General features: G+C 61.1%; 40 protein-coding genes and 1 riboswitch (1 of these 41 cut by a window edge). Of the genes, 27 read left to right on the plus strand and 13 right to left on the minus strand.

The genetic code is table 11. The annotated features are described in order from the left end of the window. Positions 1-76: 76 nt before the first annotated feature. Positions 77-282: riboswitch (cobalamin riboswitch) on the plus strand. 97 nt (positions 283-379) lie between these two features. The 4 genes from AO064_RS15185 to cobM all read left to right on the plus strand — a co-directional run bounded on the left by AO064_RS15185 (position 380) and on the right by cobM (position 2,489). Next, positions 380-568 carry a CbtB domain-containing protein gene (locus AO064_RS15185; protein WP_064053852.1) on the plus strand — a complete coding sequence of 63 codons (189 nt, stop codon included), beginning with the start codon at positions 380-382 and terminating at the stop codon, positions 566-568. 11 nt (positions 569-579) lie between these two features. Further along, positions 580-1,284, plus strand: a complete 705-nt coding sequence (locus AO064_RS15190) for a CbtA family protein (protein WP_064053853.1) — start codon at positions 580-582, stop codon at positions 1,282-1,284. Continuing rightward, on the plus strand, positions 1,281-1,673 hold the full coding sequence (locus tag AO064_RS15195; RefSeq protein ID WP_064053854.1) for a cobalamin biosynthesis protein: 393 nt from the start codon (positions 1,281-1,283) through the stop codon (positions 1,671-1,673). The genes AO064_RS15190 and AO064_RS15195 overlap by 4 nt, the downstream gene beginning before the upstream one ends. Positions 1,674-1,742: 69 nt before the next feature. Continuing rightward, positions 1,743-2,489, plus strand: coding sequence for a precorrin-4 C(11)-methyltransferase (gene cobM / locus AO064_RS15200; RefSeq protein WP_064053855.1), 747 nt, complete (start codon positions 1,743-1,745; stop codon positions 2,487-2,489). Positions 2,490-2,676: 187 nt separating this feature from the next. On the opposite strand, the gene nfuA is transcribed toward cobM, so the two are convergent. Beyond that, positions 2,677-3,261 carry a Fe-S biogenesis protein NfuA gene (gene nfuA / locus AO064_RS15205; protein ID WP_003190728.1) on the minus strand — a complete coding sequence of 195 codons (585 nt, stop codon included), beginning with the start codon at positions 3,259-3,261 and terminating at the stop codon, positions 2,677-2,679. Between the two features lie 272 nt (positions 3,262-3,533). Then, positions 3,534-5,825 (minus strand): fatty acid cis/trans isomerase, encoded by a 2,292-nt coding sequence (locus AO064_RS15210; RefSeq protein WP_064053856.1) that lies wholly within the window; start codon positions 5,823-5,825, stop codon positions 3,534-3,536. 165 nt (positions 5,826-5,990) lie between these two features. On the opposite strand from AO064_RS15210, the gene metH reads away from it, so the two are divergent. Then, the gene (metH, locus tag AO064_RS15215) at positions 5,991-9,701 is read left to right on the plus strand and encodes a methionine synthase (RefSeq protein ID WP_064053857.1); all 3,711 of its coding nucleotides are present in this window, start codon (positions 5,991-5,993) and stop codon (positions 9,699-9,701) included. 20 nt (positions 9,702-9,721) lie between these two features. Here metH and AO064_RS15220 read toward each other — a convergent pair whose 3' ends face one another. From AO064_RS15220 to AO064_RS15230, 3 genes are all read right to left on the minus strand, one after another. Next, the gene (locus tag AO064_RS15220; protein WP_064053858.1) at positions 9,722-16,738 is read right to left on the minus strand and encodes an NEL-type E3 ubiquitin ligase domain-containing protein; all 7,017 of its coding nucleotides are present in this window, start codon (positions 16,736-16,738) and stop codon (positions 9,722-9,724) included. Positions 16,739-16,850: 112 nt separating this feature from the next. Further along, positions 16,851-18,647 (minus strand): NEL-type E3 ubiquitin ligase domain-containing protein, encoded by a 1,797-nt coding sequence (locus AO064_RS15225; RefSeq protein WP_064053859.1) that lies wholly within the window; start codon positions 18,645-18,647, stop codon positions 16,851-16,853. 339 nt (positions 18,648-18,986) lie between these two features. After that, positions 18,987-23,837, minus strand: a complete 4,851-nt coding sequence (locus tag AO064_RS15230) for a leucine-rich repeat domain-containing protein (RefSeq protein ID WP_064053860.1) — start codon at positions 23,835-23,837, stop codon at positions 18,987-18,989. 170 nt (positions 23,838-24,007) lie between these two features. On the opposite strand from AO064_RS15230, the gene AO064_RS15235 reads away from it, so the two are divergent. The 3 genes from AO064_RS15235 (at position 24,008) to AO064_RS15245 (ending at position 26,786) form a co-directional block, all read left to right on the plus strand. Then, complete coding sequence (locus AO064_RS15235; protein WP_012723854.1) at positions 24,008-24,223, plus strand: DUF2970 domain-containing protein; 216 nt, start codon at positions 24,008-24,010, stop codon at positions 24,221-24,223. A gap of 426 nt (positions 24,224-24,649) precedes the next feature. Further along, entirely contained in the window at positions 24,650-26,308 is a 1,659-nt protein-coding gene (locus AO064_RS15240; protein ID WP_012723853.1) for a nitrite/sulfite reductase, read from the plus strand. Continuing rightward, positions 26,292-26,786 carry a DUF934 domain-containing protein gene (locus tag AO064_RS15245; RefSeq protein WP_012723852.1) on the plus strand — a complete coding sequence of 165 codons (495 nt, stop codon included), beginning with the start codon at positions 26,292-26,294 and terminating at the stop codon, positions 26,784-26,786. The genes AO064_RS15240 and AO064_RS15245 overlap by 17 nt, the downstream gene beginning before the upstream one ends. 105 nt (positions 26,787-26,891) lie before the next feature. Here the strand turns inward: AO064_RS15245 and AO064_RS15250 are convergent, their stop codons facing one another. Next, positions 26,892-27,305 (minus strand): MerR family transcriptional regulator, encoded by a 414-nt coding sequence (locus AO064_RS15250; RefSeq protein ID WP_064053861.1) that lies wholly within the window; start codon positions 27,303-27,305, stop codon positions 26,892-26,894. A gap of 71 nt (positions 27,306-27,376) precedes the next feature. Here AO064_RS15250 and AO064_RS15255 point away from each other — a divergent pair, with 71 nt between their 5' ends. After that, positions 27,377-28,609: an NADH:flavin oxidoreductase/NADH oxidase family protein gene (locus AO064_RS15255; RefSeq protein ID WP_064053862.1), complete on the plus strand. Its 1,233-nt coding sequence runs from the start codon at positions 27,377-27,379 to the stop codon at positions 28,607-28,609. Positions 28,610-28,686: 77 nt separating this feature from the next. Beyond that, positions 28,687-30,411 carry a ubiquinone-dependent pyruvate dehydrogenase gene (poxB, locus tag AO064_RS15260; protein WP_064053863.1) on the plus strand — a complete coding sequence of 575 codons (1,725 nt, stop codon included), beginning with the start codon at positions 28,687-28,689 and terminating at the stop codon, positions 30,409-30,411. Positions 30,412-30,579: 168 nt separating this feature from the next. Here the strand turns inward: poxB and AO064_RS15265 are convergent, their stop codons facing one another. Continuing rightward, complete coding sequence (locus AO064_RS15265; protein ID WP_012723848.1) at positions 30,580-31,137, minus strand: NADPH-dependent FMN reductase; 558 nt, start codon at positions 31,135-31,137, stop codon at positions 30,580-30,582. Between the two features lie 227 nt (positions 31,138-31,364). Between AO064_RS15265 and AO064_RS15270 the strand changes: the two genes are divergently transcribed. Beyond that, complete coding sequence (locus tag AO064_RS15270; RefSeq protein WP_064053864.1) at positions 31,365-31,601, plus strand: hypothetical protein; 237 nt, start codon at positions 31,365-31,367, stop codon at positions 31,599-31,601. A gap of 61 nt (positions 31,602-31,662) precedes the next feature. On the opposite strand, the gene AO064_RS15275 is transcribed toward AO064_RS15270, so the two are convergent. Continuing rightward, a complete protein-coding gene (locus AO064_RS15275; RefSeq protein WP_064053865.1) occupies positions 31,663-32,004 on the minus strand; it encodes a hypothetical protein in 342 nt (113 codons plus the stop codon). 109 nt (positions 32,005-32,113) lie between these two features. On the opposite strand from AO064_RS15275, the gene AO064_RS15280 reads away from it, so the two are divergent. Then, positions 32,114-33,007, plus strand: a complete 894-nt coding sequence (locus AO064_RS15280; protein ID WP_064053866.1) for a LysR substrate-binding domain-containing protein — start codon at positions 32,114-32,116, stop codon at positions 33,005-33,007. Here AO064_RS15280 and AO064_RS15285 read toward each other — a convergent pair. From AO064_RS15285 to AO064_RS15305, 5 genes are all read right to left on the minus strand, one after another. Beyond that, entirely contained in the window at positions 33,004-33,585 is a 582-nt protein-coding gene (locus AO064_RS15285; protein ID WP_064053935.1) for a GNAT family N-acetyltransferase, read from the minus strand. The two genes, AO064_RS15280 and AO064_RS15285, sit on opposite strands and share 4 nt — an antisense overlap. An 8-nt stretch (positions 33,586-33,593) precedes the next feature. Next, the gene (locus tag AO064_RS15290; RefSeq protein WP_064053867.1) at positions 33,594-35,849 is read right to left on the minus strand and encodes an Orn/Lys/Arg family decarboxylase; all 2,256 of its coding nucleotides are present in this window, start codon (positions 35,847-35,849) and stop codon (positions 33,594-33,596) included. A gap of 141 nt (positions 35,850-35,990) precedes the next feature. Then, positions 35,991-36,731, minus strand: coding sequence for a DNA polymerase III subunit epsilon (gene dnaQ, locus AO064_RS15295; RefSeq protein WP_163825756.1), 741 nt, complete (start codon positions 36,729-36,731; stop codon positions 35,991-35,993). 82 nt (positions 36,732-36,813) lie between these two features. After that, positions 36,814-37,266, minus strand: coding sequence for a ribonuclease HI (rnhA, locus tag AO064_RS15300; RefSeq protein WP_003173571.1), 453 nt, complete (start codon positions 37,264-37,266; stop codon positions 36,814-36,816). Between the two features lie 18 nt (positions 37,267-37,284). Continuing rightward, positions 37,285-38,055: a class I SAM-dependent methyltransferase gene (locus AO064_RS15305; RefSeq protein WP_043205244.1), complete on the minus strand. Its 771-nt coding sequence runs from the start codon at positions 38,053-38,055 to the stop codon at positions 37,285-37,287. A 65-nt stretch (positions 38,056-38,120) separates the two neighbouring features. Between AO064_RS15305 and gloB the strand changes: the two genes are divergently transcribed. The 15 genes from gloB to AO064_RS15380 all read left to right on the plus strand — a co-directional run. After that, positions 38,121-38,888 carry a hydroxyacylglutathione hydrolase gene (gene gloB, locus AO064_RS15310; RefSeq protein ID WP_064053868.1) on the plus strand — a complete coding sequence of 256 codons (768 nt, stop codon included), beginning with the start codon at positions 38,121-38,123 and terminating at the stop codon, positions 38,886-38,888. 98 nt (positions 38,889-38,986) lie between these two features. Beyond that, positions 38,987-40,402, plus strand: a complete 1,416-nt coding sequence (locus AO064_RS15315) for a lytic transglycosylase domain-containing protein (protein ID WP_046034069.1) — start codon at positions 38,987-38,989, stop codon at positions 40,400-40,402. 208 nt (positions 40,403-40,610) lie between these two features. Continuing rightward, entirely contained in the window at positions 40,611-42,440 is a 1,830-nt protein-coding gene (locus tag AO064_RS15320) for an extracellular solute-binding protein (protein ID WP_064053869.1), read from the plus strand. Beyond that, positions 42,437-44,275 (plus strand): extracellular solute-binding protein, encoded by a 1,839-nt coding sequence (locus tag AO064_RS15325; protein WP_064053870.1) that lies wholly within the window; start codon positions 42,437-42,439, stop codon positions 44,273-44,275. The genes AO064_RS15320 and AO064_RS15325 overlap by 4 nt, the downstream gene beginning before the upstream one ends. Continuing rightward, positions 44,276-45,352: a microcin C ABC transporter permease YejB gene (locus AO064_RS15330; RefSeq protein ID WP_012723836.1), complete on the plus strand. Its 1,077-nt coding sequence runs from the start codon at positions 44,276-44,278 to the stop codon at positions 45,350-45,352. A 1-nt stretch (position 45,353) separates the two neighbouring features. After that, complete coding sequence (locus AO064_RS15335) at positions 45,354-46,373, plus strand: ABC transporter permease (protein ID WP_012723835.1); 1,020 nt, start codon at positions 45,354-45,356, stop codon at positions 46,371-46,373. A gap of 1 nt (position 46,374) precedes the next feature. Continuing rightward, a complete protein-coding gene (locus AO064_RS15340; RefSeq protein ID WP_012723834.1) occupies positions 46,375-47,988 on the plus strand; it encodes an ABC transporter ATP-binding protein in 1,614 nt (537 codons plus the stop codon). A gap of 499 nt (positions 47,989-48,487) precedes the next feature. Beyond that, positions 48,488-48,769 carry a peptidylprolyl isomerase gene (locus tag AO064_RS15345; RefSeq protein WP_010210937.1) on the plus strand — a complete coding sequence of 94 codons (282 nt, stop codon included), beginning with the start codon at positions 48,488-48,490 and terminating at the stop codon, positions 48,767-48,769. 130 nt (positions 48,770-48,899) lie between these two features. Further along, a complete protein-coding gene (locus AO064_RS15350; RefSeq protein WP_012723833.1) occupies positions 48,900-50,759 on the plus strand; it encodes an extracellular solute-binding protein in 1,860 nt (619 codons plus the stop codon). Further along, positions 50,759-51,820: a microcin C ABC transporter permease YejB gene (locus tag AO064_RS15355; RefSeq protein WP_012723832.1), complete on the plus strand. Its 1,062-nt coding sequence runs from the start codon at positions 50,759-50,761 to the stop codon at positions 51,818-51,820. Before AO064_RS15350 ends, AO064_RS15355 begins: the two co-directional genes overlap by 1 nt. Beyond that, positions 51,820-52,842 (plus strand): ABC transporter permease, encoded by a 1,023-nt coding sequence (locus AO064_RS15360; RefSeq protein WP_012723831.1) that lies wholly within the window; start codon positions 51,820-51,822, stop codon positions 52,840-52,842. Before AO064_RS15355 ends, AO064_RS15360 begins: the two co-directional genes overlap by 1 nt. An 11-nt stretch (positions 52,843-52,853) precedes the next feature. Further along, entirely contained in the window at positions 52,854-54,425 is a 1,572-nt protein-coding gene (locus AO064_RS15365) for an ABC transporter ATP-binding protein (protein ID WP_064053871.1), read from the plus strand. Positions 54,426-54,484: 59 nt separating this feature from the next. Beyond that, a complete protein-coding gene (locus AO064_RS15370) occupies positions 54,485-55,885 on the plus strand; it encodes a sigma-54 interaction domain-containing protein (RefSeq protein ID WP_064053872.1) in 1,401 nt (466 codons plus the stop codon). A gap of 294 nt (positions 55,886-56,179) precedes the next feature. Further along, positions 56,180-57,571, plus strand: a complete 1,392-nt coding sequence (locus AO064_RS15375) for a GntP family permease (protein WP_046034062.1) — start codon at positions 56,180-56,182, stop codon at positions 57,569-57,571. Between the two features lie 7 nt (positions 57,572-57,578). Beyond that, on the plus strand, positions 57,579-57,671 hold the 5' portion of the coding sequence (locus tag AO064_RS15380; RefSeq protein ID WP_064053873.1) for a 3-hydroxybutyrate dehydrogenase. 681 nt of this gene lie beyond the right edge of the window; the window shows 93 of its 774 coding nt (coding positions 1-93); it begins with the start codon at positions 57,579-57,581; its stop codon lies beyond the right edge, outside the window.

Consider the following 57,671-nt stretch of genomic DNA (forward strand, 5'->3'; position numbering starts at 1 on the left):
GCCATAAGCCGCCGTTACCCAAATAACGGATATGTACCCACATCCCCAATTGACTCCCCTCCCACCCCCATGCTCTCCTACACATCTTGTTTCGGGTGCCCTGCAAAGGGTGAAACGGGAAACCGGTGACTCATGCACACACGCATGACAGTCCGGTGCTGCCCCCGCAACGGTAAGCGAGCGAAACGTCATATCCACTGTGCCAGCCGGCATGGGAAGGCGACGTTTTCAGGCATTGAGCCCCTCGCAAGCCCGGAGACCGGCCCGAAAAAATCAGATAACAAACCCGCGGTGGGCGGGCGCTGTTCAGAACTCTGCGTGCCTGGCTCGCGGGGTTTTCATGCGCTCGTTTCACCCTGACACCTGAAAGGGACGCGCCATGTCGATCATCAGCAGCACCTCGCACTCCGCCAGCAGCACCTCTACGTTGAGCCAACGCCTGACCGCCGCCATCGGCGCGTCGATCCTCGGCGCGTGCCTGGTGTACTTCGCCGGTTTCTCGCACATCGAGGCCGTGCACAACGCCGCCCACGATACCCGCCACAGCGCCGCGCTCCCGTGCCACTGAGACCTGCCGACATGATCAAGCGTATCGCGCAAACCGCAGGTTTCACCGGTCTCCTGGCCGCCCTGCTGCTCACCCTGCTGCAAAGCTTCTGGGTCGCCCCGCTGATTCTGCAGGCGGAAACCTTTGAAAAGGCCCCAACCGTCACTGAAGTGACGCATGAACACGCTGCCGGTGCTGCCGCGCATACCCACGACGCCGAAGCCTGGGAGCCGGAAGATGGCTGGCAGCGCGTGCTGTCCACCACGGGCGGCAACCTGGTGGTCGCCGTCGGTTTCGCCCTGATGCTGGCCGGCCTGTACACCCTGCGCGCACCGACCCGCACGGCTCAAGGCCTGCTCTGGGGCCTGGCCGGTTATGCAACCTTTGTACTGGCGCCGACAATGGGCCTGCCGCCCGAGCTGCCAGGCACCGCCGCCGCCGACCTGGCGCTGCGCCAGACCTGGTGGATCGGCACCGCCGCCTCTACCGCTGCAGGTATCGCTTTGATCGTGTTCGGTCGCAACGGGTTGCTGAAAGTGCTGGGCGTGGCGATCCTTGCAGTACCGCACGTAATAGGCGCACCGCAGCCTGAGGTGCATTCGATGCTGGCACCGCAAGCCCTGGAAGCACAGTTCAAGATCGCTTCGCAGTTGACCAACGTCGCGTTCTGGCTGGCCTTGGGCCTGATCAGCGCCTGGCTGTTCCGCCGCAACCGCGACGATCAATACTCCGCATGACCCTGGTGGTCGGCCTGGGCTGCCAGCGCGGCTGTGATGTTCATACCCTGCTGGGCCTGTTTGATGCCGCCCTGGCCGAGGGCGGTATCGAGCGCCAGCGCATCACCGCACTGGCCAGTATCGCGCGCAAACAGGATGAACCGGGGCTACTGGCACTGGCCGCGGCCCTGAACCTGCCGCTGCGTTGTTTCAGCGCAGAACAACTGGCGCCTTTCGCAGACCGCCTGAGCCACAAATCCGCGATCGCCTTTGCCCATACCGGCTGTTACGGCATCGCCGAAAGCGCCGCCCTGGCACTCGCCGAACACCTTGCTGACGCCCCTGCCCGCCTGCTGATCACGCGCAAAAAAAACGCGCAGGCCACCTTTGCATTGGCTTGCGCCGGCTGAAATCCCGATAATCGCCCTTCCCGATCATGAACAATATTCATGCTCGCCCGTTTTTCGACAGGAATCACCATGACCGTCTACTTCATCGGCGCAGGCCCCGGCGACCCGGAATTGATCACCGTCAAAGGCCAGCGGCTGATCCGCAGTTGCCCGGTGATCATCTATGCCGGCTCGCTGGTACCCGCTGCCGTGCTGGAAGGCCATCAGGCAGAAACCGTGGTCAACAGCGCCGAACTGCATCTGGAACAGATCATCGACCTGATCAAGACCGCCCATGCCAAAGGCCAGGACGTCGCCCGCGTGCACTCCGGCGACCCGAGCCTGTATGGGGCGATTGGCGAACAGATCCGCCATCTGCGCGAGTGGGGTATCCCGTTCCAGATCATCCCCGGCGTGACCGCAGTCGCCGCGTGTGCGGCGTTGTTGGAAACGGAACTGACCCTGCCCGACATCGCCCAGAGCGTGATCCTGACCCGCTACGCCGATAAAACCACGATGCCCGCCGGTGAAGACTTCGACAGCCTGGCGCGACATGGCACGACCATGGCGATTCACCTGGGGGTCAACCACCTGGAAAAGATCGTCGCCGAACTATTGCCACACTATGGCGCCGATTGCCCGATTGCCGTGGTGCACCGAGCGACTTGGCCGGACCAGGATTGGGCGGTGGGCACGCTGAGTGACATTGCCGGGAAGGTGGCGGCGAAAGGGTTTCGGCGCACGGCGCTGATCGTGGTGGGCCGGGTGTTGGCGAGTGACAGTTTCAGTGAGTCGTCGCTGTACCGGGCCGGGCATGCGCATTTGTATCGACCATGACAATCAACATGCACTTTTAATCGCAAGCAGCTGATTTAAGTTAATAAATTAAAATAAAAATGCCGGAGCGGGCTTACTTCAACAGTTAATCTTGTTTGTTAGATAATTAACGCAAGCCATTGAATTTTAAGCATAAAAAAACGGCGCTCACGGGGCGCCGTTTTTCTGTCCGCAGTGAACACCTTACTCAGTAGTAGGCGTTTTCTTTCTGCGTGTGGTCGGTCACGTCACGGACACCCTTGAGCTCCGGAATACGCTCGAGCAAGGTGCGCTCGATGCCTTCACGCAAGGTCACATCCGCCTGACCGCAGCCCTGGCAGCCGCCACCGAACTTGAGCACGGCGATGCCGTCATCAACCACGTCGATCAGGCTGACCTGACCCCCATGGCTGGCAAGCCCAGGGTTGATCTCGGTTTGCAGGTAGTAGTTGATGCGCTCGTTGACCGGGCTGTCGGCGTTGACGTTCGGCACCTTGGCGTTTGGCGCCTTGATGGTCAATTGGCCACCCATACGGTCGGTGGCGTAGTCGACCACGGCGTCGTCGAGGAAGGCTTCGCTGAAGGCGTCGATGTACGCGGTGAAGCTTTTGAGCCCCAGGGCGGTGTCTTCAGGTTTCTCTTCCCCCGGCTTGCAGTAGGCAATGCACGTTTCAGCGTATTGGGTGCCGGGCTGGGTGATAAAGACGCGGATGCCGATACCTGGGGTGTTCTGCTTGGACAGCAGGTCAGCCAGGTAATCGTGGGCGGCGTCGGTAATGGTTATGGCAGTCATGGAAACTCCTCACAGGCTTGCCGGCAGTTTACGCCAAAATATTACGCAGGTACAAAGTCCTAGTGTTTTTGTCGGGATAGTGGTTTTTTTGATGGGTGTGCCTAGCTGTTATTTGTGTTCAACGGGCGCCTAAGATCAAAAGCAGGCTGATATCCACCTGATGCATGGCGATCAAACTGTGGGAGGGGGCTTGCTCCCGATGGCGGTGTGTCAGTTGATGCCTCTATAGCTGTCCCACTGCTATTTCAAATAACGGATATGCCCCTGCCCCCTCACAAATTCTCGTACCGATTCATATCCAACACCCCCTCTTCCACCGGCGTGGTTTCACGGATGTACCGCGACAAATCATGGAAATATTGCCAAAACAACGGATGACTACGCCGCACACCCCACCGATCCACAATCTTCTCAAACCGCTTGGCATCGTGAGCCTGCTCCATCTGCGCAACAAACTCCGGCACTTCCTGAGCCGGGATGTTGAACATGAAGTTCGGGTAGCTGCTGAGCACGCCCGGGTAGAGGGTCACCGTGTCCAGGCCCGGCTGGTAGCGATAGGCCTCCCCCAGCAGAAACGCCACGTTACTGTGGGCCCGGTTGCGCAGCATGCTGTAGACCACGCGCTTGCCGCCGGCCGTCTCGACACGCAGCATCGTGGCCTCGGGCAGTTGGTCGATGACCTTGAGCCCGGCGGCCGGGCGCGACGTCAAGCGGCTAAGCGCCTGCTCAGCATCCTGTAAGGCCGGATCAACACCGTCACGGGAACAATACGCTCCACTACAACGGTTGATCGGATCCGGGCTGGCGTTCAAATCGCCATAACGGCTAAGCAACTGCTTGGCAAAATCGCGCTTCGGGTCTTTTTCATCCAAATGCAAGCCGGTGGGCTTATCGTCATCAATTGCCTCGTAATCCAGCCACAACTTGAGCTTCCCGCTGTTCTGGTACCAGTCATCCATAAAGCCATCACGGGAATCAGCCGGCATCAGGCGCAGGAAGTTCTGCTCAGCGCCATTGCGGATCAAGTCGAAGTACAACCGCGTCTGGGCCTGGTGCGACACATTGCCGAACACATCGAAATTCACCGCCAACTGGTAATACGTACGCTCCAGCAGCGGGTAGTCGAACAGCCACATCGTCTGCGGCACTTCGCCGATCAGGCCTTTGGTCACCGAGGCACTGTCGAAGTGGCGGAAGATGCTCAGCAAGGCATTGTCATTGCCCGCCCACAGGCTCGACCAACTCGGCGGCGGCAGGTCGGCGTAGCTGTCACGGCGCAGGGCCTCGTACTCATTGCGTTTGTCACGGTAGGCCAGCCATAGGCTGAGTACACTGCCGACGTCATCGTTCTGCCCAGGCATGGCCAGCAATGGCGTGGCCTGGCCGCGATAGCGCGCATCAGTAATGTACAAGTCGTGGTCCGGGTCCTGGAACAGCGTCCAGAAGTTGTCGCGGATCACGTCCGTGGCGATCTGCCCACGGCACACCGGCCCGCGAATAAAGGTGCGTACGAAGTATTCGGCGTTATCCAGCATGAACTGGTAGCGCGCCTTGGCCGGGATGGCTTCGAAGGTTTCGAACGGGTTGGCGCGCCGGCCAGGGCCGTAGCCCGGCAAGGCGTTGACCTGCCAGTTATCGGCGTAGAACAACGCCTTGATGCGCGCCATCTTCTCGGCACTGAACGGGTAGGTGATGTGGGTTTTATGCACGATCACGCCCTGCACCGGCCACAGGCGGTAATACACACGGGTGCCGGGGTCATCATTAGGGCGTCGGGTGGCAATCAGGTCGATCGGTTGACCGCTCGGCGTGCGCGAACGCACCCACTGGAAGAAATGCCCCGGCTCGCCGTTCTCAAAGTAGATATGAGCGAGGAACAAATGCTCGAACAACCAGCGCGCCACGAGGCTTTCGCGGGCGCCGGGCTGGTTGAACAGGTTCTCCCACTGTTGCACCTGCAGGGCTTCCTTGGCGCTTGGCGCCAGGCCTTGCTCATCAATCGGCGCGCCGGAAGCCAGCCAGCGTTGCAGGGTCTGGTACTGCTGGTCGGTCAGGCCGGTGACCGCCAGCGGCATGCCTTCCTTGGGATGGGCACCGGCGTAGGCATTGAACTCGCCGGGCATGGCGCACAGGTTTGCGCGGTTCAGGCCCAGCACGATGTCATCCGGCAGCTTGGCATTGGGCACCAGCGGGGCGTTATGGCCCAACTCCAGCATGCGCGCCATCAAGGCAGCCTGGCTGCCCTGGGCGTCCAGCACCGAGTAGAAGCCCTTCTGCTGCCAGGCTTGCTTGCCAAAGGCGTCATAGAACAACCGGGTGGTCGGCGTGGCCTGGCTGCGTTCGCCATCGTAGACCGGCATTTTGCTCGCTCCGCGCGCCGCCCCCTCGGCACTGCCCAGGTTGAGTTGGCAGGCGGAGTCGTAGCAGGCATGGCAGGCCACGCATTTCTCGGTAAAAATCGGTTGAATGTCGCGGGTGTACGAAATCGCCGGGGCGGGTCCGTCGGCCTGTGCAATGCAGGCGACCAGCGCCAGGACGGCGCTGGTGATGAGGCGAAGTGACATGTATCCGGTCCCGATTCAATGCGTGCGCTGAAAAATTGCCGTGATTCTACCGATGTCGACAGGCCACCAACTTGAACGATATTCATGCAAAACCTGGACGTGCCGCAAATCGGCACAGGTTTGCTATGATCCACGCCCTCCGTAATGCCTGACCAGAGTAGTCCCATGTCCGATCGTAGCGTTCGTCTGCAAGCCCTTCATCAAGCCCTCAAGGAACGTATCCTGATCCTCGACGGCGGTATGGGCACGATGATCCAAAGCTACAAGCTGGAGGAGCAGGATTACCGTGGCAAACGCTTCGCCGACTGGCCAAGCGACGTCAAGGGTAACAACGACCTGCTGGTGATCACCCGTCCGGACGTGATCGGCGGTATCGAAAAAGCCTACCTGGATGCCGGTGCCGACATCCTCGAAACCAACACCTTCAACGCCACCCGCATTTCCATGGCCGACTACGGCATGGAAGAACTGGCCTACGAACTGAACGTAGAAGGCGCACGCCTGGCGCGCAAGATCGCCGACGCCAAGACCCTCGAAAACCCGGCCAAGCCGCGCTTCGTCGCCGGCGTGCTCGGCCCGACCAGCCGCACCTGCTCGTTGTCGCCGGACGTGAACAACCCCGGCTACCGCAACGTCACCTTCGATGAACTGGTGGAAAACTACACCGAGGCCACCCAAGGCCTGATCGAAGGCGGCGCCGACCTGATCCTGATCGAGACCATCTTCGACACCCTCAACGCCAAGGCTGCGATCTTCGCCGTGCAAGGCGTGTTCGAAACATTGAATATCGAACTGCCGATCATGATCTCCGGCACCATCACCGACGCCTCCGGCCGTACCCTGTCGGGCCAGACCACCGAAGCGTTCTGGAACTCCGTGGCCCATGCCAAGCCGATTTCGGTGGGCCTGAACTGCGCCTTGGGCGCCAGCGAACTGCGTCCGTACCTGGAGGAGTTGTCGAACAAGGCCAGCACCCACGTCTCCGCACACCCGAACGCCGGCCTGCCGAACGAATTCGGCGAGTACGATGAATTGCCGTCGGAAACCGCCAAGGTCATCGAAGAATTCGCCCAGAGCGGCTTCCTCAACATTGTCGGCGGCTGCTGCGGCACCACGCCGGGCCACATCGAGGCCATCGCCAAGGCCGTGGCCGGGTATGCGCCGCGTGTGATCCCGGACATTCCCAAGGCCTGCCGCCTGTCGGGCCTGGAGCCGTTCACCATTGATCGCAGCTCACTGTTCGTCAACGTCGGCGAGCGCACCAATATCACCGGTTCGGCGCGTTTTGCCCGCCTGATCCGTGAAGACAACTACACCGAAGCCCTCGAAGTCGCCCTGCAGCAGGTGGAAGCCGGCGCCCAGGTGATCGACATCAACATGGACGAGGGCATGCTTGATTCGAAGAAGGCCATGGTGACCTTCCTCAATCTGATTGCCGGCGAGCCGGACATCTCCCGCGTCCCGATCATGATCGACTCCTCCAAGTGGGAAGTGATCGAAGCCGGCCTCAAGTGCATCCAGGGCAAGGGCATCGTCAACTCCATCAGCATGAAGGAAGGCGTCGAGCAGTTCATTCACCACGCCAAGCTGTGCAAGCGCTACGGCGCCGCCGTGGTGGTGATGGCGTTCGACGAAGCCGGCCAGGCCGACACCGAAGCGCGCAAGAAAGAGATCTGCAAACGCTCCTACGACATCCTGGTGAATGAAGTCGGCTTCCCGCCGGAAGACATCATCTTCGACCCGAACATCTTCGCGGTCGCCACCGGTATCGAAGAGCACAACAACTACGCGGTCGATTTCATCAATGCCTGCGCCTATATCCGTGACGAATTGCCGTATGCGCTGACCTCCGGCGGCGTGTCCAACGTGTCGTTCTCGTTCCGTGGCAACAACCCGGTGCGCGAGGCGATCCACTCGGTGTTCCTGCTCTACGCAATCCGCAACGGCCTGACCATGGGCATCGTCAACGCCGGCCAACTGGAGATCTACGACCAGATCCCGGCCGAACTGCGCGATGCGGTGGAAGACGTGGTGCTCAACCGTACCCCGGAAGGCACCGATGCCCTCCTCGCCATTGCCGACAAGTACAAAGGCGACGGCAGCGTCAAGGAAGCCGAGACTGAGGAATGGCGTGGCTGGCCGGTGAACAAGCGCCTGGAACATGCGCTGGTCAAGGGCATCACCACCCACATTGTTGAAGACACCGAAGAGTCCCGACAGTCGTTCGCGCGTCCGATTGAGGTGATCGAAGGCCCGCTGATGTCCGGCATGAACATCGTCGGCGACCTGTTCGGCGCCGGCAAAATGTTCTTGCCCCAGGTGGTGAAATCCGCCCGCGTGATGAAACAGGCCGTGGCCCACTTGATCCCGTTCATCGAGCTGGAAAAAGGCGACAAGCCGGAAGCCAAGGGCAAGATCCTCATGGCCACCGTGAAAGGCGACGTGCACGACATCGGCAAGAACATCGTCGGCGTGGTGCTCGGTTGCAACGGTTATGACATCGTCGACCTGGGCGTGATGGTGCCCGCAGAGAAAATCCTGCAGGTGGCCAAGGAGCAGAAGTGCGACATCATCGGCCTGTCCGGCCTGATTACGCCGTCCCTGGACGAAATGGTGCATGTGGCCCGCGAGATGCAGCGCCAGGACTTCCACCTGCCGCTGATGATCGGTGGCGCCACCACCTCCAAGGCGCACACGGCGGTGAAGATCGAGCCCAAGTACAGCAACGATGCAGTGATCTACGTCACCGACGCCTCGCGCGCCGTGGGTGTGGCGACGCAGCTGCTGTCCAAGGAACTCAAGGCCGGCTTCGTCGAGAAGACCCGCCTGGAATACATCGACGTGCGTGAACGGACGTCCAACCGCAGCGCGCGTACTGAGCGCCTGAGTTACCCGGCGGCCATCGCCAAGAAGCCGCAGTTCGACTGGAGCACCTACACCCCGGTGGTGCCGACCTTTACCGGCGCCAAGGTACTGGACAATATCGATCTCAAGGTACTGGCCGAATACATCGACTGGACGCCGTTCTTCATCTCCTGGGACCTGGCCGGTAAATTCCCGCGCATCCTCGAAGACGAAGTGGTCGGCGAAGCCGCTACCGCGCTGTATGCCGACGCCCAGGAAATGCTCAACAAGCTGATTGACGAAAAACTCATCAGCGCCCGCGCCGTGTTCGGCTTCTGGCCGACCAACCAGGTGCAGGACGATGACCTGGAAGTCTACGGTGACGATGGCCAGCCGATTGCCAAGCTGCACCACCTGCGCCAGCAGATCATCAAGACCGACGGCAAGCCGAACTTCTCCCTGGCTGACTTCGTAGCACCAAAAGACAGCGGAGTGACCGACTACATCGGTGGTTTCATCACCACCGCCGGCATCGGCGCCGAAGAGGTCGCCAAGGCTTATCAGGACGCTGGCGACGACTACAACTCGATCATGGTCAAGGCCCTGGCCGACCGTCTGGCCGAAGCCTGCGCCGAGTGGCTGCACCAGCAAGTGCGTAAAGAGCACTGGGGCTACGCCAAGGACGAGCAACTGGATAACGAGGCGCTGATCAAGGAGCAGTACAGCGGTATCCGCCCTGCGCCCGGCTACCCGGCGTGCCCGGACCACACCGAGAAAGCCCAGCTGTTTCAACTGCTGGACCCTGAAGCCCGCGAAATGCAGGCGGGCCGCAGCGGCGTGTTCCTCACCGAGCACTACGCAATGTTCCCGGCAGCGGCGGTGAGTGGCTGGTACTTCGCCCACCCACAGGCGCAGTACTTTGCCGTGGGCAAGGTCGACAAGGACCAGGTGGCGAGCTACACCGCCCGCAAAGGCCAGGACCTGAGCGTGAGCGAGCGGTGGCTGGCACCGAACCTGGGGTATGACAACTGATCAGCCAGGCGCTTGCCGGGCTAGTTGCCCAGTTCGGCGATTTCGCGGGTGGAGAGTTCTCTTCTCAACCCGCGTAGCTCAACCTCATTGGCTTTTTGCAACGCATCGACTTGCTCGAGATACGCTGGATTGATGTCAGGATACTGCTCTTCCAGAGTCTCCGATTGGTCGGCCAGCGTCTGTTGCACCTTAGCGAACTCGGTTGGGTATTTTTCCTGCAGATAACTTTTCCAGTAGTCACGCGTGATCAGTTGCTCGATAAACGCCGGGGTCTGTTCCTCGGCTATCACGCTGGCGTAGGCCACGTCCAAGTCAGCAGCCTGTACCCCTGACACACCACGGTAGAGCATGGTAGAGGGCTGCGTGGGGAGATCCAGGCGTTGCGCCAACCCGGTTCGATACGCCAGGCGGATCTCCGCCGGGTCCGTCCCAGGGAAGCGCTGAATGCGCTTTCTCGCCAGCGCCTCAACCTCCCCCAGGCGAAACAGACGCCTGGAAAGCTTCAGTAACGTCCGGCCCTTATCGGAGGGATCCATGCGACGAAGGGCATTGAACTCATAGACCCCGACTTCCACATCGTTGAACAACAGTATTCGACCATCACCACAGGTCGCCTTATTCCTTGAGGTCCGTGCAATGAGCATCAGGCGTTCGCTCAACGCCGGGTCGCTGTGCGCAGCCTCCAGAACGTCCCAAACCCGCTCTGTCAGCCTGACGCGGTCCTGCTGAAAATCACTGGTGTGCTGAAGTTGCGCCAACATGTTCGAGAAGTCCTGCGTGGTGTCCTGGGCCAACACTTCGCGCCATATCTGGTGCTTTTCCGAGTCGGCGGCCACGCCGTCGAACCATCGGGCTTTTTGCGCCGCAGGTGTCTCTACGTCAGGGTGATCGCCAAAGTGCTCGTCATCAGCTTCAGGCCCGTACCCCGCGATCATTTGGTCAATTTCCTGCGTGGTAAACCCAAGCCCTCGCCCGGTTTCGCGCTCGTATTCACGCAAGCGTATCAACTCCTCCTCCAGCAACAGGTTATCGGACAAGTCCGTGCCCGCCATCAAACCGGCATGCTCGGGCAGAAAGGCGTCGAGCGGAATCCGCTGTATTTCCAAATTACTCCGCAAGTCCAGGCGAGTCAGTTGGGGTGACTGCAGCACGCCTACCGGCCAATCGCTCAGTCGGTTGCCACTCAGATTAAGGCTTTGCAACCGGTCAAGGCCGGTGACGTCAAAGTCAGGCAGACGATTGCCTTCCAGGTCCAGCACCTGCAACAGGGGCAAAGCACGCAACTGGCGCTGCAACCGTGCTGCGTCGAGAAAACCGTTCTGGCTGGCGTTCAACCGAACAAGGCGTTCACACTGCGTTACCGCCTCCGGCAATGCGCCCAGCCCGTTGCCATTCAACGTCAGGCTGTTCAATCGTGGAAATGCGCGCAGAAACTCGTCCGAAGCGCTCGTTAGCCTGACGTTGCTCAGGTCCAGCGCACCGACATGGTTGAGCGTGACCGGCAGTGCCGGCAAGTCGCCAAGGATCAAGCCGCTCAAATCCAGCGCATAGTCGTTAGGGATGTCCTGCGGGGCATGCACCTCGCGCAGTGTTTCGCGCCAGCACGTCAGAAGCTGGTCAGCGGCGCGGCGGCGGTCAACCGCGTTCACCCACCCGATGCGGGTGCGAACAGCAGGCGTGTCGATCCAGGCATTAAAGCGCTCGATCATGTGCGCCTGCTGTTGCTGCCACTGGCGCAGCGTGGTTTCAATTTGCGTGGCACTCACGCTCTGTTCCAGCCAGGCGTCTATTCGTTCAATGGCTTGCGCCGCGCTCAACTGCGGATCCAGGCGTTGCAGCTGTTCGGCCGATGTCAGGGCTCCCCCACCCGCAGCGTCCAGCGGCAGCGGCAACAACAAGTCCGGTTGCTCCGAGGCCTCTATCGGGAAATACATCGGATCACCTCCGGTTCTCCCTGCGGCCAACACAGTGCGCTCAATGCCGAATGGCCTGGCATACATCGTTGCCAAGGGCGACCCAGGCGCGGTGCGGTTAGCGAATGTCTGCGCCTTGCTCATCGCTTGCGGGCTCAACCGGCAACCCCGCAACGAGGTACCCGCCAACAGGACATCGTGGCCAACCAGCGCAGCATCGGGAATCTCCGTAATAGCGCTGTGACTCAAATCCAGAAAACCCAGCTTTGGCAGGGTTAGCACACCTTCCGGCCAGGCCCGAACCTGGGTCTGCCCCAGGTCCAGCGACACCAGGTCCCTGAGCGAGCTGACGGTCAGGTTGCCGACCCGGTTCCTCGATAGGTCGAGCCTCTGCAAGGAGGTCAGCCGGTTCAACCGCGCCTGCATTGACGCGGTGATCGTCAGTTCATTTCCCGCCAGATTCAGTTCGCTCAGTTGCCCCAACGTCTCAAGGGCCCGTGGCAGCTCCGTCAGTTTATTGCCACTCAGGTTGAGCAGCCGCAGCTCAGGAAAGCTGCGCAGGAAGTCATCGACCTGCGTTGCAGATAGCTTTGCATCCGACAGGATCAGGTGACGGATCTGGGGAAATACCTCATCCCCCAGCGCCGGCAGATCACCTGGCGCGCCATAGTTCGTCAGGTCCAATACCTCGTTCAACGGCTCGCGCCCCAGACCCGAGTACTCTCGGTCCAACACTGTGCGCAGTGTCTGCGCACCGATACGAGACGGGCCAGCCACCGGCTCGCGCGACCCATACCGGGCAGCCAGCGCATCACGCCGACATTTGCGAATCCTGTCGGCCAGCACCCGACGTTGTTCGACGAACATTTCCCCGCCATCGACGCGCACGGGCGACTCCTGCCACGTCACCAGCGCCTCGTCCGTGACGCGATAGCGCTCAAGCAATGCCTCGACATGCTCCAGCAGCGCGCGCCCCGCCAGTCCGTCCTGCTTGAACGCTTGCAAGGCGTTGCCCGCCATCCCTCGGTCCTGACTATTCAACGTGCGAAGGCGCTGCAGACAGTACTGCGTGACCATCTGCGACTCATCCACCAGATGAGCCGGGTTTTCGTGCACGTAGTCAAACGCCCGCCTGAAGGCGCGGGGCTCCAGCGCCCCCCAGTTCAAGCGCAGGCTGCGCCATAACGGCTCGTGCCCACTGAACAGCGCATCGGGCAGCGAGGGGATATCCAGGCCTGACAGGTCCAGCGACGCCAAGCCTGCATGCGCGAGAAGCCCCGTCGGCCATTGATTCGACGGCCCCGCCAGGGTCAAGTCCCGCAAGTTCGTCAACACACTGTAATCCAAGGCTGGAAGTTGACCGGTCAGGTGTAACTTCTTCAGTTGAGTCATCCCCTGCAGCGCTTGCACCAGGTCTGGCGAGTACTCTGCGGCCTCAAGCTTTAGCTCGGTGAGGGTGTCCAGCGTGGACAACTCACCCGCCAGGGCGGGCATGTCCGCAGCAACGAGTTGAAGATCGAGGCTTTCCAGCGCGGGAAACGCTTGCCTCAACGTGCCGTCGAGGAGTTGGGTGCTGTTTATCCGCAGCTTGCGCACATGCGAGAAGTCGGCCGCCCATTGCGGCAACGCCTCTGCGCCCAGTAGATCAAGCTCGAAAACCGCCGCCTGCCCGCGCCGCACGCCGTTTCGCCAGCACCGGAGGATCTGCGCGGCATAAAAATTTCTGCGCAGCCCCGGAGCCCCTTGTGCGTCAGCATGGGCCCAGGTCAGCAGCACCCTGCAGAGCTCAACAAACTCCCTGCGGCGGTTTTCCAACAGGTGGAAAACCTGCTGTTCGGAGTCACCCGCACTCATGCGCTCCCTGATGAACTGCAAGGCCTGTTCATCAGACACATTAGGATAAACACTGCGCACCCTGGCGATCAGCGGCTCATCAGCAAAGCCCGCGACATCACCGCTGGCAGCGTAGCCAATCCGGCCAGAGGCTGTACGTACCAACCGCCCGGCCCCGCCCTTGAGCGATTCGCGCTTGAGGATGCGGGACATGTCATCGCGGTGGCTGCGTGCATAGTCAGTCACCTGTTTGTGTAACGCCTCGCCCGGATGACCCTGCAATGCATCGCGCAAGGTATCGGGCAGCACTTCCACCAGCGATTCGAACAGATTCCGGCCGGCCTTGGGCACACTGTTCAACGCACGCCCTTCGCTATCGAAGGCACGAAAGGCGTCCTCGTTCCAGAGCAAATAAAAGCGCGTCGGCGCCTGCTCGCGGCCAATGCTGTCTACCAGCGGCCCTTTAAGGCCGCGGGCACGCACTTCGACGCGGATATCCGCCGACCAGCCGGGCAAGCGTTCCAGGGTGTGCAGCGCCAACCGGTCACTGGCCGACGACGCCATGCTCTCCAGGTACAAACCGGCTAGCGCCCGACTCAAACTGCCTTGATGCAGGTGAACACGAATTTCTTTTGCCAGCCGCAGGGGAATGCGACCGGTGCTGCGGAGCTGGCTCAACGCCTCGGCACTCGCACCGCCCAGTACCTGCCCCGCCGCTTCCGGCGACAAGGATGGGAAACTGCGCTGAAGTGCCTGGGTATCGACATCGGGAGAGGCTTGTCGACTCATCAGGTTTTTTACCAAGGCCTGTTTTCTGAGCTGAGCCCGGTCGGCCAAACGGTCCCTGAACAGCTGCGTTCGATCTACGCCTTCTTTCGCACTTTCGCTGCCCAACAGTTGCCGGGTGCGCGCTTCGTCGAGGCCTGCCAATACGCGTTCCGGCAGCTTCCCGGCATCGACTTCGGCCTGGGTGATCTTGATGGTCGGCCTTGTATGGCTGGGCGCCGAAACCGAACCAAATCGCTGCGAGTCCCCCGCCAGCCCAGGACCGTTAAATACCTCGACGACCTCCTCAGCCGGCCAACTCGGCATTTCCACGGCCAGCGGCACCATGAATTGGCAATGGCCCTCCAGGCACGCGCCTTGGCGAATCTGCCCGATCACCTCGTCTGCTTGCTGATCCACTTCAAACACCCGGACCATCTCCGACAACACCGGCGGCGGTGCGTGGTGATCGACGTGTAACGCTCGCAGCTCATCGTCACTGACCCCACTGGCATCGGCGATCTGCTCCAGTTGCGCATCGGAAAAACGCTCCATGTGCGGCCCTGTTCGCCGCAACAACGCGGTGCGACTCCATTCCAGCGGACGTTCCAGGGTGTGGCGCCAGGCGCCGTGACCGTTGTGCTGCAGCATCGGCTGGTAGGCATCCGCGTCGGTCGGGTGCTTGATTGCCCACTGGTCGAGGGTTGGGTCGAAGGTCTTTTCATAGACGTTGCCGTCAATATTGACGTAAGTCTTGCCCCCCACTTCAAATTGCCCCAAGGCATTGGGGGTGAGGCCCTCAAGGGAGACACTGCTTTTGTAGGTCGCCAGGTCTGGATGCCACAAGCGCAGCTTGCCGAACGGCAGTGCGACCTTGGTCATGCCATTGACGAACCTCGAGGGCACGATGGGTGGCGCTTTACCCGCCACCGCGCCCAATGCCGCCATGAAGGCGACGTTCGCCATCACCGATTTAAGGTGCGTCCACGCCTCCTCGGCGTCGCCATGCCGCCACGACTGCACGCCTTGGTACACCTCGTAGCTCAGTTGCACAGCCGTGACAGCCAGCATCACCTCACCCAGCCCAGGCACAAAGAACGCCGCCACGTTGAGTACGTTGAAGCCCCATTCGGCGTAGTGCTTGAGTCGCTCGATCCAGGCCTTGTGGTCAACATCGGCGGTCGGTATGGCCAGCAATTTGGCGTTGGATTTTATCCTGGCGAGATGAAAGTCATAGCGCGCGTCGAACACTTCACCGTCGATGAAGTCCTCCTCCATCCCCAGGTTCAGCGCTTCGTTCCAGACTTCCTCATAAATCCCGCCGGCATAGGCGCCGGGATTGTAGGAGGAACGTGGGTAGACCGGGTTCGGGTTCCAACGATGGACCTTGAGCTGAAGCTTGAGCCGGCGGAAAAACTGTGCCGATTCATCCTGAGGCACAAAGCCTGAGAAAAAATGCTGATACTGGGGAGATCGCAGCTTGATCGCCAGGTCCTTGGAGAATTCGCTGGCCGTGGCGTATTCCTTGACGGGACTGACCGGATCCCCGGGGATGTACACAATGAAGCGCGTCTCGGGAGGTGTGGACTCTTGGACCAGACCACTGCCGGGTAATAGATTAAGCCAGGGTTTTTTGAGGAGCGCTCTGGTTCGGCGGGAGCTTGCCCCGATTATCAGCACATCGCTCAATGCTGAACCCAGCACCTCCAAGCGACTGAACGCGACCGGCTTGCCATCAAGCTTGGCTTGGCCCTTGCCCTCCAACACCGCCAACAGCAGGGTAAAGGCCGCTTCATCAATGGCCGACGTCATCCGCGCAATATGGGCCTGCACGCGCAAGCGGTCCTTGTTTGCCATGATCGTGTGTTGGCGTACGGTGGCAGCGTTGTCCGGCGCCTCGAACACCTGGCTCAGGTGCTCCTGGTATTGCCTGCCCAGGTCCAGTTCCCGGCACAGGCTGGCGAACGCCGCGGGTTTGATCGATAACTTATCGCGAATGCTGTAGCGGGTTTTGCCGAACGGGTAAGTCCTGGTCTCGTCATAGAGGTGCATCTCCAGCGAGCCCTCGGGGGCGAGTGCGCTGGTCTCCTGCAGGGAGACTTCGTCAAAGGGCTCATCGGCCTCGAAGTTGCGCAGTGCTGCTTGTAACAGCGATTGCTGGTCGACGGTGTTCGGCGCGCGCAGATGAAACAGATGGGTTGCCACCGGATCAGGCGCTTGCCCGAATGTGGTGCGCAAGGCCTGCGCCAGCAGCGGCTTGCAGAATTCGGTGATGCCTTGGAAATCCTTGAGGGTCTTGGCCAATTGCTGGCTTGAGGTGCTGCTTTGCATCTGGCTGTCGAGCAACCCTTGACGCAGCACCGAGGAGGCCTGGGCGAAAACGGCCGGGTGGGCCTTGATAAACCGTTGGGCGGGATCACGCGCCCTGGTCATGGCCTGCAGGTGAGCGCCGTGCAAATGCCGCGTCCAGTCAGGCAGGCGGCTCTTGATAAATGGGACATGAAGCCCCTTGGAAGGTGTTGGCATGGGGTTATTCCTGATACCTCATAGAGAGGCATCAGGAAATCACCGCCACCTGCCGGCAAGGCGGTAGATGTTTAGGCCGTCGCTGCCGGCAAGCCGCTGAGCCTTTAGGGCTTTACTGGCCGATCTCGGTTCGTTCCAGCCTGGTCAATTCAAGTGTGAGGTTGACGGCTTCAATTTGAAGTTCCAGGTCGCAATGGATCAAGGCCTCCCGATAGCGCTCGCCAAAGTCGGGATACAGGTTTTCCAGGCGCACATGCTCCGCCTCTCGACGGGCTTGCAGCGCGACGAACCGGCTGCGGTATTTGATCTTCAGGTGGTCCGACCAAAACCCACGCGCTATCAGGTCCTGGAGCAGCTCTTCACCCTGCTCCGCCTGGGTCACCTGGGCAAACATGACATCGAGGTCTGCCGGCGTCACGCCGGACGCCCCGACATACAACATCCCCCGCGGCTGCTCGGGTAACTGCAGGCGCTCGGCCAGGCCCACACGGTAAGCCATGCGAATCTCCGCCGGGTCGATTCGCGGCTTGCGCCGAATGACCTCACGGGCCAATGCCTCGACTTTATCCAGACGAAATAACCCTTTACCCAGTCGCAGCAGTACGGGCCCTTCCTGCCCGGCTTCGACGTTTTTCAAGGCATTGAACTCCAACGCCTTGAGGGTCAGGTCGGTAAAGTTGAGCATCCGCCCGTCACCGCAGGTGTAGTCCGCATTCGCTTGGGCAAACAGCAACTCCCGGAGCGCGTCGTCGCTGTGGGCAGCCTCCAGCAATCGCCACACGCGTGCGGTGAGCCCACGCCGATCAGTGGTGAAGTCACGGGTTTCCTTGAGTTCGGCAATGACACTGAAGAAGTGTTGGTGACCTTCACGAGCCTTGAGTGCCCGCCAAATAAGCTGTTTTTGAGCCGCATCGGTTTCAGCGCTGCCAAGCCAGCGGTCGAGCTGATGGGCCTCTTGCTCGGTCACGTCCTCAGGCTCACTGTCACTGTCGGCTTCACTCACTTCATACGAGGTCGTCTCGGTATCCGCGCCCTCGAAACCACGCTCAAGCTCACGCGAGGTGAAGCGAAAGTTGATGTGAGTGTCCTGCCAGTAGTCATAGATCTGCGCCATGGTTTCACGGGACAGCAGGTTGTCCCGCAGGTCGGTGCCACGCATCAACGGGTCATGACCTTGCAGGGCTTCTCCGGGGATGCTCGTCAACTGGTTGTTGCGCAGGTCCAGGTACTTGAGTTCCGGGGCCTGAAGGACGCCGTGGGGCCATTGAGTCAATTGATTGCTACGCAAATCCAAGGACTCCAGCCGGGCAAATGCACTGAAATCCAAGCCTTCCAGGCTGTTCCAGCCCAGATTGAGCCGTTGCAGTTCGGGCAGGCTGCCAAGCCGTTGTTGCAACGCCGGCGTGTGGGTCAGGTAGTTGTTGGAAACATCCAGTTGGACCAAGTGTTGCAGACTGCTGACCGCGTCGGGCAACTGATCGAGCCCATTACCGCCCAGGTCAAGGTGGCGCAGATTGGGGAACACCTTGAGAAAATCATTGGAACCCTGCTCACTGATCCTGGCCATGTTCAAGCTCAGGGACGTGACCTGTTCCAGCGTAGCGGGCAACGCCGGCAGATCCCCCACATGCGCCCGCGACAAGTCCAGGATGAGTTCCCGCGCAGGCATTTGCGCCAGGTTTTCTTGGCGCCATACACTCAGAATCGCGTCGGCAGCCCTTCGCCGCAACGTCGGCGTTACCCTTTCGTCGAGCAATGGGAAGGGTTTGATGTCAATCCAGGTGTTGAGCGCGTGTCTGAATGCCTGGTACTCCTGGCGCCACGCCGAGAGGCGTGCGTCGATTTGCAGCGACGTGAAGTGCTGGCTCCGCAAACGGTCGACGATCTGCTGCGCTTCCCTTTCGCCCATTGCCGGGTCCAGCAGGCGCAACCTTGCCGGGGCGCTCAATGGCGGCTCACCCTCAAGCGGCTCGGATGAAAGCTGAGGTAACACGCTCGAGGCGCGAAGCTCGTCGTCAGACGCTGGGTAATATTCCCTTTCACCCCAATTTGTTCGTGTCTGTAACAAGTGGGCATTCGCTGACGACCCCTGCCCCGCCCGGAAGCGCGCGATAATCTCGTCGCGCCGTACAAAGGCGGTGTCGGTCAATGGGCAGCCTCGCAAATTAGCCGTGGCCACAAGCCGCACTTGGTGGGGTTGTACCACCTCAGGCACAGTGGTGATGCCACTGCGGCCCAGACTCAGGTGTTACAGGTGCGGTAAGTCGAGCACCCCGCTTGGCCATTCAACGATAGCGGTGGCACTCACGTTCAGCGATTGGAGCGCTCGCAGAGCACTGACGTCCAGTGTGCCAAGGCGGTTTCGGCTCATGTCGAGGCGCTCAAGGGCAGTCAGTTGATTCAGGCGAACCTGCATACCGGGGTTGACGGTCAAATAATTGCCCTGCAGCTCTAACTCTTTAAGCTGCCTCATGCCTTCAATCGCCGACGGCAGATCATCCAACCGCATCCGGGATAAATCGAGACGTTCGACCTGGGGGAATTTGCGCAAAAACGTGCTGAGTTCAGGCTCGGTCAGACTCAGTCCGCGGAGGTTCAAACTGCGGATGTGCGGATAAGCCCCCCCAGGTAAATGCGGTAGGTCGTTCAGCCTGCCACCTGACAGGTTAAGCACTCTATTCACCGGTGGCATCTCACGCATATCAGCGAAACGCTCCAAAAAACCGTTGCGCCAGCACGCCAATAGCCGGTCAGCAACGTCCTCCCGGTGGTAGCGGTCAGCCGCATAGCGTTCGACCCTGACCGCCTTGACCTTCCACTCATCCAGTTCGCGGACCAGGTCAGCGTACGCCTGACGCAAGGTGCCGATTTCATCGAGCATTGCCTCAACCGAAATTCCCGGCGCCCGTAAACCCACCGGATAATGCTCTCTGGCCGTGTTCAATAACCCGTCCAAACACTCTACGCGGTACATTTCGGTCATGCTCCGGACGTCCGCCAAGTGAGCGGGATGCTCAAACAGGTAGCGATACACCGACATGAACGATGCGTGCTCGAGCCTTGACCACCCCAGGCTCAACCCGCGCCATAAGCGCTCGTGACCGACGAATAACCGCGCCGGCACGCTTGCAATCGGGTTGCCGTCCAGCCTCAATGCGTCCAGCTGTGGCAGGTCCAGCACGCCTGTCGGCCAACGGGTCAGTTGGCAAAACGTGAGGTCCAGCGACTTGAGCTTCTTTAGTTCACTGACGTCGATGCCCTCCATCGCCCCTCTCAGGCTCAAGTGTTCAAGGTGCGCCATGCCGTTCAACTGCTGCTGCAGTGCAGCCGAATACACGAGGCCGTCGCCGTGCACATGCAAGCCGGTGATTGCGGCGTTGCGTGTGATAGCCGGCGGCAGCGCTGCGCCTTCGGCCAGTGATACCGACAGGCGGCTGACCGAGGGAAACTGCTCCAGCAACGCCGTACCGGCGGGCCCCTCCAAGTCGGCAGCGTTGACTGTCAACCTGACTACATGGGAAAAATCCGCCTCCAGCCGGGGCAGGTTTTCGACGCCCGATAAATCCAGGTGTTCGTTGACAGCTACGCCACGATAGGGCGTCGAGCGCCAACAGTTGATCAACTCACTGGCCAGCGCACGCCTCATAAGACGCAGACCTTCGGCCACGATGCGCTCAGGCGACTGCTCCACCGTGGCCTGAAAACGCTCTGTAGGCTCGTGCGCCCCGACCCACTGTTGCAGCGTGCCCTGTAAGCGCTCCAGCTCACTCTGGCGACTGCTGAGCAGGCTGAGCATTTGCTGATCAGTTCGACCGGCCAGTAACTGCCCCTGGACAAATTGGATGGCCGAGCGGTGGTCAATCTGCGGATAGATATCACGCACCCTGGCCACCCATTGCGGGTTGGCCGGGAACCCTGCCCCGCGCCCGCTGAGCACGTAGCCGGTGTAACCAGGCTGCAGCCGCTTGAAGCGCGGTTTGATCGGCTCCTGGCCCAAGGCACGGGAAATCGTCTCGCGATGCCCCACCGCATACTCAGCCAGGGCTTTTTGCAGCTCGCCGGACTGGCCCACATGGGGCAGCCCCAAATCACCGCGCGCGCCGTCCGGCAACGCGTGCAGGATGGATGCAAACAGATTGCGTCCGTGCCGGGGCACGCTGTTCAACGCGTTGCCGTTATCGTCGAAGGCCTGGAATTGATTGTCATGCTTGACCAGGTATTTGCGCTGCGGTGCCGTCTCGCTGCCGATACTGTCCAGCAACGGCCCTTCCACGCCGGTCTCTCGCACTTCAAGGCGCACCGCGTCGGACCAACCTGCCAGATGCTCCAGGGCGTGCAGTGCCAGGCGGTCGCTGTCGGTGGAGGCCAGGCTTTCCAGATAGAGCCCCGCGCACGCGCGACTCAAGCGGCCCTGCTGCAACAGGATCCGGGCCCGTTCCGCCATCTTCAGCGGCAGGCGCTTGGTCTGCGACAGGTGCACGTGCTCAGCTGGCGTAGCGTTAGCCAATACTTCGCGCGCCGCTGTGGTCGAGAGCCCGCGAAAGCTGCGCCGCACGTCCTCCAACGCGGGCACGACGGGCTCGGTACCGCGCGCGATGCTGTCGAAGATCGTCGCCTTCTGGGTTTGCAGAAAATCGGCAATCTGCTCCCTGAACACCGCGACCCGCTCAGCGACCACCCGTGCGCCCTCACCGCCAAGCAAACCGGTAATTTCCGGCTCATCCAACGCCGCCAGAATCAGCTCGGGCAGCTGGCTGCTGGACACTTGCAGGTGCGTGACCTGAATCACCGGCTTGACGCCCCCGACCGACGTGCCCCACCGGCTTGACTTGCCCGTGAGCCCAGGCCCGTCGAACACCTCGATACAGCGCCCGCGCGGCCAACGTGGCATGTCGACGACCAGCGGCGGCACATAGTTGTAGCGGTTGTCCGGCACGCGCTGCCCCGCGCGCGCCTGGTCAATCAGTTCATGCACCTGCCGATCAATCCGAAATTGCTTCAGGGTTTCCTCCAACTGTGCAGGCGGCGCCTTGTGATCACTATGCATCCGGCGCAAAGCGTCGTCGTCGACACCGCTGATTTCGGCGACCTGCAGCAGCTGCGCATCACTGAAGGCATCGGTCGACGGCCCTATCCGGCGCAACAACGTCAAACGATCCCAGGTGTGTGGCCGTTCGAAGCGGTGACGCCAGGCGCCCGCGTGGTTATGGCTCAACACCGGCTGGTAGGCGTTGGGATCGCTGGGGTGCTTGATCCGCCATTGGTTGAGCGTGGCGTCGAAGGTCTTTTCATACACCTGGCCCTGCAGACGAATGTAAGTCTTGCCACCCGTCTCATACTGGCCCAGGGCGTTTGGCTTAAGGGCGGGAGGCAACATGACTGCGCTGTTGTACGCACGCAGGTCGGCGTTCCACAGGCGTGGTTGACCAAAAGGCAGCTTGACCCTCTGCAAACCGTCCACAAAAGCACTGGCTTTGATCACCGGAGCCCTGGCCGCCACCGCGCCCAGCGCTGCCATGAAGACAACGTTCTGCAACACCGACGCCAGATGTTGCCAAGCCTCATCGGCATCCCCCACCTGCCAGGCCTCGACGCCCTGGTACACCTCGTACGTCAGTTGGGCCGCAGTCACCGCCAGCATCACTTCCCCAAGGCCCGGCACGAAAAACGCCGCGACATTCAGCACGTTCAGGCCCCACTCGGCATAGTGCTTGAGCCGCTCGATCCAAGCCTTGTGGTCGACCTCGGCGGTGGGTACGGCCAGCAACCTGGCATTCGCCTTGATCCGCTCCAGATGGCGGTCATACAGCGTGGAAAAAATCTCGGGCTTGTGAAATGTCTCGTCGGGGTGCAGATCGAGTTCGTCGTTCCAGACCTCCTCGAAGATGCCATCGACGAACGCGTCAGGGTTATAGCCAGGCCCAGGCGGTTTCGGGCTTGGGTTCCAGCGGTACACCTTGAGCTGAAGCCTGAGGCGGCGGAAAAAGTTCGCCGACTCGTCCTGGGGCAAGAACCCCGCAAAGAAGCGCTGATAAGTCGGCGAACGCAGCTTGACGGCCAATGCCTGGGCAAACGCCTTGAGTGACGGGTACTCCTTGACCGGACTGGCCGGATCACCCGGGATGTAGACGATGATGCGCGTATCACGTACCAAGTACTCACCCGCAGGCGGTATCGGCAAATGCGTGGGAAAGACCAGCGTAGTCCCAGGCTTGCGTGGGGCTGAGCCGATAATCAGCACATCGCTCAATGCCGCGCCCAGCACGGTCAATTGGCTGTACACCACCGGGTAGCCATCCAGCATTGGCCCAGGCTGGCCATCGAGTATCTTCAGTAAGGTCGCATAGGCAGTCTCATCAAGATTGGCCTGCAAGCGCGCTATGTGCGCCTGCAAGCGCAAACCGGCCTTGTTGGCCGCGATTGTCTGCCGGCGTACCTCGTCGGCCGTGGCCGGGGTTTCAAACACCGCGCCAATGTGGTCCTGATACTGCTTGCCCAGGTCCAGTGTGCGACACAGTTGGGCAAATGCTTCAGGCTTGATCGCCAGCTTGTCACGAATGCGGTAACGCACCCTGCCAAACGGGTAGTGCTCAGTTTCATGGTACCGGTGTTGTTCCAGTGCATCTTCTGGCGCCAAGGCGCTGGTTTCCTGCAGCGCCACCTCATCGAACGGCTCATCGGCCTCGAAGTTGCGCAGTGCCGCCTGCAACAGGCTCTGGGCGTCGGCACGATTGGGCGCGCGCAGATGAAACAGCTGGGTTTTGTTGACGTCCGGTGCCAGGCCAAAAGTGTCGCGCAACGCCTGGTTGAGCAACGGTGTGGCGAAGTCTGTGAGGGTCTTGAAGTTCGCCAGGGTCTTGGCCAGGGTTTGACTGGCGGACAAATAGCCGGCCTGGCTATCCAGCAATGCTCGGCGCAACGCAGGCCGGGCACTGGCAAAAAGCTCAGGCTGGGCGGCTGTTAACGCCTGCAGCGGGTCGCGCGCGCGATGCAATCGCTGGATGTCGGCGGTCGTCAGCTGTTCGAGCCACTTGGGCAGGCGTCCTTTGATAAAGGTGACGTGAAGCCCCTCGCTGATGGGGCTGTCGAGTGGTGACATGAGGCATGGGTTCCTGATGCTGTTTAGGGAGCCTCAGGACATCACGCGGATCAACGGGCGAAGCGGTGCATAGTTGCGCGGGTTCTGTTGTATTGGTTTCGCTGCGGTCATTGCCGCGGAACTGACTATGCTGGATACACAGGGCGCTAACCCTGAACCGGGAGGGTGTTATGGACGACTCAGGCAACAAACCGCCAACGTTCTGGCAAATGCTGCACAGCGTGGTCGCTGCCGCCTTCGGCGTGCAAAGCGGGAAGAATCGCGCACGTGACTTCACGCACGGCAAGCCCAGCCACTTTGTCGTCCTGGGCATTCTGTTCACGGCCGTGTTCGCCTTGACGCTGTTCGGCATCGTCAAGTTGGTGTTGCACTTGGCGGGGGTGTAGAGCACGCGGAATAAGGGAACGGGCGGGCCGTTCCCTTATTCCGGATGTTACGGGTCCTGCTGCGGATCTCGCCCTCTTCCTACTGATGGCTGACCCAGAACACGGCGGTTCCCACCACTAGGATGATCAGGAACAGAATGGCCCAGGCATCAACGGTGCTGTCGGGTTTACGGGCTTTTGTCGAATTGCTCATCGCATCGCCTCTTGTCGGTTTTATAGGTGATTGCATTAAGACTCGACCACAGTAAAGTCCACACTTGCCCCTATGACAAATGTGGATATCGAGATAATCAATCTCATTAGTCGATTTGGTTCTTTGCATATACTCAAACATCACTTTTGCGCATAAACGCAAACTGGTATCGTGCCCCCGCTCCGTTGGGAGTGCGCGGCCGTGCGCGCAGATTTGCCGAGAACAGGACCTATATGTACGTATACGACGAATACGATCAGCGCATCATCGAGGACCGCGTCAAGCAGTTCCGTGATCAGACCCGACGCTACCTAGCAGGTGAACTGAGCGAAGAAGAGTTCCGCCCTCTGCGCCTGCAAAATGGCCTTTATGTTCAGCGCTTTGCGCCGATGCTGCGGGTGGCCGTGCCTTATGGCCAACTGACTTCGCGCCAGACGCGCATGATGGCCAAGATTGCCCGTGACTTCGACAAAGGCTATGCCCACATCAGTACCCGCCAGAACGTACAGTTCAACTGGCCGGCGCTGGAAGATGTGCCGGACATCCTGGCTGAACTGGCGACCGTGCAAATGCACGCCATTCAGACCAGCGGTAACTGCCTGCGCAACGTGACCACCGACCAATTCGCCGGCGTGGCCGCTGACGAACTGATCGACCCACGCCCCTGGTGCGAAATCGTCCGTCAATGGACCACCTTCCACCCCGAATTCGCCTACCTGCCGCGCAAGTTCAAGATCGCCATCAATGGCTCGACCTCGGACCGCGCCGCCATCGAAGTGCACGATATCGGCCTGGAGCCGGTGCACAACGCGGCCGGCGAGCTGGGTTTCCGTGTACTGGTCGGCGGTGGCCTGGGCCGTACGCCCGTGGTCGGCGCGTTTATCAACGAGTTCCTGCCGTGGCAGGACCTGTTGAGCTACCTCGACGCCATCCTGCGGGTCTACAACCGCTACGGCCGTCGTGACAACAAATACAAGGCCCGGATCAAGATCCTGGTAAAAGCGCTGACCCCTGAGGTCTTCGCCCAGAAAGTCGACGCCGAGATGGAACACCTGCGCGGCGGCCAGACCACCCTGACCGAAGCCGAAGTGCACCGCGTCGCCAAACACTTCGTCGACCCTGAGTACAAGGCCCTGAGCAATCAGGACGCCGAGCTCGCAGCGCTGGATAAAGAGCATCCAGGCTTCGCCCGCTGGCGCACCCGCAACACCCTGGCGCACAAAAAGCCGGGTTATGTGGCGGTCACCCTGTCGCTGAAACCAACCGGTGTTGCACCGGGCGATATCACCGACAAGCAGCTGGACGCCGTGGCCGACCTGGCCGAGCGCTACAGCTTCGGCCAACTGCGCACCTCCCACGAGCAGAACATCATCCTGGCGGACGTGGAGCAGAGCCAACTGTTCACCCTGTGGGGCGAGCTGCGCGAAGGCGGTTTCGCCACGCCGAACATCGGCCTGCTGACCGACATCATCTGCTGCCCGGGCGGCGACTTCTGCTCCCTGGCCAACGCCAAGTCGATCCCGATCGCCGAATCGATCCAGCGCCGTTTCGACGACCTGGACTACCTGTTCGACATCGGCGAGCTGGACCTGAACATCTCCGGTTGCATGAACGCCTGTGGTCACCACCACGTCGGCCACATCGGCATCCTGGGCGTGGACAAGAAAGGCGAAGAATTCTACCAAGTGTCCCTGGGTGGCAGCGCCAGCCGCGATGCGAGCCTGGGCAAGATCCTCGGCCCGTCCTTCGCCCAGGAAGCCATGCCCGAGGTGATCGGCAAGCTGATCGACGTGTACATCGAACAGCGCACCGAAGATGAGCGTTTCATCGACACCTACCAGCGCATCGGCATTGACCTGTTCAAGGAGCGCGTCTATGCAGCGAATCATTAAGAACAACGAAGTCCTCGACGAAACCTGGCACCTGCTGCCCAAGGACGCGAGCTTCGACGGTATCTCCAACTGCGACGACCTGATCGTGCCGTTGGCACTGTGGCGCGAACACGGCCACGCCCTCAAGGCCCGCGATGGCGGCCTGGGTGTGTGGCTGGACGCCGATGAAGAAGCCGAAGAAATCGGTGAGGACGTGGAACACTTCCAAGTCATCGCCCTGAACTTCCCGGCCTTCACCGACGGGCGCAACTACTCCAACGCACGCCTGCTGCGCGACCGTTACGGTTACAAAGGCGAGCTGCGCGCGATTGGCGACGTGCTGCGCGACCAACTGTTCTACCTGCGCCGCTGCGGGTTCGATGCCTTCGCCCTGCGCGCCGACAAAGACCCGTACGAAGCGCTGGAAAGCCTCAAGGACTTCTCGGTGACGTACCAAGCAGCAACGGATGAACCGCTGCCGTTGTTCCGTCGGCGCTGAGCCTCAAATGTGGGAGGGGGCTTGCCCCCGATGGCGGTGGATCAGTCAATGAATCTGTTGACTGGTTCTCTGCTATCGGGGGCAAGCCCCCTCCCACATTGGCATCTACTTGCTCTGTAGACCGGTCTTGATCGACGCCAGCACCTGCTTCTGCCCCATCGAACACGGCACGCCTTCCGGCTGCGCCCGCACTGCCTCGATCACCTCCAGCAACTGCGCCTTGCTGTGGGCCAACTGCGCCTGCATCTCTTCGATCTGCACGACCTTGCATTCCAGTGCCTCAATCAACTCCTCGCGCTTGTGCTCCCCCGGCGCAGGCATCAGCGCCTTGAGTTCCTGCAAGGTAAAACCTGCCTGCTGCGCGCTCTGGATCAGTTGCAGGGTTTGCAGCGCCTCCGGCGCGTAACGCCGGTAACCGTTTGCCTGGCGCCCCACCTGGCTGATCAGCCCTTCGGCCTCATAAAAGCGGATCCGCGACGCCGCCAGCCCGCTCTGCTTTGCCAGCTCACCAATATTCATCACCGCACCTGCTTGACATTAAAGTTAACTTTAAGCTTAGCCTGAGACCTCCTCTGCTCAGGAGTCAACCCATGTCACCCTTTGAAGCCCTGCAACTGCCCAATGGCCAAGTCCTCTCCAACCGCATCGCCAAAGCGGCGATGGAAGAAAACATGGCCGATGGCAATCAGGCGCCGTCCCGTGAATTGAAGCAGCTTTACAAAGCCTGGGCCGCCGGTAATCCCGGTTTGTTGATCACCGGCAACGTGATGGTTGACCGCCGCGCCATGACCGGCCCCGGCGGCGTGGCCCTTGAGGATGAGCAATACCTGGCGAGCTTCAGTGAGTGGGCCGACGTCGCCCGCGGCAACGGCGTGCACTTCTGGGTACAACTCAGCCACCCAGGCCGCCAGACGCCGGCCAACCTACGCCAGCAAGCCATTGCACCGTCCGCCGTGGCACTCGACCTCGGTGGTTTCTCGAAGATGTTTGCCACGCCCAAGGCCATGACCGAAGACGACATCCAAGACGTGATCCAGCGCTTTGCCACCAGCGCACGCCTGGCCGAAAAAGCCGGGTTTACCGGCGTGCAGATCCACGGCGCCCATGGTTACTTGCTCAGTCAGTTCCTGTCGCCATTGAGCAACCAACGCACCGACCGCTGGGGCGGCGCCCTGGAGAACCGCGCGCGCCTGTTGCTGGAAGTGATCCGTGCGGTACGCGCCAGCGTCAGCCCGTCGTTTTGTGTCGCCGTCAAACTCAACTCTGCCGACTTCCAACGTGGCGGTTTTGCAGAAGCCGATGCACGTGCCGTGGTCGCAATGCTCAACCCGCTGCCCATCGACCTGCTGGAGTTATCCGGTGGCAGTTACGAAGCACCCGCCATGCAAGGCGAAGCGCGTGACGGCCGCACCCTGGCGCGTGAGGCGTACTTCCTCGAGTTCGCCAGTCAACTGGCAACCATCGCCAAGATGCCGGTGATGGTCACCGGCGGCATCCGTCGCCTGCCCATCGTGCAACAGGTACTGGACAGTGGCGTCGCCATGGCCGGGATCGCCACCGCCCTGACGCTGGAACCCCACTTGATCCAGCACTGGCGCGAAGGCCGCGACCCCAACCCGCAACTCAGGCCTATCGACTGGCAACGCAAGCCCCTGGCCTCTCTCGCCATACTCGCCGTGGTGCGCTACCAGATGCGCCGCCTCAGCCGCGGCCATTCGCCCAAAGCCAACGTCGTGCCGTGCATGGCGCTGGTGCGCGACCAATGGTTTCTGGCGCGGCGCACGCGGCAGTACCGGGCGGCTATGACGCAATCTTCACATTAAAGGCGGAGCATTCGCCGTGATCGAACTGTCCCCTATTGATCAGCAGTTTTTAACCTCACTGACGATTGGAGTTCTTCATGGCGAAAATCAACCTGGCCCAGCAATTGGCGACCACCCTTGAGCAGGCGGGCATCAAGCGTATCTGGGGCCTGACCGGCGACAGCCTCAACGGCCTCACCGACGCCCTGCGCACCATGGACAGCATCGAGTGGATGCACGTGCGCCACGAGGAGGTGGCGGCCTTCGCCGCCGGTGCCGAAGCAGCGGCCACGGGTGAACTGACGGTGTGCGCCGGCAGCTGCGGGCCGGGTAACCTGCACTTGATCAATGGCTTGTTCGATTGCCATCGCAACCATGTGCCGGTGCTGGCGATCGCCGCACAGATTCCGTCTTCGGAGATCGGCTTGAACTATTTCCAGGAAACCCATCCCCAAGAGTTGTTCAAGGAGTGCAGCCACTTTATCGAGCTGGTCACCAACCCCGAGCAGATGCCCCACGTGCTGCACCGCGCCATGCGTTCGGCGATCCTCAATCGCGGCGTGGCAGTGGTGGTGATTCCGGGTGACGTATCGCTGCTGGAAGTGGAGGATAAGCTCAAGCTCTGGCCAGCCCTGCACGCGCCGCGCACATTGCCCGCGGAACAAGACCTGCAACGCCTCACCGAGCTCCTGGAAAGCAGCCAGAAGGTCACCCTGCTGTGCGGCAGCGGTTGCGCCGGCGCCCATGACCAAGTGGTGGCCCTGGCTGACGCGCTGGGCGCACCCGTGGTGCATGCCCTGCGCGGCAAGGAACATGTGGAGTGGGACAACCCGTTCGATGTGGGCATGACCGGCCTGATCGGCTTCAGCTCCGGTTACCACGCCATGCTCGGCTGCGACACGTTGATCATGCTCGGCACTGACTTTCCTTATCGCCAGTTCTACCCCACTGACGCCAAGATCATCCAGGTTGACCGCAACCCGCAGGCCCTCGGCCGCCGCGCCACGCTGGACCTGGGCATCGCCGCGGATGTCAGTGAAACCATCGACGCCCTGCTGCCGCGCTTGACGCGCAAGACCGATCGCAGCTTTCTCGAGACCTCCTTGAAGCAGTATGAAAAAGCCCGCCAAGGGCTCGATGACCTGGCTCAACCGTCGAAGGCCAATCGGCCGATCCACCCACAATACGTGGCGCGTTTGCTCAGCGAGTTGGCGGATGACGATGCAATCTTTACCGCCGACGTCGGCTCACCGACCGTGTGGGCTGCGCGATATTTGAAGATGAACGGCAAGCGCCGCCTGATCGGTTCGTTCAACCACGGCTCGATGGCCAATGCCATGCCCCAGGCCATCGGCGCGCAGGCGGCCTTCCCGGATCGCCAGGTGATTTCGATGTCCGGTGACGGCGGCTTTGCCATGCTGATGGGGGATTTCATTTCCTTGGCGCAGTTGAAACTGCCGGTGAAAGTCATCGTGTTCGATAACGCCTCGCTGGGCTTTGTCGCGATGGAGATGAAAGCCGCAGGCTACCTGGACGCCGGTACCGAACTGAAAAACCCGGACTTCGCCGCCATGTCCAACGCCATGGGCATCCTCGGCATTCGCGTGGAGCAATCCGAAGACCTGGAGCCCGCCCTGCGCCGCGCCCTGGCCCATGATGGCCCGGTGCTGGTGGATGTGGTCACCGCCACCCAGGAGTTGGTGATGCCGCCGACAATCAAGCTGGAACAAGCCAAGGGCTTCAGCCTGTACATGCTCAAGGCGGTGATGAGCGGCCGGGGCGATGAAGTGATCGAACTGGCGCGCACCAACTGGTTGCGCTGACCCTCATTGGCGCAAGGAAGCGCCGTAGCTGTGGCGAGGGAGCTTGTTCCCGTTGGACTGCGTAGCAGTCCCAGTCTTTTCAAACAAAGGCCTGGGGCCGCTTCGCGGCCCAACGGGAGCAAGCTCCCTCGCCACATTGAGAGTAAACACCTTTAAGTGGGCGGGTAATCAGCCGTGCTGCTTGGCCACCCACTTGGCGTAAGCATCAATAAACGCCTGCAGGAACGGCTTGGTCTTTTCAGACACCTTGCCCGCCTCGTCAAATACACTGCCCGCGCCGCCCAGGTAGGCCTCCGGCTGCTGCATGCAGGGCACATCGAGAAACACCAGGGACTGGCGCAGGTGATGGTTGGCGCCAAAACCACCAATCGCCCCCGGCGACACGCTGATGATCGCCCCCGGCTTGCCACTCCAGGCGCTCTGCCCGTAGGGCCGAGAACCTACGTCGATGGCATTCTTCAAGGGCGCGGGCACGGAGCGGTTGTATTCCGGGGTCACGAACAGCACCGCGTCGGATGAGCTCACGTGTTGACGGAAAGTACTGTAGGCTGCCGGCGGTGTCGCACCGTCAATGTCTTCGTTGTAGAGCGGCAAGTCGCCAATTTCCACAATGTTCAACTTCAGGTTGGCAGGGGCCAGTTCGGCCAATGCCAGCGCGACCTTGCGGTTGATCGAGTCTTTTCTCAAGCTGCCAACCAGGACGGCTACGGTGTAGACCTTGCTCATTGGGGGTTCCCGACGTCTGACTAAAGGAGCTTGTAGTTATAGAGTCTTCGCGGCGTGTTCACCAGAAGGTTTTGATAATCCTCCGGGCATTGGCATCACGCAGTGACATGTAGGAATCATCTGAAAAGATTAGCGAATAGTATTTTTATTCCGTAAGTAAACTACCCCGCTCCCTGACGGTCTACAGAACCGCAAATCGAGTGTTTATCTCCAGAGGTTCTAAACAGATGGCAGCAGTACTAGTCGGACAGTTTCATGCCAGAGACGCAGAAGGACGTGTGTATTCGGTGCATGAGTTCCAGGAATCCAACCCGGCGCAAGGCGACCTGGCTGGCTCGGCACCTACCACCACCTACAAGCTGGCCATTGGCGATCGTGTAGAAAAGCTGGAAGGCGACGAATTCAAGTTGATTCAATCGGGCACGATTCTCGTGCGCGAGTCGCGAACCACCCTCGCGTCATAAGATCACGCCTTATCCACCTGCTCAGTCCTGGCCATTGATGGCGTCGACTGGGCTGGGGTGATCACGGCCGGCGGATCTCCGTGACCTCAATGCCCTGCTCCCCCTCGACCTTCTTCAAGGTCACCATCAAGCGTCCCCGCTCGCCCTGCACGGCAAACATCGAACGCTGGTAGCCCGCGCTGTGGTAACCCGGATACGCGACCACCTGCCTGACCAATGCCACTTCCAGGACTGCCCCCACCTGTTCGGCCACCTGTTCCTGGGAACGGATGAACGTTTCAAGTGCCAGGTTTTCCGGCGTGCTTTCGTTTTGAGCGTTGAAGAGATAAGCAGCCACGCACCCGACGGTCACCAAGACCAGCAGTTGCTTGGCCGTTACCCCGAGGATCGAGGGTAGAGGCATGTGAGACCAGACCTGTTTTTGTTGTTAATGCCGGCAGCCGGCTTTGGTCGTTGATGATCAGCGCAGCCATTCTATTGAATACCCGGCGCGCTGCACATAGACTCCGGCGATGCGTTTACGTCATATCGAAGTGATTCAAGCCATCTTGCAGACCGGACACCCAGGCTTGGCCGCCGAGTGGTTGCAACTCCCCGTGGGCGATGTGGACGCGGCGCTCAAGGAGGCCGAGGCGCAATTGGGCTTTATGCTGTTCGCCAGCGTCCGTGGACGCTTGCAGGCGACACGGGAAACCCTGGAGCTGCAGGCGGAAATCGCCCACGTGTATGAGGCGCTGGAACCAGTGCAGCGCCTCGCCAGCCGCCTGAAACACCATCACGCCCCGACCCTGCGCGCCCTCTGCACCCCGCCCCTGGCCAATCAACTGTTGCCGCAAAGCATTGCGCTGCTGCGCCGACGCTTCCAGGACACGCCGTGCAACCTGTCAAGCCAGCCGACCCGCGAGATCGTCAGGAGCCTGCTGCTGCACGAAGCCGACGTAGGCCTGAGCCTGCATGACCCGGAACACCCACAGATCCACAGCACCGTGCTGGCCCAAGGCAAACTGCAATTGCTCGCGCCCCATGGCTGGCTCAAACCCAAGCAGAAGTACATCGCGCTGCAGGACCTGGCCGGGCAATCGATGATCGGGCTCGAAGGCCAGGACCCGCTCAGCCGCTTGCTGGATGCCAAGCTGCAAGCCCTGCGCCCGCTGCCGGTGGTGCAGACGCGCGTACAGACTTACCAGATGATGCGCAGCATGGTGGAAGCGGGAGAAGGCCTGGCGGTGGTCGACCCTTTCACCGCGTTCGGCGCACGCGAGGCCGGGCTGGATGCGTGCCCGGTGTCGCCGCCAATCATGGTCAGCCTGTATGCGCTGACCCTCAAGGAGGGCGTGACCTCCCCAGCGCTGAATGCATTGCTGGAGATCGTGACGCAGAAGGCCGAAGGCCTGTTGGCGGGCTAAGCCTTGTCGACTTCGCTCTTGAACAGCCGATACCAGAAAATCGCCACTTCGCGGGTTTGCGGATCAATGCCGCGATAGCGCAGGTGGTCGATGCCGCCCATCACGTAGCCGCAGCGCTCGTACAAACGGCAGGCCCCGAGGTTGTTGTTCTGGGTTTCCAGCATCATGCCGGGCAGGTTTTTCTTGCGGCTCCAGAACTGCGCCACATCCAGCAGCGCCTTGGCCACGCCATGGCGCCGGGCGGGCAAGGCCACAGCCAATTCGTCGACATGGGCAAAGCCGTTCCAATTGGTGCTGACCACGATGTGTCCTACCGGGCGGTCGTCCAGGTAGGCCATGAAGATCGCGCTGTCGGGCGCGTCGCGAAAACTGGCGAACTCTTCCGGATCGATGCCATAGCACTTGCGGTACGGCAAGATGCGCTCCACAGGCCATTGATCGACCCGCTTGCCCATCTGCGGCTCACCGTAGGCGCTGACTTCAAAGCTGAAATCATTGCCCCACACATAGGCGTCAAAGCCTTCGTCGGCGACCCGTACACTGAGCCCTGGATACTTCGGGTTCATTACAGCTTGCATAAACATTCTTAACCCTTGATGCAATCGACGGTGTAACAACGACCACTGCCGTCATCTTCGTGTTGTAACCCATGAACATCGGCGACAAAACCGGGGAAACTGCTATCGAACGTCCGGGCAAAGGCCAGGTAGTCGATAATCGAACGCGTCGACTCGGTGAAGCGCTCGCCCGGCATGATCAGTGGAATACCGGGCGGATAAGGCACCAGCATCACGGCTGCGATGCGCCCTGGCAAGGCATCGATGGAAACCGCTTCCACTTCCCCCCTGACCAACTGGTCGTAGGCATCCGCGGGTTTCATCGCGATTTCCGGCAGAACGGTATACATCCGTTTAAGGTGCTTTGCAGTGGCGTTGCTACGGTAACAGCTATGCAGTTGGTCGCACAGGTCGCGCAGGCCCAGGCCTTGATAGCGCGTGGGGCCTTGGGCAAACACCGATGGCAAACAACTGGCCAGGCTCACGTTGGCGTCGTAGCTGCGCTTGAACTCCAGCAATTCGGTGAGCAAGGTACTCCATTTGCCTTTGGTAATACCCATGGAGAACAGCACGAGGAAGGAATACAACCCGGTCTTTTCCACCACCAGACCACGCTCCCAGAGGAACTTGCTGACCACGGCAGCCGGAATCCCGCAATCGCTCAGGGCGCCGCCGGCGTTGAGGCCGGGCATCACCAGCGTCACTTTGATCGGGTCCAGCAGCACGTAGTCCTCGGCGACCTCGCCAAAGCCATGCCAGTCAGCCTGGGGATGCAACAGCCAATCAGCGGTGACGACCCGGTCGATGCCCGCCACCGACGGCGGTTGCCAGATGGTGAACCACCAATCCTCGGCGGCAATGTGCTGGCGCAAGTTGGCCAGCGCCCGACGGAAGCTCAGGGCTTCGTCGAACATTTCCTGCAACAGCGAACGCCCGGCCGGACCTTCCATCATCGCCGAGGCCACATCCAGCGAAGCAATGATGCTGTACTGCGGCGACGTCGAGATATGCATCATGAAGGCTTCGTTGAAACGGTCACGGTCCAACTGACGCGCGCCGCCGTCCTGCACGTGGATCATCGAAGCCTGGCTGAACGCGGCCAGCAGTTTGTGGGTGGAGTGGGTGGTGAACACCAGCGGGCTGTCCGGCGTGCGCGAAGTGCCCATGCCGTAGCGCCCGGCGAAGAACTCATGAAACGCCGCGTAGGCGTACCAGGCCTCATCAAAATGCAGCACCTCGACGCTGTTGCCCAATTGCTGCTTGATCAACTCGGCGTTGTAGCACAGGCCGTCATAGGTGGAATTGGTGACCACGGCCATCTTGACCTTGGGCGCCCGGCCACGGGTCAACGGGCTGGCGTCGATCTTGGCGCGGATCGACTCGGGGCTGAATTCGCTCAAGGGAATCGGGCCGATGATCCCCAGTTCGTTGCGCTCCGGGCACAGGTACAACGGGATGGCGCCGGTCATGATGATCGAGTGCAACACCGACTTGTGACAGTTGCGGTCCACCAGCACCAGGTCATCGCGCCCGACCATGGAATGCCACACGATCTTGTTGGCGGTGGACGTGCCGTTGATCACGAAGAAGGTGTGGTCCGCGCCAAAGTTGCGGGCGGCGCGGGCCTCGGCTTCGGCCAGCGGCCCGGTGTGGTCCAGCAGCGAGCCCAACTCGGGCACCGACACCGATAAGTCCGAACGCAGGGTGTTTTCCCGGAAAAATTGATGAAACGCCTGCCCCACCGGGCTTTTGCGGTAGGCCACGCCGCCGCCATGGCCGGGGGTGTGCCAGGAATAGTTGGAATCAGCGGTGTGCTGCACCAGCGCCTTGAAGAACGGCGGCAACAGGCCATCCAAGTAAGTGCGCGCCGCACGGGCAACTTGCCGGGCGAGAAACGGCACGGTGTCTTCGAACAGGTACAGAATGCCGCGCAGTTGGTTAAGCTCGCTCATGGCGTCGGCCGGCGCATTTTCCAGGGTGACTTGCTCGCCCAGGGCAAAGATCGGCAGATTCGGCGCCCGCAGCCGCGCGAGCCGGATCAGCTCGACCATGTTCTGCAACAGATGGGTATTCTCGCCCGCGCCTTCGGCGGCGATCAGCATGCACGCCAGGCCATGATGGGTGGAGGCCACCAGCCGGCCCTCGGCGTAGTCCACTGCCGAGAAAATACTGAAGCCCTCCTGTTCCAGCTCTCGAGCGATGCCTCGGACCCGGTCACCGGCGACGGTGTCGGCCTTGATGTCGCGGTGCACGATAAGGACGGGGAACTTCAGGTCTTTGTACATGAGTGCTTGTCGTCCTGAGGGCTATGCACTCAAGGGTAGAAGCTGGGAGTGGATGTGGCGAATGAAGATTTCGCAGGCAGATGGAGATCAACGGTGGGAGGGAGCAAGCCCCTTCCCACCTTTGGATTGCGTGCAGCCAGGCTATTGCTGGGTCAGTTGAGTCCACAACGCCGGCGCACCCGCCGACTTGGCAATCGCTTCCAACCTTGCCGCATGCTCGGCCAAGTCTTGCTCACTGGCACGAATAATAGGCGTGGGCTTGCGATCAGCCGGCAGCCGGCGGATTTCCGAAGGACGGTTACCCGAGCCTTCCGCCGAGCCCGTGCCATCCGACGCGTTGCCCGCCAGGGACAGGCTGGTCTGCCCGCCGGTCATGGTCAGGTAGACGTCGGCGAGGATCTCGGAGTCAAGCAAGGCGCCGTGCAGTTCACGGCCGGAGTTGTCGACGCCATAACGTTTGCACAAGGCATCGAGGCTGTTGCGCTGGCCGGGGTGACGCTCACGGGCCATCATCAAGGTGTCGAGGATCGAGCAGTGCTTGGAAATGTCTGCGCGATCGGTCTGCCCCATCAGGGCGAATTCGTTGTTGATGAAGCCGACGTCGAACGCCGCGTTATGGATGATCAACTGGGCGCCGTTGATGAATTCGAAAAACTCATCGGCGACTTCGGCAAAACGCGGCTTGCCCTTGAGGAATTCGTCAGTGATACCGTGGACGCCGATCGCGCCTTCGTCACTGTCGCGGTCCGGTTGCAGGTAGACGTGGAAGTGACGACCGGTGAGGCGGCGACCCATCAATTCGACACAGCCGATTTCAATGATCCGGTGGCCGTCGGTCACCGGCATGCCGGTGGTTTCGGTATCGAGTACAACAGATCGGATGGCCATCAGGGTTCAGCTCTCAACGGTGTGGTGTGCAGTGTGGTGTGCGTCAACGGGCGCGATCTTAACACGTGAGTCGCCATCAGCTCTGCTTGTAGCCGCGCACTTCGTCCACGCCCCGGTTGGCCAGCTGGTCCGCGCGCTCGTTGCCAGGGTGGCCGATGTGACCGCGCACCCATTTCCAGGTGATGTCGTGGCGATTGCATTGCTCGTCCAGCAGCTGCCACAGGTCGGCATTTTTCACCGGTTCCTTGGCCGCAGTCTTCCAGCCACGCTTCTTCCAGTTGACCATCCACTCGTTGATGCCCTTCATCACGTATTGCGAGTCGGTCACCAGCAGCACGTTGCAGCGGCGCTTGAGTTCTTCCAGGCCACGAATGGCGCCCATCAGTTCCATGCGGTTGTTGGTGGTGTTGGCTTCACCGCCCCACAACTCTTTCTCCACGCCCTTGCACACCAGCAACGCGCCCCAGCCGCCAGGGCCCGGGTTGCCTTTGCAGGCGCCATCGGTGAAGAGTTCTACGCTATCGGTCATCGGTTACTCGGTATTCATTCAAGAAGAGGGTTGCGCATCGCTTTGCTTGCGGTTGACCTTGGCCATCGGCATCGGCACCAGTTTGCCCATCGGCTCACGGCGCACCTGCTGCACCGGCCGCAGCCCAACCACGATCTTGCGCGCCACCAGCAGATAGAAGCCGCCACCCGCCAACTGCCAGGCACCTGCGCGGCGCTCCCAACCGGCCAGGCGGCCTTGCCACTTGGTCGACGCAAGCGGCGGACGATAGCACCCGAAGCGGCGTTTCTCCAGCGCGAAGCCCAGCAGGTTAAGCCAGTCGCCCACCCGCTGCGGTGAGATGCAACGCGCCTGGCGCAGGCCATCGTGGGCGAACGCATGGCGCAGGCCCCAGCTGCTCCAGGGGTTGATCCCCACAATCAGCAAATGGCCACCCGGCCGTACGCTGCTCGCCGCTTCGCGCAGCAAGCCATGGGGTGACAGGCAGAAATCCAGGCCATGCTGCAACACCACCACGTCGGCGGCGTGCTCGCTCAAGGGCCAGGCCTGTTCTTCGCAGACGATCTCCACCCCCGGCAACGGCGCGCCCAAGCGCACATTGCGCTGCACTTGGGGCGCACACGGCGGCGTTTCGGCCGAAGGGCCGTAATGCACCAGATAGCCACCAAAGAACCGGCCCAGCTCGTCTTCGAGCATGCGCCGCTCTTCGTCCAGCAGAAATTGCCCGATGGGACCGGACAGCCATTCGCGGGCGGCGCTGATCAGGGCCAGCCACTCAGGATCGGCCTGGGCGAACGCTTTATCAGTCATTGCATTCTCCAACTCGCCTAGACGTTCTAAGATGCACCAATGTGTTCAGCTTGGCGAATCGAAGAATGATACAGATCAGTGCCCTGCCCGCCTTCACCGATAACTACATCTGGTTGTTACAGGACCCGCACACCCAACGCTGCGCCGTGGTCGACCCCGGCGATGCCGCCCCCGTGCTGGACTGGCTCGAACAGCATCCAGGCTGGGCCCTCAGCGACATCCTGGTCACCCACCATCACCATGATCATGTTGGTGGCGTCGAACAGCTCAAAGGCGCTACCGACGCCAAGGTCTACGGCCCGGCCAACGAGAAGATCCCCGCAAGGGATGTGGCCTTGAACGATAACGACCGCATCACGGTACTCGGCTGGGACTTCGACATTTATACAGTGCCCGGCCACACCCTGGGCCATATCGCCTTTTATCACACCGGCGTGCTGCTGTGCGGCGACACCCTGTTCGCCGCCGGCTGCGGGCGCCTGTTCGAAGGCACGCCGGAACAGATGTACACCTCCCTTGAACGGTTGGCCGCCCTGCCCGCCGACACACGGGTGTACTGCACCCACGAATACACACAAAGTAACCTCAAGTTCGCCCAAGCGGTGGAACCGGATAACGCCGATATCGCCGAACGAGTGGAAAGCGTCCGCCAACTGCGCGCCCGTGGCGAGATCACATTGCCTTCCAACCTGGCCCTGGAGCGGCTGACCAACCCTTTCCTACGTACCTCTGAAACATCCGTTAAACAAAAAGCGGACGAACGGAATGGCCGCGACAACCGCTCTGGGGCCGAGGTGTTTGCTAGCTTGAGGGCGTGGAAAGATAAGTTCTAACCAGAAGCAATCTGATACGTAATTTCTGAATGGTTGACCGGAACCGAACGGGTTTCTAGAATCGCCCGACATTTTTGCCCGGAACTTACTTCCAGCCAATGTCGTCATCTATTCGTAAATCCAACCATTCAGACGCATTGACCCGCCTGGCTCAAGCTGTGGCGGTGGCTGTGTCCGCCACGCTGGCGGGCTGCCAATCAAGCAATTTCACCGCACAATCCACCGTGCAACCCAAGCCGAACCTTAGCGCCAAGATCAAGCAGAAACCCGTCATCTGGCTGTCAGAGAAGCCTGCACCCGAAGTGCCCCAGGACGTCTGGGAACGCATGCGACGGGGCTTTCAATTGCAGGAAGGCCTAGGTGTCAACCCGCGCATCGAGCAACAGCGCCTGTGGTTCGCCAGCAACCCTTCCTTCCTGGAGAACGCCGGAGAACGCGGCAGCCTCTACATTCACTACATCGTCGAACGCCTTGAAGAACGCAACATGCCCCTGGAGCTGGCGCTGCTGCCGGTGATTGAAAGTGCCTACAACCCGATGGCCTATTCGCGCAGCGATGCGGTCGGCCTGTGGCAGTTCATCCCCTCCACCGGGCGCTACTTCAACCTGCGCCAGACCCGCGCCTACGACGGCCGCCGCGACATCACCGCCTCCACCACCGCCGCCCTCGACTACCTGACCCGCCTGCACGACATGTTCAACGGCGACTGGCTGCTGGCCCTGGCCGCCTACAACGCTGGCGAAGGCACGGTGAGCCGGGCAATCGAGCGCAACGAGAAGCTCGGCCTGCCGACCGACTACTGGAACCTGCCGCTGCCCCAGGAAACCAAGGACTACGTGCCCAAGTTCCTGGCACTGTCCCAGGTGGTGCTGGCGCCCGAGGCCTATGGCGTCAACCTGAACCCGATCGCCAACACGCCGTACTTTGAAGTGGTTGAAGTCAAGCAGAGCATGGACCTGTCACGGGTTGCCGCGCTGGCCGAGATCGACGAAGACGAACTGTTCCAGCTCAATCCCGCCCTGAAACAACGCACCACCTTGGACGGTCCCCAGCATTTGCTGGTGCCCAGCTCCAAGGCGCAACTGCTCACCAGCACCCTGTCGACGATGAAGCCGGAAGAATTACTGGCGATGCGTCCGAAAAAGCAAGTATTCGACGAAGTCGAGACCGCTCGGGTGGCCGGCCGCAGCCGCAGCTACAAAGTGCGCAGTGGCGACAACCTCACGCTCATCGCCAAGGCCAACAAGGTCGACGTGCATGACCTGCAACGCTGGAACAAGCTCAACGGCCAGGCCCTCAAGGTCGGCCAGACCCTGGTGATGCAGGACACGCGCAAGCTGGTGGCCAAGGCCGACAGCAAGAAGCCAGTGCAGTACAAAGTCAAGAAAGGCGACTCGCTGTACATCGTCGCCAAGCGCTTCAACGTTGAGATGCAACATCTCAAGCGCTGGAACCCGCGCACAGGCCAGGCCTTGAAGCCAGGGCAGATGCTGGTGGTATCAGGTCCACGCTAAGTTTCATGAACACTGGGGAACCAATGTGGGAGGGGGCTTGCCCCCGATAGCAATGTACCAGCCAACAGATTCATTGGCAGGTCTACCGCTATCGGGGGCAAGCCCCCTCCCACATTGGCCCTGCATCAGCCGACTGGCTTTTTCCAACCGGAACAAGCTGTTACTGTACCGATCATAAAGCCCAAGCCGCCTGGATCGGATCTCTGACTTGAAGCGTCCCCTCCTTCTACTAATAAGTCTGGCCTTGAGCTTTGGTGCGAACGCGACGATTACCGAGAGCCACGGTTATACGCAGTTCGGCAGCCTCAAGTACCCGGCCAAATTCACCCACTTCGATTGGGTAAACCCTGCAGCGCCGAAAGGCGGGACATTGCGGGTCATGGCATTTGGCACCTTCGATACCCTCAACCCCTATACCTTCAAGGGCTCAAGCCCGGTTTCCACGCCCAATTTCCTGCAATACGGCGTGAATGAGCTGAATGAGCCATTGATGGTCGGCACCGGCCTTTATGCGCCGTCCGGCGATGAACCCACCTCCAGTTATGGGCTGATCGCGCAGTCGGTAGAGTACAGCGAGGACCGCAGTTGGGTGGTGTTCAACCTGCGCCCCCAGGCGCGCTTCCACGATGGCAAGCCAATCACCGCCTACGATGTGGCGTTTTCCTATCGCACGCTGCTGACCGAAGGCCACCCGCAATACCGCACCAACCTGCAGGAAGTGGCACGGGTGGATATCCTCAACCGTCACCGCATCCGCTTTGTGTTCAAGCGCGCCGGCAACCCGTTGCTGATCCTGCGCCTGGGCGAGTTGCCGGTATTGCCCCAGCACTATTGGAAGAACCGCGACTTCAAGGCCACCACCTTCGAACCGCCGCTGGGCAGCGGGCCATACCGTATCACCCAGGTCAGCCCTGGGCGGCAACTGGTGTTCGAACGGGTCAAGGACTACTGGGGCAAGGACCTGCCGGTCAACCAGGGTTTCTATAACTACGACAAGGTCGAAGTGGAGTTCTACCGCGACAGCGACGTGGCCTTCGAAGCCTTCAAGGCCGGCGAGTTCGATATCTATATCGAGCACCAGGCCAAGAACTGGGCCAACGGCTACACCTTCCCGGCAGTGAACCGGGGTGATGTGATCAAGGCGCAGATCGCCCACCAGATCCCGACCCAAAGCCAAGGCCTGTTCATGAACACCCGGCGGCCGACCTTCAGCCAGACCAAGGTGCGCGAAGCCCTGGGGCTGATGTTCGACTTCGAATGGACCAACCGCACCCTGTTCAGCAGCGCCTATAAACGCACCTTGAGTTACTACCCCAACAGCGAGTTCGCCGCGACCGGCGTGCCCACCGGGCATGAATGGCTGATGCTCTCGCCGTACCGCGACCAGTTGCCGGCCAACCTGTTTACCCAGCCGTTCAGCCTGCCCCAGACCGACGGCCGCGGCATCCCCCGCGAGACGCTGCGCCACGCCCTGGCGTTGCTCGGCGAGGCCGGTTGGAAACTGTCAGGCCAACGGCTGCTGAACAAGGACGGTCAAACGTTGCGCTTCGAGATCCTGCTGGTCAACCCGAACCTGGAGCGCATCCTGCAGCCCTACGTCGAGAATCTGATCAGCATCGGCATCGACGCACGCCTGCGGACCGTCGACCGCGCCCAGTACAAGCAGCGCCTGGATCAATTCGACTTCGACATGATCCTGATCACCCTCAACCAGACCTTGAGCCCCGGCCTTGAGCAGTGGCAGTACTTCCACTCCAGCCAGGCCGCGATCAAGGGCAGCAAGAACTACGCAGGCATCGCCAACCCGATTGTCGATCACCTGCTGGAACAACTGCTGGCCGCCAAGACCCGCGAGGAGCAACTGGCCGCCGGCCGTGCCCTGGACCGCGTGCTGCTGTGGCAGCACTACAGTATTCCCAACTGGTACCTCAACTATCATCGCTTGGCGTACCGCAACCGGTTCGCCTTTGTCACCACACCGCCCTACAGCCTGGGCCTGAGCGCGTGGTGGCTGAAAGCTTCGGAGAAAGCCCAATGATGTATTTGCGTACTGCCCTGCTCGGCAGCCTGCTGCTGTGCACCGTGGCCCAAGCCGCCCCGCAACATGCGTTGACGCTGTACAACGAACCGCCGAAATATCCCGCCGACTTCAAGCACTTCGACTACGTCAACCCGGACGCCCCCAAGGGCGGCACGTTCCGCGAGTCGGCCATGGGCGGCTTCGACAGCCTCAACCCCTACATCAGCAAAGGTGTGCCGGCCGATAACCTGAGCCTGATCTACGACACCCTGGCCATGCAAAGCCTGGACGAGCCCATCACCGAATACGGCCTGGTCGCCGGCAAGATCGAAAAAGCCCCGGACAACAGCTGGGTGCGGTTCTACCTGCGCCCCGAAGCACGCTTCCATGATGGCCAACCGATCCGTGCCGAAGACGTGGTGTTCACCTTCCAGGAACTGATCAAGGAAGGCTCGCCGATCTATCGCACGTATTACGCCGACGTCGACGAAGTGATCGCCGAAGACCCGCTGAAGGTGCTGTTCAAGTTCAAGCGCACCAATAACCGCGAATTGCCGCTGATCCTCGGGCAACTGCCGGTATTGCCCAAACATTGGTGGGCGACCCGCGACTTCGCCAAGGGCAACCTGGAAGTGCCGCTGGGCAGCGGGCCGTACAAGGTGGCCGAGGTCAAGGCCGGGCGCATGATCCGCTATGAGCGAGTCAAGGATTACTGGGCCAAGGACCTGCCAGTCACCCAAGGTTTCTACAATTTCGATAACCGCATCACCGACTATTACCGCGACAGCACCGTGTCGCTGGAGGCGCTGAAGGCCGGGCAGTTCGATTACTGGCTGGAATTCAGCGCGAAAAACTGGGCCAATGCCTACAACATCCCGGCAGTGACTGAGGGCCGCTTGATCAAGGAAGAAATCCCCAACGGCAACCCCACCGGGATGCAGGGCTTTGTGTTCAATACGCGCAAGCCGATGTTCCAGGACGTGCGCGTGCGCAAGGCCATCAGCCTGTTGCTGGATTTCGAGTGGAGCAACAAGCAGCTGTTCAATGGGGCCTATACCCGCACCCGCAGTTATTTCGAAAACTCGGAAATGGCCGCCACCGGCCTGCCCGGCCCAGACGAGCTGGCGATTCTCGAACCGCTGCGCGACAAGATCCCGCCCGAAGTCTTCACCCAGGCCTTCGAACCCTCCAAGACCGATGGCAGCGGCATGATCCGCAACCAACAGCGCGAGGCGTACCAGTTGCTGCAGGACGCCGGCTGGCGGATCGTCGATGACAAGATGGTCGACACCACCGGCAAGCCGGTGAAAATCGAATTCCTGCTGGCCCAGACTGAGTTCGAACGCATCCTGTTGCCGTTCAAGCGCAACCTGGCCGACCTGGGCATCGACCTGGTGATCCGGCGAGTGGACGTCTCGCAATTCGTCAACCGGATCCGCTCGCGGGATTTCGACATGCTGGTGGGCAGCTTCCCCCAGTCCACCTCGCCGGGCAATGAACAACGGGAATTCTGGAAATCCTCCAGCGCCGACAAGCCGGGCAGCCGCAATTACATGGGGCTCAAGGATCCAGCCGTCGACCAGCTGGTAGAAGAACTGATCGATGCACACTCGCGAAAAAGCCTGGTGGCCCACGCCAAGGCGCTGGATCGCGTACTGCAATTTGGCTACTACGTGATCCCCAACTGGCACATCAAGACCTACCGCGTGGCGTATTGGAATCACCTCGGGCACCCCAAGGTCCCGCCGCGCTACGACGTCGGCACCGCGACCTGGTGGGCCAAACCTAACGTCAAACCGGCTATTCCTTTAGACACAAGCACCAACGCCGATCCGGCGAGCGGAGGCGATTAAATGCTGGCCTATATCTTTCGCCGCCTGTTGCTGATCATCCCGACGCTGTTCGGGATCCTGCTGATCAACTTCGTCATCATCCAGGCCGCCCCCGGTGGCCCCGTGGAGCAGATGATCGCCAAGCTCGAAGGCTTTGAGGGCGCCACCAGCCGCATTGCCGGCGGCGGGGCCGAAGTGTCGGTGGCCGGCTCCAGCAGTTACCGTGGCGCCCAGGGCCTGGACCCGACGCTGATCAAGGAAATCGAAAAGATGTACGGTTTCGACAAATCGGCGCCGGAACGCCTGTGGATCATGGTCAAGAACTACGCCCAGCTGGATTTTGGCGACAGCTTCTTCCGTGACGCCAAGGTTATCGACCTGATCAAGGAAAAGATGCCGGTGTCCATCTCCCTCGGGTTATGGAGCACGCTGATCATGTACCTGGTGTCGATCCCCCTCGGGATCGCCAAGGCCACCCGACATGGCAGCCATTTCGACGTATGGACCAGTTCGGCAATCATCGTCGGTTATGCGATCCCGGCGTTCCTGTTTGCGATCCTGCTGATCGTGGTGTTTGCCGGCGGCAGTTATTTCGACTGGTTCCCCTTGCGCGGGCTGACGTCGAACAACTTCGACGAGTTGAGCTGGGGCGGCAAGGTCCTCGATTACTTCTGGCACCTGGCGCTGCCGATTACCGCGCTGGTGATCGGCAACTTCGCCACCATGACCCTGCTGACCAAGAACAGCTTTCTCGACGAGATCAACAAGCAGTACGTGATCACCGCCAAAGCCAAGGGTCTGACCAACCACCGTGTGCTGTACGGCCATGTGTTCCGCAACGCCATGCTGTTGGTGATCGCCGGTTTCCCCTCGGCGTTCATCGGCATCTTCTTCACCGGTTCATTGCTGGTGGAGGTGATCTTCTCCCTCGACGGCCTGGGCCTGATGAGCTTTGAAGCGGCGATCAACCGCGACTACCCGGTGGTGTTCGGCACGCTGTTCATCTTCACCCTGCTGGGGCTGATCGTGAAACTGATCGGCGACCTCACCTACACCCTGGTCGATCCGCGAATCGACTTTGCCAGCCGGGAGCATTGAGATGAATCTGTCCCCCCTCAATCGCCGCCGGTTCGAGCGGTTCAAGGCCAACAAACGCGGCTGGTGGTCGCTGTGGCTGTTCCTGATCCTCTTCGTGCTGAGCCTGGGCGCAGAGCTGATCGCCAACGACAAGCCGCTGGCCGTGCACTACGATGGCGGCTGGTATTTCCCGGCGCTCAAGCGCTACCCGGAGACCACCTTTGGCGGTGAATTCCCGCTGGAGGCCAACTACAAGAGCCCCTATATCCAGGAACTGCTCAAGGCCAAGGACGCCTGGACGTTGTGGGCACCGATTCCGTTCAGCTACCAGAGCATCAACTACGACCTCAAGGTGCCCGCACCGGCGCCGCCCTCTTCGGTGAACTTGCTGGGCACCGATGACCAGGGGCGCGATGTGTTGGCGCGGGTGATCTACGGGTTCCGCGTGTCGGTGCTGTTTGCCCTGACCCTCACGGTGCTCAGCTCGATCATCGGCGTGATCGCCGGGGCCTTGCAGGGCTTCTATGGCGGCTGGGTCGACCTGGCCGGGCAGCGCTTCCTGGAAATCTGGTCCGGGTTGCCGGTGCTGTACCTGTTGATCATCCTCGCCAGTTTCGTGCAGCCCAACTTCTGGTGGCTGCTGGGGATCATGCTGCTGTTTTCCTGGATGAGCCTGGTGGACGTGGTGCGCGCCGAGTTCCTGCGCGGCCGCAACCTCGAATACGTGCGCGCGGCCAGGGCCTTGGGCATGCAGAACGGCGCGATCATGTTCCGCCACATCCTGCCCAATGCGATGGTCTCGACCATGACCTTCATGCCGTTCATCCTCACCGGTGCCATCGGCACCCTCACCGCCCTGGACTTCCTCGGCTTCGGCTTGCCGGCCGGGTCGCCATCGCTGGGCGAGCTGGTGGCCCAGGGCAAATCCAACCTGCAAGCGCCGTGGCTGGGCATGAGTGCCTTTGCCGTGCTGGCGATCATGTTGAGTTTGCTGGTGTTTATCGGCGAGTCCGCTCGCGATGCCTTCGACCCGAGGAAATGAGATGAATCAGGACAATCTGATCGAAATCCGCGACCTCTCCGTCGAGTTCGTCACCGGCGACCATCACCAACGCGTGGTGAACAACGTCAGCTTCGACATCAAGCGCGGCGAAACCATCGCGCTGGTGGGCGAAAGCGGCTCGGGCAAATCGGTCACCGCCCACTCGATCCTGCGCCTGCTGCCCTACCCGCTGGCGCGGCATCCTTCCGGCACCATCAACTATGCCGGGCAGGACCTGCTGACACTGAAAGAAAAAACCATCCGGCACATTCGCGGCAACCGCATTGCGATGATCTTCCAGGAGCCGATGACCTCGCTGAACCCGCTGCACAACATCGAGAAACAGATCAACGAAGTGTTGGGCCTGCACAAGGGGCTCACCGGCAAGGTCGCCACCCAGCGCACCCTGGAGTTGCTGGAATTGGTGGGCATCCCCGAGCCGCACAAGCGCCTCAAGGCCCTGCCCCATGAACTCTCCGGCGGCCAGCGCCAGCGGGTGATGATCGCCATGGCGCTGGCCAATGAACCCGAACTGCTGATCGCCGATGAGCCGACCACGGCCCTCGACGTGACGGTGCAGTTGAAAATCCTCGAATTGCTCAAGGAGCTGCAGGCACGGCTAGGCATGGCGCTGCTGCTGATCAGCCATGACTTGAACCTGGTGCGGCGCATCGCCCATCGCGTGTGCGTGATGCAAAAAGGCTGCATCGTTGAACAGGCCGATTGCGAGACGCTGTTCCAGTCGCCCCAGCACCCCTACACCCAGGAACTGCTGGCGGCGGAACCCAGCGGCGGCCCGGCGACCAATGTGATTGGCCCGCCGTTGCTGGAAGTCGATGACCTGAAAGTGTGGTTTCCGATCAAGAAGGGCTTTTTGCGCACCACCGTCGATTACGTCAAGGCGGTGGACGGCATCAACTTCAGCCTGCCCCAGGGACAGACCCTGGGCATCGTCGGCGAAAGCGGCTCGGGCAAATCCACCCTGGGCCTGGCGATTCTGCGGTTGATCGGCAGCAAGGGCGGCATTCGTTTTGAAGGTCAGCAACTGGATCGGCTCACCCAGCAACAGGTGCGACCGTTGCGTCGGGAAATGCAGGTGGTGTTTCAGGACCCGTTTGGCAGCTTGAGCCCGCGGATGTGCGTCAGTGAGATCGTCGGCGAGGGGCTGCGCATCCACAAGATGGGTACGCCTGCCGAGCAGGAGGCGGCGATTATTGCGGCGCTCAAGGAAGTGGGGCTGGATCCGGAATCGCGGCACCGGTACCCGCATGAGTTCTCTGGCGGTCAGCGGCAGCGTATTGCCATTGCCCGGGCGTTGGTGCTCAAGCCACGCCTGATTCTGCTGGACGAGCCGACCTCGGCGCTGGATCGCACGGTGCAGCGGCAGGTGGTCGAGTTATTGCGCAGTTTGCAGGCTAAGTACAACTTGACCTATCTGTTTATCAGCCATGATTTGGCGGTGGTTAAGGCGTTGAGTCACCAGTTGATGGTGGTGAAGCATGGGCAGGTGGTGGAACAGGGGGATGCAGCGGGGATTTTTGCTGCGCCGCAGCATGGGTATACGCGGCAGTTGCTGGAGGCGGCGTTTTTGGTGCCTGCTGCTCGTGTTGATTGACGCAGTACCTATCCGTTAATGGGGGATGGCTGTCCGCCCTTACGGCGGGTCACTTTTGAAAAGAGCCGGGATACTGGCCCAGCCAAACGTATCGACCTGATGTAGGGAGATCAAACGGTGGGAGGGGGCTTGCCCCCGATGGCGGTGTGTCAGCTGATACCTCTGCAACTGCCCCACTGCTATCGGGAGCAAGCCCCCTCCCACACTTGACCGAGATCGACAGTCAGAAACCGGCCGATTCCAAGGCCGCCACTCTGGGCGGAGAGATCAATCAGCTCTGCTTTTGATCTACACCGCGCCATGCCGAGCCTAGGCGAGGCAGCGAGTAGTGGGGCGAAGCGTTTTTGGCGCGCTTCCAAAAGTGCCCCGCTGTAAGAGCAGAACCCTAAGTAGCCGTTACCGAAGAAACGGATATGTACGCCAATCCCATGGAACTTTGCCAGGAAATAACCGCCTGAATCCGGTACGCTCACCCTTTTTACTCAAGGAGTTACTCCCCATGGCCAAAGCCACCGCCCGTCACATCCTCGTTTCCACTGAAGACAAGTGCAACGAACTCAAGGCCCAAATCGAAGGCGGCGCCGATTTCGCAGAAATCGCCAAAGCCAACTCCAGCTGCCCTTCCAGCCGCGACGGCGGCAACCTGGGTTCGTTCGGTCCAGGCCAGATGGTCAAGGAATTCGACACCGTCGTCTTCAGCGCCCCGGTCAACACCGTGCAAGGCCCGGTGAAAACCCAGTTCGGCTACCACCTGCTGGAAGTCACCAGCCGCCAGGACTGATCCTGTCTGTGCTGATGCTATAAACAACGGCCCGCCTTTTGGTGGGCCGTTGTGCATGTGATGACTGGCGACGCTGATGCCGTTAGCGTACAAATCCCTTTTATTCTTCACACGGCGTTCAAGGCTGACAATGCGATTGGCTTTTTCCTACATGCTGAGCTCGACCCTGGCCCTGCTGCTGGCCAGTTCCGCCGTGATCGCGGCGCCCCAACCCTACCTGACGGTGTACGGCGAACCGGCCAAGTACCCCGCCGGCTTTACCCATTTCGACTACGCCAACCCCAACGCTCCCAAAGGCGGCAGCCTGCGCCGCTCGGCCATCGAGATTGGGCGCTTCGACCATGTGCTGCCGTATATCGACAAAGGCATCGGCGTGTCCCAGGTCGACGGCTGGCTTTACGCGCCCCTGGCCCAGCGCTCCCTCGACGAGCCCTACACGGTCTACGGCCTGGTCGCCGAGAAGATGGAACGCGCCGACGATGGCCTGTCGCTGCGCTTTTTCCTCAACCCCAAGGCACGCTTTGCCGACGGCAAGCCGATCACCGCCGAAGACGTGCGCTACAGCTTCGACCTATTGATGACCCAAGGCAGCCTGCGCTTTCGCACCCTGTTCGCCGACGTCAAGCACGTCGAGGTCGAGGGCGAGCGCCAGGTACGCTTCGATTTCTCCAGCAATGAAAATCGCACCCTGCCCCTGGATATCGCCACCCTGCCCGTCTTCCCGGAGCACTGGTGGAAGACCCGCGACTTCGCCAATGGCGGCGGCTATGAAGCGCCCCTGGGCAGCGGCCCGTACAAGGTCAGCAAGATCGACTCCGGCAGCACCATCACCTTTACCCGCGACCCGAACTGGTGGGGCAAGGACTTGCCCGTCAGCCGTGGCCTGTACAACTTCGATCACCTGAGCCTGGAATATTTCGGCGACACCGAAGTGGCCCGCCAGGTACTGCGCGGCGGCGCCTATGATTTCAACCGCGAATTTTCCGCCACCGGCTATTCCATCGGTTACAACGGCCCGGCCCTGGATGACGGTCGCCTGCAACGCGCGCACCTGGCCAAGGAGATGCCGCAACCGGCCCAGGGTTATGTGTTCAACGTGCAAAAACCAGTCTTCAAGGACCGCCGCGTGCGCCAGGCCCTCGCGATGCTGTGGGACTTCGAATGGGCCAACCGGCAGATGATGCGCAATATGTATATCCGCCAACAAAGCTTCTTTTCCAATAGCCCGTTGGCGGCCAGCCAGCCGCCGACCCAAGAAGAACTGGCGATTCTTGAACCGTTGCGCGGCCAGGTGCCCGACGAGGTGTTCACCCAAGTGTTCAAGGCGCCGGTTACCGACGGCAGCGGCATGATCCGCGACAAACAGCTGCAGGCACTGGCCTTGTTGGAAGAGGCCGGCTGGAAACCGGACGGCGACAAGCTGGTTAACGCCGAGGGCGAGCCGCTGGAGTTTACCTTCCTTAACGCCCAATCTGGCCTCGAACGCCTGTTGCTGCCGTACAAACGCAACCTGGCGCAGATCGGTATCACCCTGAATATCCGCCGTATCGACGCCTCCCAATATGTGAACCGGGTGATGGCACGGGACTACGACATGATCGTCACCGGCTTCCCGGTCACTACCTCGCCGGGCATGGAGCTCTACAACTATTTCGGCTCGGCCGCCGCCTTTGACCCCGGCGCCAACAACTACATGGTGCTCAAGGACCCGGCCGTCGACAGCCTGATCAAGGGCCTGGTCAAGGCCGACACCCAGGCGCAGATGCTCACCTACGCCCACGCGCTGGACCGCGTGCTGCAATGGAACTACCTGTGGATTCCCAATTACTACCCGCCCGGCACGTCCGCCGCGTGGTGGAACCGCTTCGGCCGCCCGGCCATCGAGGCGAAAAACGACGAAGCCCTGGAAACCTGGTGGGAAATCAGCCCCACACCCCTGACCAACGAGCAAATGAAGGCTGAGCTGAACAAACGCGGAGGTGCACGCTGATGTTTGCCTATATCGTGCGGCGCCTGCTGCTGATCATCCCGACGCTGGTGATCATCCTGTTGGTAAATTTCGTGATCGTGCAGGCCGCTCCAGGCGGGCCGGTGGAACAAGCCATAGCCCACCTGCAAGGGATTGGCGGCGGTGGCGTCGGCGGTTCATCCGGCGAAAGCATCAGCGGCGGCTCCCGCGCCAGCCGTGGCCTGGACCCGAAGCTGATCGCCGACATCGAAAAACAGTACGGTTTCGACAAGCCCGCGCCGGAACGCCTGTGGCTGATGCTCAAGAGCTATGCGCAGTTGGACTTCGGCAACAGCTTCTTTCGCGGCAAGACCGTGATCGACCTGATCCTGGAAAAAATGCCGGTGACCATTTCCCTCGGCCTGTGGGCCACGCTGATCACCTACCTGGTGTCGATACCCCTGGGGATTCGCAAGGCGGTGCGCCATGGCAGCAGCTTCGACGTATGGAGCAGTACCGCGATTGTGATCGGCTATGCGATGCCTGCGTTCCTGTTCGCGATGTTCCTGATCGTGGTCTTTGCCGGCGGCACCTCGCTGAACTGGTTCCCGGTGCGCGGGCTGGTGTCGGAAAACTTCGAAGAGCTGAGCACCGTGGGCAAGATCGCCGACTATTTCTGGCACCTGGTCTTGCCGGTCACCTCGCTGGTCATCGGCGGGTTCGCCACGCTGACCATCCTGACCAAAAACTCGTTTCTGAATGAAATTACCCGCCAGTACGTGGTGACTGCGCGCGCCAAGGGCTTGAGCGAACGGCGCGTGCTGTACGGGCATGTGTTCCGCAACGCGATGTTGCTGGTGATTTCGGGCATTCCGCAGGCGTTTATCGCGGTGTTCTTTGCCGGCTCGCTGCTGATCGAGGTGATCTTCTCCCTCGACGGCCTGGGCCGTATGAGCTACGAAGCCGCGGTGTCCCGCGATTATCCGGTGGTGTTTGGTTCGCTGTTTATCTTTACGTTGTTCGGCCTCTTGATAAAACTCATCGGCGACCTCTGCTACACCCTGGTGGACCCGCGTATCGACTTCGCCGCGAGGAACGCCTGATGCTTAATCTGTCTCCCGTGGCGCGTCGGCGTTTCGAGCGGTTCAAGAAGAACCGTCGCGGCTGGTGGTCGCTGTGGCTGTTTATCGGCCTGTTTATCCTGACCCTCGGCGGCGAGTTGATCGCCAATGACAAGCCCTTGGTGCTGAGTTTCAAGAACGAGCTGTATTTCCCGGTGTTCAAGCGTTACACCGAGCAGCAGTTCGGCGGCCAGTTGCCGTTCCAGGCCGACTACCGCAGTGACTACGTGCAAAAGCTGATAGAGCAGGACGGCGGCTGGATGCTGTTCCCACCGATCCCGTTCAGCGACGACACGCCCAACTACGAACTGACCCGCCCTGCCCCCAGCCCGCCCTCGGCGGTGAACTGGCTGGGCACCGATGACCAGTCGCGGGATGTGCTGGCGCGGGTGATCTTTGGCGCACGCGTGTCGATCCTGTTTGCCTTGGCGCTCACCGCGATCAGCGCTGCCATCGGCATTGCCGCCGGTGCATTGCAGGGCTATTACGGCGGCTGGGTGGATTTGATCGGCCAGCGCGTGCTGGAGGTGTGGTCCGGGCTGCCGGTGCTGTACCTGCTGATCATCCTGTCGGGTTTTGTGGAGCCGAATTTCTGGTGGTTGCTGGGGATCATGGCGCTGTTTTCCTGGCTGGCCCTGGTGGACGTGGTGCGCGCCGAGTTCCTGCGCGGGCGCAACCTGGAATACGTCAAGGCCGCACGAGCCCTGGGCTTGGGCGACGGCAAGATCATTCGCAGGCATATCCTGCCCAACGCCATGACCGCTACGTTGAGCTACCTGCCGTTTATCCTGACCGGGGCGATTTCCACCTTGAGCGCCCTGGATTTCCTCGGTTTTGGCATGCCGGCGGGCAGCGCGTCGCTGGGTGAACTGATCGCCCAGGGCAAGCAGAACCTGCAAGCGCCGTGGCTGGGCCTCACGGCGTTTTTCACCTTGGCGCTGATCCTGTCGCTGCTGGTCTTTATCGGCGAGGCGTTGCGTGACGCCTTCGACCCCCGTTCATGAGTGCCTCCCCTATGAACCTGATCGAAATCCGCGACCTCAACGTCGCTTTCAGTGGCCAGACCGTGGTCCGCCACCTGAGCCTGGACGTTCGCCCCGGCGAGTGCCTGGCGCTGGTGGGTGAGTCGGGCTCCGGCAAGTCGGTGACGGCCCATTCGATCCTGCAACTGCTGCCGGAAGCGGGCACCGACACCACCGGTTCCATCACGTATCGCGGCCAGGAGTTGATCGGCGCCTCGGCCTCGACGTTGCAGAAACTGCGCGGTGACCGCATTGCGATGATCTTCCAGGAGCCGATGACCTCCCTGAACCCGCTGCACAGCATCGAAAAGCAGATCGGCGAAACCCTGCTGCTGCACAAGGGCTTGGGCGGCAAGGCGGCGCAGGCGCGCATCCTCGAATTGCTCGAGCTGGTGGGCATCCAGAAACCCCAGGAACGCCTCAAGGCTTATCCGCATCAATTGTCCGGCGGCCAACGCCAACGGGTGATGATCGCGATGGCCCTGGCCTGCGAGCCGGAGCTGTTGATCGCCGACGAACCCACCACCGCCCTGGATGTGACCGTGCAGCGCAAGATCCTGCTGCTGCTCAAATCCCTGCAACAACGCCTGGGCATGTCGCTGCTGCTGATCAGCCATGACCTCAACCTGGTGCGCAGCATCGCCCAGCGCGTGTGCGTCATGCGCGCCGGCGAGATCGTTGAGCAGGCCGACTGTGAGACCTTGTTCACCGCGCCGCAGCATCCTTACAGCCAACTGCTGCTGGATGCGGAACCGGCCGGTGATGCGCTGTGCAGCGATGCGCGCGAGACGGTGTTGCAAGTGGATGACCTGACCGTGCAATTCCCCCTTGGCGGCGGGTTGTTCCGCCGCAAGACCTACCTGCGTGCGGTGGACGGCATCAGCCTCAGCGTGCAGCGCGGCAAAACCCTGGGGATTGTCGGCGAGTCCGGCTCGGGCAAGTCCACGCTGGGCCAGGCGATCCTGCGGTTGCTCGACTCCACCGGCAGCATCCGCTTCCAAGGCGAAGCGCTCGACCCGCTGAATAACCAGCAAATGCGCCCTTGGCGCAAGCAGATGCAGGTGGTGTTCCAGGACCCCTACGGCAGCCTCAGCCCACGCATGACCGTGGAACAGATCATCAGCGAAGGCCTGGAAGTGCACGCGCCGTGCAGCCTGGCCGACCGCGATGCGCAGGTGATCCAAGTGCTTAAGGACGTCGGCCTCGACCCGGCCAGTCGCCACCGCTACCCGCATGAATTTTCCGGTGGGCAGCGCCAACGCATCGCCATCGCTCGCGCCCTGGTACTCAAGCCGGCGCTGATGCTGCTGGATGAACCGACCTCGGCGCTCGACCGCACCGTGCAGAAGCAAGTGGTGGCATTGCTGCGTGAGCTGCAGGAGAAATACGGCCTGACCTACCTGTTCATCAGCCATGACCTGGCCGTGGTGCGGGCCATGGCCCATGACATGATTGTGGTCAAGGACGGTAAGGTGGTGGAGCGCGGCGCCAGCCATGAGGTGTTCGATGCACCGCAACACCCGTACACCCAAGAGCTGCTGGCAGCGGCGCACATCCCCTTGTAAACACGCCCGCTCCCACAAGGATCGCGATTCCATGTCCAATTTGTGTTGGTGGCCTAAACATGAACATCACCGATAACCTCAAGGACTACCAACAGGTTCGTGGCCTGGCCATCCAGTCGCTGTTCGAGATCATCGAGCAGTCCAGCGAAGGCACGGTGATTGTCGACCGCGACGCCAATATCGTCTGGATGAACGAGCGCTACGCCAAGCGCTTCGGTCTGAAAAGCGCCGACGAAGCCATCGGCCAGCCATGCGAGCAGGTGATTTCCAATAGCCTGTTGCGCCAGGTGGTGCGCAATGACCAGCCGATCCTGCTGGATATCCAGGACACGCCCAAGGGGCCACTGGTGGTGATGCGCTTGCCGATCCACAACGAGGCCGGCGCGGCGATCGGCGCAATCGGGTTTGCGTTGTTTGATGAGCTGCGCAACCTGTCGCCGCTGATCGAGCGCTACCTGAGCATGCAGCAAGAGCTGGCCTCGACGCGCTCGCTGCTGCGTTCACGCCAGAGCAAGTACAACTTCGCGCATTTCATCGGCACCAGCGCTGCCAGCCTCGAGGTGAAACGCCGGGCGCGGCGCAGTGCGAGTGCCGAATCGCCGGTATTGCTGCTGGGCGAAACCGGCACCGGCAAGGAATTGCTGGCCCAGGCGATTCACGGTGCCTCCACGCGGGCGCACAAGGCCTTTGTCAGTATCAACAGCGCCGCGATTCCCGCTGACCTGCTGGAGGCCGAGTTCTTCGGCACTGCACCGGGCGCGTTTACCGGCGCCGACCGCAAGGGCCGTCCGGGCAAATTCCAGATTGCCCAGGGCGGCACCTTGTTCCTGGATGAAATCGGCGACATGCCGCTGCCGCTGCAAAGCAAACTGCTGCGGGTGTTGCAGGAAAAGGAATTCGAGCCGGTCGGCTCCAACGAGATGCTGCACAGCGATGTGCGCGTGATCGCGGCCACGTCCATGGACCTGGAAGCGGCGATCAAGCGCGGTGAGTTCCGCGCCGACCTGTATTACCGGCTGAATGTGCTGCCGATCCAGGTGCCGCCGTTGCGTGAACGGCTGGACGATATTCCGGCATTGAGCGAGGCGATCCTGGAGGAGCTGCGCAGCCAGCATGAACTGGACCACGCGGCGTTGGCCTTGCTGGCACAGCATGCGTGGCCGGGGAATATCCGTGAACTGCGCAATGTGCTGGAGCGGGCGGCGTTGCTGAGTGATGACCTGGTGCTGAATGCCGGTGAGATTCGTGCGGCGATTGGCACTTTCACCCCCGTGGAACGTGGCAGTGCCGTGCCGGCGGTTGAGGGTGAGTCGTTCAGCGCAGCGCGGGAGCGGTTTGATCGGCAGGTGATTGGCGCGGCGTTGAGGGCGTGCGAGGGAAATGTGGTGGAAGCGGCCAAGCGGTTGGGGCTTGGGCGGTCGACGCTGTACAAGAAGATGGTGGCCCTGGGCATCGACTAATCTCCAAAAAGAGACACCATTATCAATATAGAGACTTTCTAATGTGGGAGGGGGCTTGCTCCCGATGGCTTTGTTTCAGTTGCTTGTGAGTTGACTGACACACTGCCATCGGGGGCAAGCCCCCTCCCACATTGGTTCATCATTTGTCTCAATTTAGAGACAGTAGCTGAAACGGCATACCACCCACCAAAGATTATCTATATTTTTCAACCACTTAAATAATTGGCACACATCTCGCTATAGCCCTTCTCCAAAGCCTCACCCACAAAAATAACAATTCGATGGAGACACACCATGAGTGTGATCATTGCCCTGGCAGCCCTCGCGCTGCTGATGCTGGCTGCTTACCGTGGCTATAGCGTTATCCTGTTTGCCCCCATCGCCGCCCTCGGCGCTGTCCTGCTCACTGACCCTTCCGCCGTCGCCCCTGCGTTTACTGGGGTGTTCATGGAAAAGATGGTCGGCTTCATCAAACTGTACTTTCCGGTGTTCCTGCTTGGCGCGGTGTTCGGCAAGCTGATTGAGCTGTCGGGCTTTTCACGCTCGATCGTGGCGGCGGCGATCCGCTTGCTCGGCACGCGCCAGGCGATGCTGGTGATTGTGCTGGTCTGCGCCCTGCTCACCTACGGCGGCGTGTCGCTGTTCGTGGTGGTGTTTGCGGTGTACCCGTTCGCGGCGGAGATGTTCCGCCAGAGCAATATCCCCAAGCGCCTGATCCCGGCGACCATCGCCCTCGGCGCGTTCTCGTTCACCATGGACGCCCTGCCCGGCACGCCGCAGATCCAGAACATCATCCCCAGCACGTTCTTCAACACCACAGCCTGGGCCGCGCCCTGGCTGGGGTTGATCGGTACGATCTTCGTATTCTGCGCCGGCATGCTGTACCTGGCGCGCCAGCGCAACAAGGCGCAACGTGCCGGTGAAGGTTATGGCACCGAGTTGCGCAACGAGCCGGAAACCGCCGAGAACCTCACCCTGCCCAACCCGTGGATCGCGCTGTCGCCGCTGATCCTGGTGGGCGTGATGAACCTGTTGTTCACCCACTGGATCCCGCAGTGGTACGGCAAGACCCACAGCCTCAGCTTGCCGGGGATGAGCACGCCGGTGACCACCGAAATCGCCAAGCTGACGGCGATCTGGGCGGTGCAGGCCGCATTGCTGGTGGGCATCGTCATGGTGCTGGTGTTTGGCTGGTCGGCGATCAAAAGCAAACTCGCCGAAGGCAGTAAAAGCGCGGTCAGCGGTGCGCTGCTGGCGGCGATGAACACCGCGTCGGAATACGGCTTTGGTGCGGTGATCGCCTCGCTGCCGGGCTTTCTGGTGCTGGCGGACTGGCTCAAGGGCATCCCCAACCCGCTGGTCAACGAAGCGATCACCGTGACCCTGCTGGCCGGTATCACCGGTTCTGCTTCCGGCGGCATGAGCATCGCCCTGGCGGCCATGTCCGAGAGCTTTATTTCGGCGGCCCATGCGGCCAATATTCCCCTTGAAGTGCTGCACCGCGTCGCGGCCATGGCCAGCGGCGGCATGGACACCCTGCCCCACAACGGCGCGGTGATCACGCTGCTGGCGGTCACCGGCCTGACCCACCGCGAAGCCTACAAGGACATTTTCGGCATCACGATCATCAAGACCCTCGCGGTGTTCGTGGTGATCGGTACTTTCTATGCCACCGGCATTGTGTGAGGTTTTCATGACGACATTGAACGGCAAGACCGCCCTGGTCACCGGTTCCACCAGCGGCATCGGCCTGGGCATCGCCCTGAGCCTGGCCAAGGCCGGCGCC

The organism is Pseudomonas marginalis (assembly GCF_001645105.1).
Lineage (GTDB): Bacteria > Pseudomonadota > Gammaproteobacteria > Pseudomonadales > Pseudomonadaceae > Aquipseudomonas > Aquipseudomonas petroselini.

Coding starts and splice junctions, on each gene's coding strand:
- AO064_RS15375 (WP_046034062.1), top strand. CDS start 56,180: ATGAGTGTGATCATTGCCCTGGCAGCCCTCGCGCTGCTGATGCTGGCT.
- AO064_RS15285 (WP_064053935.1), bottom strand. CDS start 33,585: ATGCAAGCTGTAATGAACCCGAAGTATCCAGGGCTCAGTGTACGGGTC.
- rnhA (WP_003173571.1), bottom strand. CDS start 37,266: ATGACCGATAGCGTAGAACTCTTCACCGATGGCGCCTGCAAAGGCAAC.
- AO064_RS15280 (WP_064053866.1), top strand. CDS start 32,114: ATGCGTTTACGTCATATCGAAGTGATTCAAGCCATCTTGCAGACCGGA.
- AO064_RS15315 (WP_046034069.1), top strand. CDS start 38,987: ATGTCGTCATCTATTCGTAAATCCAACCATTCAGACGCATTGACCCGC.
- AO064_RS15275 (WP_064053865.1), bottom strand. CDS start 32,004: ATGCCTCTACCCTCGATCCTCGGGGTAACGGCCAAGCAACTGCTGGTC.
- AO064_RS15190 (WP_064053853.1), top strand. CDS start 580: ATGATCAAGCGTATCGCGCAAACCGCAGGTTTCACCGGTCTCCTGGCC.
- AO064_RS15255 (WP_064053862.1), top strand. CDS start 27,377: ATGTCACCCTTTGAAGCCCTGCAACTGCCCAATGGCCAAGTCCTCTCC.
- AO064_RS15355 (WP_012723832.1), top strand. CDS start 50,759: ATGTTTGCCTATATCGTGCGGCGCCTGCTGCTGATCATCCCGACGCTG.
- AO064_RS15185 (WP_064053852.1), top strand. CDS start 380: ATGTCGATCATCAGCAGCACCTCGCACTCCGCCAGCAGCACCTCTACG.
- AO064_RS15195 (WP_064053854.1), top strand. CDS start 1,281: ATGACCCTGGTGGTCGGCCTGGGCTGCCAGCGCGGCTGTGATGTTCAT.
- poxB (WP_064053863.1), top strand. CDS start 28,687: ATGGCGAAAATCAACCTGGCCCAGCAATTGGCGACCACCCTTGAGCAG.
- AO064_RS15240 (WP_012723853.1), top strand. CDS start 24,650: ATGTACGTATACGACGAATACGATCAGCGCATCATCGAGGACCGCGTC.
- AO064_RS15360 (WP_012723831.1), top strand. CDS start 51,820: ATGCTTAATCTGTCTCCCGTGGCGCGTCGGCGTTTCGAGCGGTTCAAG.
- AO064_RS15350 (WP_012723833.1), top strand. CDS start 48,900: ATGCGATTGGCTTTTTCCTACATGCTGAGCTCGACCCTGGCCCTGCTG.
- metH (WP_064053857.1), top strand. CDS start 5,991: ATGTCCGATCGTAGCGTTCGTCTGCAAGCCCTTCATCAAGCCCTCAAG.
- AO064_RS15250 (WP_064053861.1), bottom strand. CDS start 27,305: ATGAATATTGGTGAGCTGGCAAAGCAGAGCGGGCTGGCGGCGTCGCGG.
- AO064_RS15330 (WP_012723836.1), top strand. CDS start 44,276: ATGCTGGCCTATATCTTTCGCCGCCTGTTGCTGATCATCCCGACGCTG.
- AO064_RS15370 (WP_064053872.1), top strand. CDS start 54,485: ATGAACATCACCGATAACCTCAAGGACTACCAACAGGTTCGTGGCCTG.
- AO064_RS15230 (WP_064053860.1), bottom strand. CDS start 23,837: ATGTCACCACTCGACAGCCCCATCAGCGAGGGGCTTCACGTCACCTTT.
- cobM (WP_064053855.1), top strand. CDS start 1,743: ATGACCGTCTACTTCATCGGCGCAGGCCCCGGCGACCCGGAATTGATC.
- gloB (WP_064053868.1), top strand. CDS start 38,121: ATGATACAGATCAGTGCCCTGCCCGCCTTCACCGATAACTACATCTGG.
- AO064_RS15305 (WP_043205244.1), bottom strand. CDS start 38,055: ATGACTGATAAAGCGTTCGCCCAGGCCGATCCTGAGTGGCTGGCCCTG.
- AO064_RS15290 (WP_064053867.1), bottom strand. CDS start 35,849: ATGTACAAAGACCTGAAGTTCCCCGTCCTTATCGTGCACCGCGACATC.
- AO064_RS15325 (WP_064053870.1), top strand. CDS start 42,437: ATGATGTATTTGCGTACTGCCCTGCTCGGCAGCCTGCTGCTGTGCACC.
- AO064_RS15225 (WP_064053859.1), bottom strand. CDS start 18,647: ATGGGCGAAAGGGAAGCGCAGCAGATCGTCGACCGTTTGCGGAGCCAG.
- AO064_RS15270 (WP_064053864.1), top strand. CDS start 31,365: ATGGCAGCAGTACTAGTCGGACAGTTTCATGCCAGAGACGCAGAAGGA.
- nfuA (WP_003190728.1), bottom strand. CDS start 3,261: ATGACTGCCATAACCATTACCGACGCCGCCCACGATTACCTGGCTGAC.
- AO064_RS15265 (WP_012723848.1), bottom strand. CDS start 31,137: ATGAGCAAGGTCTACACCGTAGCCGTCCTGGTTGGCAGCTTGAGAAAA.
- AO064_RS15245 (WP_012723852.1), top strand. CDS start 26,292: ATGCAGCGAATCATTAAGAACAACGAAGTCCTCGACGAAACCTGGCAC.
- AO064_RS15220 (WP_064053858.1), bottom strand. CDS start 16,738: ATGCCAACACCTTCCAAGGGGCTTCATGTCCCATTTATCAAGAGCCGC.
- AO064_RS15340 (WP_012723834.1), top strand. CDS start 46,375: ATGAATCAGGACAATCTGATCGAAATCCGCGACCTCTCCGTCGAGTTC.
- AO064_RS15235 (WP_012723854.1), top strand. CDS start 24,008: ATGGACGACTCAGGCAACAAACCGCCAACGTTCTGGCAAATGCTGCAC.
- AO064_RS15210 (WP_064053856.1), bottom strand. CDS start 5,825: ATGTCACTTCGCCTCATCACCAGCGCCGTCCTGGCGCTGGTCGCCTGC.
- AO064_RS15365 (WP_064053871.1), top strand. CDS start 52,854: ATGAACCTGATCGAAATCCGCGACCTCAACGTCGCTTTCAGTGGCCAG.
- AO064_RS15335 (WP_012723835.1), top strand. CDS start 45,354: ATGAATCTGTCCCCCCTCAATCGCCGCCGGTTCGAGCGGTTCAAGGCC.
- AO064_RS15345 (WP_010210937.1), top strand. CDS start 48,488: ATGGCCAAAGCCACCGCCCGTCACATCCTCGTTTCCACTGAAGACAAG.